We start from the raw sequence: 57671 nt of genomic DNA on the forward strand, positions 1-57671 counted from the left end.
TTGGTCGCGTCGAAAATGTGATGGAAGAGTACCATGCTATTTTTGCTGAGCGGATGATTCAGCACCCGGCGGTACAGCGAATCTGCAATACGGATTATTCTGCGCTTTTTAGCCCAGCGGCACGTTAATCGGCAGCTCCCCCAAAGTTAAGGTGGGGGAGATAGATTAGTTGTACATTACCACGATTTTGACTCGGCTCATTATTTGTCCGCTTGAGACATTATTTCCATATGTACGCGGGCGAATAAATAGAGGAATCTGATTACTTCCTTCATGGGGATGCTGAAAAGCATAGCTATTGCTTTTGCCATACTGGATTTCATTCGTACCATCATTGGAGAGTTGAAAGCCTATTTGACCCGCACCGTCCTCACTGTTTTCTAACTCATTTTTTAATATGCTGGTTCCTGACTCCTGTATCGTCACCGGTTCAAAGTAATATTCAACTTCGATGGGTTCAAAAACTAATTCACCTTGCTCGCCCTGGATGCAGTCAAATCTTATATGATGAAACTGATAATTTTCACTATTGATACGAGACAGTACAAATCGTCCAGTGTCGATGGATTTGTCTTCAAAACCACAAGTCATTAAGTTAACCTGTAAAATGGTATTTAAATTAAAGTTAAAGCGGACGCTGTTACAATTAGTATTACTCCCTATGCATGAGCTCACTTCAATTTCGAACAACAAAGGAAAAGGTGCCCCTGGAAAAATATCTGAGATGTAAGAATTATCTGGTAACGAAGTAATAGAATATGGAATCGTGAAATTTATTGCAGATAAGATTTCTTCTAAATTATAAGATGATTTACCGGGTAGTTCTATTTTTTTACCGTTAGATTCAAAAGGAAAATTAATAATATAATGACGCCCCCCACTTTAAACCTTAAGGCGTTCAGTGTTAAAAAATGAACTTTAATGGTGTTGGTCGTATCTTGCAAATCCGCACACTCAATGATATTTCCAGTGTTTTCAATTTTTTCAACAGCGAGATTACCTTTCATATTAAGTGGGTTTAGAGTGTAAGTTCCACGTTGTTCACCGACATTGGTCAGTGTACAGGGAGCACTTTGCACAATAAAAGAATATAGACTCAAGGAGAGCAATAAAAGCCACTTCATAGTAAACTCCTTTTACTGACATATATATATTTTATTTTCATCGATAACGTTTTTAAAAGTAATGGTACAAAATAAGTTCTGTTCATCGTTGAGAGCAATTTTTATGCCGGTGGATAAAGGTTGCATAATATTGGCAGAAAGGCTATTTTTTCTGCCAATATCATAAAAATCATCATATTCACTATGATGATTGTGTTTATCATTTTCGTAAAGATGGTCGCTGAATGTCCTGTAATCCTGCGAAGCATAACGCCAGGCGGCCACGCTAAAGCGAGTAGCCGTTTGCACTAGATATTTATTATAGGCAACCTGATAGCTCGTACCTTCGTGTGTTATATCATTATTTAACTTACTACTCGATCGGGTAGCGTCAAAAGAGATGGCACCCAGCGGTGTATTCCAACCATTTCCCAGGGTTATAGCATTATAGTTATCGGATAAAATCGTACCGCCATAAAGTGTCAAAAGATTGTTGAGGCCATATATATAATTTGCCTCGAGAAAGTCCTCCTGATTGTTTACACCATATATCTTACTGCGTCCGGCGATAAAATCGAAATTTGAAACACCTGGTTGCAGCATGTTGGGCACGGAAGAGTAGGGCACCAAAAAGGAACGAACACTACCATCTGCTTCTTTTATGCTGACATCGAGATCAGCGCCGCTGCCCGAAAGTTGCAAATCTGCGATAGTAAATGGTCCCGGAGGAACCTCTTTTTGGTAAATGATGTCGCCATTTTGCGAAACCGTTATCAATGCATTACTTTGCGCAATACCTTGTACTAAAGGTGTAAAGCTCTGCATGGAATCAGGTAACATTTGCATATCGCGAAATAAGCGTATTCCGCTAAATCGCAGAGAGTCGAATATGAGTGAGGATGTATAATTTTCTCCTATCTGAATTGTGCTTAATATTTGCGACCAGCCATGTTCCAGGTAAAGAGTATTACTTTGCCATGTGCCTTTCATATCATCAGGTTTGCTATAGCTGGCATCAGAGTGTATCTGCCAACTAAATAAATTTAATCCGCTGTTAAATCGGCCATAACTGGCTATATTACTGTTATTATTGCTGTCATAAGAGCGATACTGACTTAAATTATAGGAGGTATAAAAAGCATTAATGCCGCGATCCCAACTTTCTGGGGGAACGTAGCCTCTTTCAAGTTCAATGATATACGCCTGTGGGATCGTTAAATTTAGTCGGTGTTCACTGATATTGACCACCATGAACCGCTTCATCCAGTGAAATACAATTATCTTCTGTATTGATCTTATCGGTCTTTACCCCCAGTGTGGTTAGTAGCTCCTCAGGCAGACATGGTTTGGTTGGTGACTCTGGGATCATGATATCTTGTTTTCCACGCCACTGGTGGTTTACATAAACATCAAGTTCGTAGTTTCCTGGAAGCGGTTGTTTATTATCTAAATGATATTCAGAAACTTTTTCTCCTCTCATGCCGCCGATCATAAAGTGTGTATCAAAAGTTTCTTCAGCATAACCTGGAAAAGAATACAAAATAATAATTGCAGCGACCCATCGTGTCGTCCTTAACATGACTTTTACCTGTTATCGTGCGGCGATTTTACTATTGATATTATTCCCGTAATCATCAACTACCGTTAGTTCATACTCTGAGGCGTTGTTATTTTTTAATGTAATGTCGTTATTGGAAAATGGAGGTAGTAATATACTTTCATTATTAACTTTCACATTTTGGGCTTTGATAGTTGTAATCGTTATCCAGTTCGCTGTTTCATTGTTTATTGAGATGGCATTATCTTTCTTTTTGATATTTAATTGAGACAGGATTTTTTTATCTACCGGCGCTACTCCTTCGGGACGCCAAAATAACTTTATACGGTTTTGTAATGCAAGTTTAATTTTGTTTTTTCCAGCATTTTGTGGGTTGTTTGGAGGGATGTCCATAACATTTAGATAAAATAAACTTTCTTTATTGTGAGGTAAATTGTTTGGCATTTTTTTATTTTTAGTTGTTGGCCAGAACCTCCTGCTACACGACTTACTGGCGGAGTGAGAATAAATGGGACCTGAATTTTTTCTGGCGCGATAGTTGTGTTTCCATCATCGATCCATGCCTGAATCAAAGAGGCACTTTTGCTTTGATTCATTAACTGTACGAGAACTTCTCTGTTTTTTTCTGGATAGATAATACGCGTACCATAGATGACCACACCCGCATGAACAGGTAAAATAAAAAATGACATCAGCAATGCTGTTATAATTCTCATGTAATCACTCCGTAAATAATACCGGTAGCAGAGCTACCGGCATAAAAATTTTAATCTGCACTGATTTTAATCGTCACGGTTGACTCCACGGAGCCTTTTGTTACAGGATCGGTACTTGTACGCTCATATTGTGCATTTTAATTAAGAAAATATTGTCCAGAACCATTATCTTTCAGCGGTGTTTTTACACCTGGCAACATTCTTGTCATATTTCCATCACCGAGGAAAATGGCAAAGCCAACGTTTTCAGCAGTTCCTTTATTCAACGTAAAGTTATTAGCATCAAACTCTGAGGCTAATACTTCGATATTTGGTGCTGTATTGCCATCACACTGAATTTCTAAGTCATGAGCGGTTGAACCGGTTTTTAAAGTATAGATTTCATTATTAATAAGTTGATTCATTGCACTGGTTACAACATCTTCGACAACAATATCGGTTGTTGAATCACCATTAACAAAGTAACACGTTGTATCAACAACTTCTCCTCTAACGGTTAGTGTTCCTTGATCGACATCCTTGGCGAAGGTTGTTACGCTGAATATCAACGTTGTCGCCACGAACGGAATAATATACTTTTTCATAAATCATCCTTAATTGACTAGTATGGAAGGTTGCTCATTTTCAAACCTGATTATGTGATCAGGTTGTTACTATTTATATTAATGTTTAAGTTTTTAAATTTTTGATGTGATGTTGATGAAATGTTGAAAATTTAATATTCTTCGTTGCTCGCTTCTTTATAAAAGTTCTGGGGTTCACTCATTAGAGTGAAGAGTAGAATATTTGAGTGCATGTTTCAGGTTTTTTTATTTCTCTGCAGTGAATTAATATACATCAGATGTAATTTTATTCTGAATAACATCTTTCTTTGGGGGGGGGATCCTGATGAGGGATGTTTGTCATAAGGAACATACTTTCATTGATGCTCTGAAGGTATTTACTCATTTCCGGAGATGTTTTGTCGTAATCGTGCATATACTTACTCAATTCTTGATACACATCATTATTTAGCGTTACATTGTCGCGAACTAATGTTTGAACCAATGGAATCAAAATTTCGAAACGAGACGCTTTGTCATCAATACTTCCCAGTGTTTTGAATACTCCTGTATATATGTTACCTAAGTACTTATTGACAAGTTGAGTGGTCCATCGAACAGGCATAATATCTTCACAGAGAAGGTTTTTTATTTTTGTTTTAATGAAGAATACTCCAAATATATTACATTTTTTTAAGAAAAGATTATTTATTTCTCCATTGAAAAAGGTTGTGTTTGATAAGTCACTTTCAAAGCATGATATATTTGATAATATACAAGTGGAATAATAACCATATGTCAAGTTGCTCTTTTCTATCGTTAAGTTTGATAGCAATATTTTATGTATGTTAATATTTGGAGCAGTCAAGTACTGGATTTTTTGCTTGTTAAGTTCATAAATCTCCATGGATTTATTATAGGGTAATAAAAGTATAAATTCCTTTATATAATATCCGTCGTAAGAAAAGACAACATTAAATTTATTGGTGGTCATTTTTTCAGTTGTGCAGCAAGCTGTTTTTTGTATTAATTGATTAGTCGTAATTTTAAAAGATGATAATTTTTCACAAAGCTGTGAATATGCTGTGTTGCTAGTTTTAAAGTTCTGCCATGTTATATCTTGGTTAACATCGATGGATAAGTAAGGGATTTTTTGATATTGCCCATTGTATAACTCAGGGTATGTATTCATTTTAATTAGCTTTTTGAGTTCCTTGCTAAGATAACCTTTTTTCTTGTCTATTTCTCTGTATTTTCTGTCTAGCAAGGTATCCTGATGATCATAAAATGACTGAACTTTTTTGCAGGCTTCATAAAATATTTCAGGAGTATATAACTGATCGTATATTTCCTGATCGAAGTTTGTCTTTAAAAATTTAAGGAATTTGACATGGCAATCTTCTGATATCTTAATATCTTCAGTAATATATTCACTTGTGAAGTCATCAAAAACATCCAATCTAAGTAATGTGATGTTTTTGTCTTTTAAAAAAGAAAGTTGGATTGTGTGTTCTTGGACTTTACATCTATAAAAATGCGCATCTATCAAATTAGTCTGTTGAAATAAAAAATGAAGTGCTGGAGATATTTTAGGTAACTGTTGGCTTCTAAAAAAATCATCAAATAAAATAATTAACTCTGTTTTATACTCGCATAATATTTTTAATGAATTGTCTTTTCTTGTTTCCTTTATTGTTTCATTATCTGCTATATTTGATTTATAAAGATAATGTGGCAAAGTATATATACCATCTTTCATTATCAGTCCTTGAATTTGATGAGTTTTTTTATTAATTTATTTTAAAGTATATGTGATTACTATCAAAAATCGCTCATTAGTTTTTAATAAGTACATTATAAATAAGTATTTAACCTGTATTGATTGTGGTTAATAATTTATTAGATTTAATAAAGTGATATTTATGGATGGTTAAAGAGTATAGGAATTTAATTCAAAAATAGAGTGATCTTAAGTTTAAGACCTCAATATGTATCACGATCTCCACATTCTATGTAGGGGAGTCTGGAGATTGAGTAGATATTCTTATTCAGAATGTGTCAGCCGATGGTTCTGCGATTTTTAAGCCACGAAGAGTCCAGAGAGTGTAACGGCATGTCTGCAAGCACCTGCAACTTTTGACTCTCTGGCAATCGCCATTGTGTTCTCTCAGGCATCACAAAAGCCGCAGACATAAAAAAACCCGCTTGCGCGGGCTTTTTCACAAAGCTTCAGCAAATTGGCGATTAAGCCAGTTTGTTGATCTGTGCAGTCAGGTTAGCCTTATGACGTGCAGCTTTGTTTTTGTGGATCAGACCTTTAGCAGCCTGACGGTCCACGATCGGTTGCATTTCGTTAAATGCTTTCTGTGCAGCAGCTTTGTCGCCAGCTTCGATAGCTGCGTATACTTTCTTGATGAAAGTACGCATCATAGAGCGACGGCTTGCGTTGTGCTTACGAGCCTTTTCAGACTGAATGGCGCGCTTCTTAGCTGATTTGATATTAGCCAAGGTCCAACTCCCAAATGTGTTCTATATGGACAATTCAAAGGCCGAGGAATATGCCCTTTTAGCCTTCTTTTGTCAATGGATTTGTGCAAATAAGCGCCGTTAATGTGCCGGCACTCGTTACGTAGTGATGGCGCAGGATTCTACCAGCTTGCGTGGTGCGAATACAGCTTTTCCGCGATAAAAATTGCAGCAGGCGGTCTGTTTCTTCCCGTAATTTGCGGCATGGCAATGAAAAGCCACTTCTTTCTGATTTCGGTACTCAATCGCCGGTTAACCTTGACCGCTGTACAAGGTATACTCGGACGATTTTCACTGTTTTGAGCCAGACATGAAGCTGATACGCGGCATACATAATCTCAGCCAGGCCCCGCAAGAAGGGTGTGTGCTGACTATTGGTAATTTCGACGGCGTGCATCGCGGTCATCGCGCGCTGTTACAGGGCTTGCAGGAAGAAGGGCGCAAGCGCAACTTACCGGTGATGGTGATGCTTTTTGAACCTCAACCACTGGAACTGTTTGCTACCGATAAAGCCCCGGCACGGCTGACCCGACTGCGGGAAAAACTGCGTTACCTTGCAGAGTGTGGCGTTGATTACGTGCTGTGCGTGCGTTTCGACAGGCGTTTCGCGGCGTTAACCGCGCAAAATTTCATCAGCGATCTTCTGGTGAAGCATTTGCGGGTAAAATTTCTTGCTGTAGGGGATGATTTCCGCTTTGGCGCTGGTCGTGAAGGCGATTTCTTGTTATTACAGAAAGCTGGCGCGGAATACGGCTTCGATATCACCAGTACGCAAACTTTTTGCGAAGGTGGCGTGCGCATCAGCAGTACCGCTGTACGTCAGGCGCTGGCGGATGACAATCTGGCTCTGGCAGAAAGTTTACTGGGGCACCCGTTTGCCATCTCCGGGCGTGTGGTCCACGGTGATGAATTAGGGCGCACTATAGGTTTCCCGACGGCGAATGTACCGCTGCGCCGTCAGGTTTCCCCGGTGAAAGGGGTTTATGCGGTAGAAGTGCTGGGCCTCGGTGAAAAGCCGTTACCCGGCGTTGCAAACATCGGAACACGCCCAACGGTTGCCGGTATTCGCCAGCAGCTGGAAGTGCATTTGTTAGATGTTGCAATGGACCTGTATGGTCGCCATATACAAGTAGTGCTGCGTAAAAAAATACGCAATGAGCAGCGATTTGCGTCGCTGGACGAACTGAAAGCGCAGATTGCGCGTGATGAATTAACCGCCCGCGAATTTTTTGGGCTAACAAAACCGGCTTAAGCCTGTTATGTAATCAAACCGAAATACGGAACCGAGAATCTGATGAGTGACTATAAATCAACCCTGAATTTGCCGGAAACAGGGTTCCCGATGCGTGGCGATCTCGCCAAGCGCGAACCGGGAATGCTGGCGCGTTGGACTGATGATGATCTGTACGGCATCATCCGTGCGGCTAAAAAAGGCAAAAAAACCTTCATTCTGCATGATGGCCCTCCTTATGCGAATGGCAGCATTCATATTGGTCACTCGGTTAACAAGATTCTGAAAGACATTATCGTGAAGTCCAAAGGGCTTTCCGGTTATGACTCGCCGTATGTGCCTGGCTGGGACTGCCACGGTCTGCCGATCGAGCTGAAAGTAGAGCAAGAATACGGTAAGCCGGGTGAGAAATTCACCGCTGCCGAGTTCCGCGCCAAGTGCCGCGAATACGCTGCGACCCAGGTTGACGGTCAGCGCAAAGACTTTATCCGTCTGGGCGTGCTGGGCGACTGGTCGCACCCGTACCTGACTATGGACTTCAAAACTGAAGCCAACATCATCCGCGCGCTGGGCAAAATCATCGGCAACGGTCACCTGCACAAAGGCGCGAAGCCGGTACACTGGTGCGTTGACTGCCGTTCTGCGCTGGCGGAAGCGGAAGTTGAGTATTACGACAAAACTTCTCCGTCCATTGACGTCGCTTTCCAGGCGGTCGATCAGGATGCGCTGAAAGCAAAATTTGCCGTAAGCAACGTTAACGGCCCAATCTCGCTGGTGATCTGGACCACCACGCCGTGGACTCTGCCTGCCAACCGCGCAATCTCTATTGCACCTGATTTCGACTATGCGCTGGTGCAGATCGACGGTCAGGCTGTGATTCTGGCAAAAGATCTGGTTGAAAGCGTAATGCAGCGTATCGGCGTGACCGATTACACCATTCTCGGCACGGTAAAAGGTGCGGAGCTGGAGCTGCTGCGCTTTACCCATCCGTTTATGGGCTTCGACGTTCCGGCAATTCTTGGCGATCACGTTACGCTGGATGCCGGTACCGGTGCCGTTCATACCGCGCCTGGCCACGGCCCAGACGACTATGTGATCGGTCAGAAATACGGTCTGGAAACCGCTAACCCGGTTGGCCCGGACGGTACTTATCTGCCGGGTACTTACCCGACGCTGGATGGCGTTAACGTCTTCAAAGCGAACGACATCGTCGTTGCGCTGCTACAGGAAAAAGGCGCGCTGCTGCACGTTGAGAAAATGCAGCACAGCTATCCGTGCTGCTGGCGTCACAAAACGCCGATCATCTTCCGCGCTACGCCGCAGTGGTTCGTCAGCATGGATCAGAAAGGTCTGCGTGCGCAGTCACTGAAAGAGATCAAAGGCGTGCAGTGGATCCCTGACTGGGGCCAGGCGCGTATCGAGTCGATGGTCGCTAACCGTCCTGACTGGTGTATCTCCCGTCAGCGCACCTGGGGCGTACCGATGTCACTGTTCGTGCACAAAGACACGGAAGAGCTGCATCCGCGTACCCTCGAACTGATGGAAGAAGTGGCAAAACGCGTTGAAGTTGATGGCATTCAGGCATGGTGGGATCTTGATGCGAAAGAGATCCTCGGCGACGAAGCTGACCAGTACGTGAAAGTGCCGGATACGCTGGACGTATGGTTTGACTCCGGATCTACCCACTCTTCTGTTGTTGACGTGCGTCCGGAATTTGCTGGTCACGCAGCGGACATGTATCTGGAAGGTTCTGACCAGCACCGTGGCTGGTTCATGTCTTCCCTGATGATCTCCACCGCGATGAAAGGCAAAGCGCCGTATCGTCAGGTACTGACCCACGGCTTTACCGTGGATGGTCAGGGTCGCAAGATGTCTAAATCCATCGGCAACACCGTTTCGCCGCAGGACGTGATGAACAAACTGGGCGCGGATATTCTGCGTCTGTGGGTGGCATCAACTGACTACACCGGTGAAATGGCCGTTTCTGACGAGATCCTGAAACGTGCAGCCGACAGCTATCGTCGTATCCGTAACACTGCACGCTTCCTGCTGGCAAACCTGAACGGTTTTGATCCGGCAAAAGATATGGTGAAACCGGAAGAGATGGTGGTACTGGATCGCTGGGCCGTAGGTTGTGCGAAAGCGGCACAGGAAGACATCCTCAAGGCATACGAAGCATACGATTTCCACGAAGTGGTACAGCGTCTGATGCGCTTCTGCTCCGTTGAGATGGGTTCCTTCTACCTCGACATCATCAAAGACCGTCAGTACACCGCCAAAGCGGACAGCGTGGCGCGTCGTAGCTGCCAGACCGCGCTGTACCACATCGCGGAAGCGCTGGTTCGCTGGATGGCACCAATCCTCTCCTTCACCGCTGATGAAGTGTGGGGCTACCTGCCGGGTGAACGTGAAAAATACGTCTTCACCGGCGAGTGGTACGAAGGCCTGTTTGGTCTGGCAGACAGTGAAGCGATGAACGATGCGTTCTGGGACGAGCTGTTGAAAGTGCGTGGCGAAGTGAACAAAGTCATTGAGCAAGCACGTGCCGACAAGAAAGTGGGTGGCTCGCTGGAAGCGGCAGTAACCTTGTATGCAGAACCGGAACTGGCGGCGAAACTGACCGCGCTGGGCGATGAATTACGATTTGTCCTGTTGACCTCCGGCGCTACCGTTGCAGACTATAACGACGCCCCTGCTGATGCTCAGCAGAGCGAAGTACTCAAAGGGCTGAAAGTCGCGTTGAGTAAAGCCGAAGGTGAGAAGTGCCCACGCTGCTGGCACTACACCCAGGATGTCGGCAAGGTGGCGGAACACGCAGAAATCTGCGGCCGCTGTGTCAGCAACGTCGCCGGTGACGGTGAAAAACGTAAGTTTGCCTGATGAGTCAATCGATCTGTTCAACAGGGCTACGCTGGCTGTGGCTGGTGGTAGTCGTGCTGATTATCGATCTGGGCAGCAAATACCTGATCCTCCAGAACTTTGCTCTGGGGGATACGGTCCCGCTGTTCCCGTCGCTTAATCTGCATTATGCGCGTAACTATGGCGCGGCGTTTAGTTTCCTTGCCGATAGCGGCGGCTGGCAGCGTTGGTTCTTTGCCGGTATTGCGATTGGTATTAGCGTGATTCTGGTAGTGATGATGTATCGCTCGAAGGCCACGCAGAAGCTGAACAATATCGCTTACGCGCTGATTATTGGCGGCGCGCTGGGCAACCTGTTCGACCGCCTGTGGCACGGCTTCGTTGTCGATATGATCGACTTCTACGTCGGCGACTGGCACTTCGCCACCTTCAACCTCGCCGATACTGCTATCTGTGTCGGTGCGGCACTGATTGTGCTGGAAGGTTTTTTACCTTCGAAAGCGAAAAAACAATAATAAACCCTGCCGGATGCGATGCTGACGCATCTTATCCGGCCTACAGATTGCTGTGAAATCGTAGGCCGCATCCGGCAAAAATCCTCAAAATATAAGAGCAAACCTGCATGTCTGAATCTGTACAGAGCAATAGCGCCGTCCTGGTGCACTTCACGCTAAAACTCGACGATGGCACCACCGCCGAGTCTACCCGCAACAACGGTAAACCGGCGCTGTTCCGCCTGGGCGATGCTTCTCTCTCCGAAGGTCTGGAGCAACACCTGCTGGGGCTGAAAGTGGGTGATAAAACCACCTTCTCGCTGGAGCCAGATGCGGCGTTTGGCGTGCCGTCACCGGACCTGATTCAGTACTTCTCCCGCCGTGAGTTTATGGATGCAGGCGAGCCAGAAATTGGTGCAATCATGCTTTTTACCGCAATGGATGGCAGTGAGATGCCTGGCGTGATCCGCGAAATTAACGGCGACTCCATTACCGTTGATTTCAATCATCCGCTGGCCGGGCAGACCGTTCATTTTGATATTGAAGTGCTGGAAATCGATCCGGCACTGGAGGCGTAACATGCAGATCCTGTTGGCCAACCCGCGTGGTTTTTGTGCCGGGGTAGACCGCGCTATCAGCATTGTTGAAAACGCGCTGGCCATTTACGGCGCACCGATATATGTCCGTCACGAAGTGGTGCATAACCGCTACGTGGTCGATAGCCTGCGCGAGCGTGGGGCTATCTTTATTGAGCAGATTAGCGAAGTCCCGGACGGCGCGATCCTGATTTTCTCCGCACACGGTGTTTCTCAGGCGGTACGTAACGAAGCGAAAAGCCGTGATTTGACGGTGTTTGATGCCACCTGTCCGCTGGTGACCAAAGTGCATATGGAAGTCGCCCGTGCCAGCCGCCGTGGTGAAGAGTCTATTCTTATCGGTCACGCCGGTCACCCGGAAGTGGAAGGGACGATGGGTCAGTACAGCAACCCGGAAGGGGGAATGTATCTGGTCGAATCGCCGGACGATGTGTGGAAACTGACGGTCAAAAACGAAGAGAAACTCTCCTTTATGACCCAAACTACGCTGTCGGTGGATGACACGTCTGATGTGATCGATGCGTTGCGTAAACGCTTCCCGAAAATTGTCGGGCCGCGCAAAGATGACATTTGCTACGCCACCACTAACCGTCAGGAAGCGGTACGCGCTCTGGCAGAACAGGCGGAAGTAGTACTGGTGGTTGGTTCAAAAAACTCTTCCAACTCCAACCGTCTGGCGGAACTGGCCCAGCGTATGGGCAAACGCGCGTTTTTGATTGACGATGCGAAAGATATCCAGGAAGAGTGGGTAAAAGGCGTGAACTGCGTCGGCGTGACTGCGGGCGCATCGGCTCCGGATATTCTGGTGCAGAATGTGGTGGCACGTTTGCAGCAGCTGGGCGGTGGTGAAGCCATTCCGCTGGAAGGCCGTGAAGAAAACATTGTTTTCGAAGTGCCAAAAGAGCTGCGTGTCGATATTCGTGAAGTCGAGTAAAGATTAATCATTCAAAACCAGCACATTCGTTGCTGGTTTTTTTTAGCTGTACTCTTCTGCGGAGGCAAGGATGATGAGCAAGATAGCTTATGGATTGGCGGGATTTTTGGCTTTTGTATTTTGTTTGGGAGCGGCCAATGGCGCTTCGCAGCTTGAATTTCCGTTCTGGGATCGAAATTATTCCGGGACGATTGCGGGTAAGCAGGTAAGTGTCGATATCACGCGGATTAACAACGACCTTCATGGTAGCTATTGCTATGAACCCTGCAATCAGAGAAAAATGCGATTAATTCTGCGTGGATCTCTCCAGGTTAAGCGGTTGCTTCTTGAGGAGCGCGCACAGACACTTTCTGGTCAATGGGATGCTGAAGTTTCACCGATTGAGATAAAAGGAGTATGGACTTCAGCCGATAAAAAACACCATTTCCCCATTGCGCTTCACTATAACAAACCCAAAAACGATCCGGGCATTGATCTGGTGCTGGTGGCGGAAGTGAATGACGATTACGACCCTTCCAAAGCGATCGACTGTAATAATGTTCCGGTCATTTCAGCAATAAAATTATATCGTGATGGGAAACCGATACAGACCTTATATACTGCTTCTATCGGCACTTGTAGCATTTTTACGCCTCAATGGAAGGATGTTAATTTTGATGGTTATCCGGATCTTTCCATTCCGCAAGAGTTACCCGCTGGACCCAATATCCCCGAACAAACCTGGCTTTACGATCCCTCAACACAACGTTTTGTTGATGCGCCTGCGTCTTATCAGGAAATCACCTCGCCGGAGCCAGATGCAGAATATAAGCAGATCGTCAGCCATTGGCGAGGAAGCTGCTGTAGTCACGGGGTTGACGTTTATCGCTGGAAGGGGAAAGAGGTTGAATTGATCGAGAGAGGTTCAAGTTATCTTCAGCCCGTGCTAAGCAAAGGTAAAATGTATACCTGCTACGTAATTCCTTCCTATCACGATGGCCGCATTTTTTATCTGCAGGAACGTAAGAATGGTCATCTGACGCCGACTTTTACTGATGTGAAGGGGTGTGAGCCATTTCAGTTAACCACGGATATCCGCACAGTCATTCAGTCAGAGAAACCAGGTATGAAGCCGGAATCCATTGAAATTCAGTGGCAGGAAGATAAAGCGTCTCCAGGGGAATTTTGCCCGCTAGTACCGTTTGTTGAAGGCGATAAACTTAGCCCGCGTCTGGTGACGAATAAAGATATTTCGGATATCTGTATCAGCCGCGATGAGTTCAAAGCCATGAGCAAGTAACAAGCCAGGAGAGACAGTAATGACAAAACTTATACCCATCTTCCTTGATACAGACCCAGGCATTGACGATGCGGTCGCCATTGCCGCCGCGATTTTTGCCCCCGAACTCGACCTGCAACTGATGACCACCGTCGCGGGTAATGTTTCGGTTGAGAAAACTACCCGCAACGCCCTGCAACTGCTGCATTTCTGGAATGCGGATATTCCGCTCGCCCAGGGAGCCGCTGTGCCGCTGGTACGCGCACCGCGTAATGCAGCATCTGTGCACGGTGAATCGGGAATGGCTGGCTACGACTTTGTCGAGCACAACAGAAGCCCACTGGACAAACCCGCATTTCTGGCGATTCGTGATGCCCTGCTGCGTGCGCCTGAGCCTGTTACGCTGGTAGCCATCGGCCCGTTAACCAATATTGCGCTGTTACTTTCACAATGCCCGGAATGCAAACCGCATATTCGCCGTCTGGTGATCATGGGCGGTTCTGCCGGACGCGGCAACTGTACGCCAAACGCCGAGTTTAATATCGCTGCCGATCCAGAAGCGGCAGCCTGTGTCTTCCGTAGCGGCATCGAAATCGTTATGTGCGGTCTGGATGTCACCAATCAGGCAATATTAACTCCTGACTATCTCGCTACTTTGCCGGAGTTGAATCGTACCGGGAAAATGTTGCACGCCCTGTTTAGCCACTACCGTAGCGGCAGTTTGCAAAGCGGTCTGCGTATGCACGATCTCTGCGCCATCGCCTGGCTGGTGCGCCCAGACTTGTTCACTCTCAAACCGTGTTTTGTGGCGGTGGAAACTCAGGGTGAATTTACCTCAGGTACTACGGTTGTTGATATTGATGGTTGCCTGAGTAAACCTGCAAACGTGCAGGTGGCGCTGGATCTGGATGTGAAAGGTTTCCAGCAGTGGGTGGCTGAGGTGCTGGCTCTGGCGTCGTAACCTGTCACATGTTATCGGCATGCAGTCATTCATCGACTCATGCCTTTCACTGATATCCCTCCCTGTTTATCATTAATTTCTAATTATCAGCGTTTTTGGCTGGCGGCGTAGCGATGCGCTGGTTACTCTGAAAACGGTCTATGCAAATTAACAAAAGAGAATAGCTATGCATGATGCAAACATCCGCGTTGCCATCGCGGGAGCCGGGGGGCGTATGGGCCGCCAGTTGATTCAGGCGGCGCTGGCATTAGAAGGCGTGCAGCTGGGCGCGGCGCTGGAGCGCGAAGGATCTTCTTTACTGGGCAGCGACGCCGGTGAGCTGGCGGGTGCAGGAAAAACAGGCGTTACTGTGCAAAGCAGCCTTGATGCGATAAAAGATGATTTTGATGTGTTTATCGATTTTACCCGTCCGGAAGGTACGCTGAACCATCTCGCTTTTTGTCGCCAGCATGGCAAAGGGATGGTGATTGGCACTACGGGGTTTGACGAAGCCGGTAAACAGGCGATTCGTGACGCGGCCGCCGATATTGCGATTGTCTTTGCCGCCAACTTTAGCGTCGGCGTTAACGTCATGCTTAAGCTGCTGGAGAAAGCAGCCAAAGTGATGGGTGACTACACCGATATCGAAATTATTGAAGCACATCATAGACATAAAGTTGATGCGCCTTCAGGCACCGCACTGGCAATGGGAGAGGCGATCGCCCACGCCCTAGATAAAGATCTGAAAGATTGCGCGGTCTACAGTCGTGAAGGCCATACCGGTGAACGTGTGCCTGGCACCATTGGTTTTGCCACCGTGCGTGCAGGTGACATCGTTGGCGAACATACCGCGATGTTTGCCGATATTGGTGAGCGTCTGGAGATCACCCATAAGGCGTCCAGCCGCATGACATTTGCTAACGGTGCGGTAAGATCGGCTTTGTGGTTGAGTGGTAAGGAAAGTGGTCTTTTTGATATGCGAGATGTGCTTGATCTCAATAATTTGTAACCACAAAATGTTTATGATGATGCAAAAATAACACATTTAATTTATTGATTGTAAAGGGCTTTAATTTTTGGCCCTTTTGTTTTTTGTATTATGTTTTTAAATTTTATGTAAGTGCTGAAAATTACACGTTTTGCCTTCTTTTTTTGTTGTTTTAATGTAAATTTTGACCATCTGGTCCACTTTTTTCTGTTCATTTTTATTTCATACAATCTTCTTGCTGCGCAAGCGTTTTCCAGAACGGGTTATGTGATATTTTTGTCGCTTAATGCCTGTAAAATATGCATGAGCCACAAAATAATATAAAAAATCCCGCCATTAAGTTGACTTTTAGCGCCCATATCTCCAGAATGCCGCCGTTTGCCAGAAATTCGTCGGTAAGCAGATTTGCATTGATTTACGTCATCATTGTGAATTAATATGCAAATAAAGTGAGTGAATATTCTCTGGAGGGTGTTTTGATTAAGTCAGCGCTATTGGTTCTGGAAGACGGAACCCAGTTTCACGGTCGGGCCATAGGGGCAACAGGTTCGGCGGTTGGGGAAGTCGTTTTCAATACTTCAATGACCGGTTATCAAGAAATCCTCACTGATCCTTCCTATTCTCGTCAAATCGTTACTCTTACTTATCCCCATATTGGCAATGTCGGCACTAATGACGCCGATGAAGAATCTTCTCAGGTACATGCACAAGGTCTGGTGATTCGCGACCTGCCGCTGATTGCCAGCAACTTCCGTAATACCGAAGACCTCTCTTCTTACCTGAAGCGCCATAACATCGTGGCGATTGCTGATATCGATACCCGTAAGCTGACGCGTTTACTGCGCGAGAAAGGCGCACAGAATGGCTGCATTATCGCGGGCGATAACCCGGATGCGGCGCTGGCGTTAGAAAAAGCCCGCGCGTTCCCAGGTCTGAACGGCATGGATCTGGCAAAAGAAGTGACCACCGCAGAATCCTATAGCTGGACACAAGGGAGCTGGACGCTGACTGGCGGCTTGCCAGAAGCAAAAAAAGAAGACGAGTTGCCGTTCCACGTCGTGGCTTATGATTTTGGTGCCAAACGCAACATCCTGCGCATGTTGGTTGACCGCGGCTGCCGCCTGACCATCGTTCCGGCGCAAACCTCTGCGGAAGACGTGCTGAAAATGAATCCAGACGGCATCTTCCTCTCCAACGGTCCTGGCGACCCGGCACCGTGTGATTACGCTATTACTGCCATCCAGAAATTCCTCGAAACCGACATCCCGGTATTCGGCATCTGCCTCGGCCATCAGTTGCTGGCGCTGGCGAGCGGTGCGAAGACTGTCAAAATGAAATTTGGACACCACGGCGGCAACCATCCGGTTAAAGATGTTGAAAAAAACGTGGTGATGATCACCGCCCAGAACCACGGTTTTGCGGTGGATGAAGCAACATTACCTGCAAACCTGCGTGTTACGCATAAATCCCTGTTCGACGGTACGTTACAGGGCATTCATCGCACCGATAAACCGGCATTCAGCTTCCAGGGCCACCCTGAAGCCAGTCCGGGTCCACACGACGCCGCGCCGTTGTTCGACCACTTTATCGAGTTAATTGAGCAGTACCGTAAAACCGCTAAGTAATCAGGAGTAAAAGAGCCATGCCAAAACGTACAGATATAAAAAGTATCCTGATTCTGGGTGCGGGCCCGATTGTTATCGGTCAGGCGTGTGAGTTTGACTACTCTGGCGCGCAAGCATGTAAAGCCCTGCGCGAAGAGGGTTACCGCGTCATTCTGGTGAACTCCAACCCTGCGACCATCATGACCGACCCGGAAATGGCCGATGCGACCTACATCGAGCCGATTCACTGGGAAGTGGTACGCAAGATTATTGAAAAAGAGCGTCCGGACGCGGTGCTGCCAACGATGGGCGGTCAGACAGCGCTGAACTGTGCGCTGGAGCTGGAGCGTCAGGGCGTGCTGGAAGAGTTCGGCGTCACCATGATTGGTGCCACCGCCGATGCGATTGATAAAGCCGAAGACCGCCGCCGTTTCGACGTGGCGATGAAGAAAATCGGTCTGGAAACTGCGCGTTCTGGTATCGCACACACCATGGAAGAAGCGCTGGCAGTTGCCGCTGAAGTGGGCTTCCCGTGCATTATTCGCCCATCCTTTACCATGGGTGGTAGCGGTGGTGGTATCGCTTATAACCGCGAAGAGTTTGAAGAAATTTGCGCCCGCGGTCTGGATCTCTCCCCAACCAAAGAGCTGCTGATTGATGAGTCGCTGATCGGCTGGAAAGAGTACGAGATGGAAGTGGTGCGTGATAAAAACGACAACTGCATCATCGTCTGCTCTATCGAAAACTTCGATGCGATGGGCATCCACACCGGTGACTCCATCACTGTCGCGCCAGCCCAAACGCTGACCGACAAAGAATATCAAATCATGCGTAACGCCTCGATGGCGGTACTGCGTGAAATCGGCGTTGAAACCGGTGGTTCCAACGTCCAGTTTGCGGTGAACCCGAAAAATGGTCGCCTGATTGTTATCGAAATGAACCCGCGCGTGTCCCGTTCTTCGGCGCTGGCGTCGAAAGCCACCGGTTTCCCGATTGCCAAAGTGGCGGCGAAACTGGCGGTAGGTTACACCCTCGATGAGCTGATGAACGACATCACCGGCGGGCGTACTCCGGCCTCCTTCGAGCCGTCCATCGACTACGTGGTCACCAAAATTCCTCGCTTCAACTTCGAGAAATTCGCCGGTGCTAACGACCGTCTGACCACTCAGATGAAATCGGTTGGCGAAGTGATGGCGATTGGTCGCACGCAGCAGGAATCCCTGCAAAAAGCGCTGCGTGGCCTGGAAGTGGGCGCAACTGGCTTCGACCCGAAAGTGAGTCTCGACGACCCGGAAGCGCTGACCAAAATTCGCCGCGAGCTGAAAGACGCAGGCGCAGAGCGTATCTGGTATATCGCCGATGCGTTCCGTGCGGGCCTGTCCGTAGACGGCGTCTTCAATCTGACCAATATCGACCGCTGGTTCCTGGTACAAATTGAAGAGCTGGTGCGCCTGGAAGAGAAAGTAGCGGAAGTGGGCATCACTGGCCTGAACGCTGACTTCCTGCGCCAGCTGAAACGCAAAGGCTTTGCCGATGCGCGTCTGGCAAAACTCGCGGGCGTGCGTGAAGCAGAAATCCGTAAGCTGCGTGACCAGTATGACCTGCACCCGGTTTACAAGCGCGTGGATACCTGTGCGGCAGAGTTCGCTACCGACACCGCTTATATGTACTCCACTTATGAAGAAGAGTGCGAATCCAACCCATCTGACCGTGACAAAATCATGGTCCTCGGCGGCGGCCCGAACCGTATCGGTCAGGGTATCGAATTCGACTACTGCTGCGTACACGCCTCACTGGCGCTGCGCGAAGACGGTTACGAAACCATTATGGTTAACTGTAACCCGGAAACCGTCTCTACTGACTACGACACTTCCGATCGCCTCTACTTCGAGCCGGTAACTCTGGAAGATGTGCTGGAAATCGTGCGTATTGAGAAGCCGAAAGGCGTTATCGTTCAGTACGGCGGTCAGACCCCGCTGAAACTGGCGCGCGCACTGGAAGCCGCTGGCGTACCGGTTATCGGCACCAGCCCGGATGCTATCGACCGTGCGGAAGACCGTGAACGCTTCCAGCATGCGGTTGACCGTCTGAAACTGAAACAACCGGCGAACGCCACCGTTACCGCTATTGAAATGGCGGTTGAGAAGGCAAAAGAGATTGGTTACCCGCTGGTGGTGCGTCCGTCTTACGTTCTCGGCGGTCGGGCGATGGAAATCGTCTATGACGAAGCTGACCTGCGTCGCTACTTCCAGACGGCGGTGAGCGTGTCTAACGATGCACCAGTATTGCTGGACCACTTCCTCGATGACGCGGTAGAAGTGGATGTGGACGCCATCTGCGACGGTGAAATGGTGCTGATTGGCGGCATCATGGAGCATATTGAGCAGGCGGGCGTGCACTCCGGTGACTCCGCATGTTCTCTGCCAGCCTACACTTTAAGTCAGGAAATTCAGGATGTGATGCGCCAACAGGTGCAGAAACTGGCCTTCGAATTGCAGGTGCGCGGACTGATGAACGTGCAGTTTGCGGTGAAAAACAACGAAGTCTACCTGATTGAAGTTAACCCGCGTGCGGCGCGTACCGTTCCGTTCGTCTCCAAAGCCACCGGCGTACCGCTGGCGAAAGTAGCGGCGCGTGTGATGGCTGGCAAATCGCTGGCTGAGCAGGGCGTAACTAAAGAAGTTATCCCGCCATATTACTCGGTGAAAGAAGTGGTGCTGCCGTTCAACAAATTCCCCGGCGTTGACCCGCTGTTAGGGCCAGAAATGCGCTCTACCGGGGAAGTGATGGGCGTGGGCCGCACCTTCGCTGAAGCGTTTGCCAAAGCGCAGCTGGGCAGTAACTCCACGATGAAGAAACACGGTCGTGCGTTGCTCTCCGTGCGTGAAGGCGATAAAGAACGCGTGGTTGACCTGGCGGCAAAACTGCTGAAACAGGGCTTCGAGCTGGATGCGACCCACGGCACAGCGATTGTGCTGGGCGAAGCAGGTATTAACCCGCGTCTGGTGAACAAGGTGCATGAAGGTCGTCCGCACATTCAGGACCGTATCAAGAATGGCGAATATACCTACATCATCAACACCACCTCAGGCCGTCGTGCGATTGAGGACTCCCGCGTGATTCGTCGCAGTGCGCTGCAATATAAAGTGCACTATGACACCACCCTGAACGGTGGTTTCGCTACCGCGATGGCGCTGAATGCCGATGCGACTGAAAAAGTAATTTCGGTGCAGGAAATGCACGCGCAGATTAAGAAGTAACCCCTCCGCGCCCGGTAACATTGCTGTTGCCGGGCGCAACTCGCCTCAGAATCTTCTGTTTTTTCACTTGCTTTCAGGCAGTTAACCTAAACTGAATGCTTACTACAGCAAAGCAGAGGAAAAGACGATGCAACATAAAGTATTGATCACATCAATCTTCGCCGCGGCGGTAATGTTCACTGTGGCTGGCTGTTCCTCAAACCAGGCGGTAAGAACAACCGATGGCCAAACGATAGTCACCGATGGTAAACCGCAGGTTGATGACGATACCGGGCTGGTTTCTTACAAAAATGCGCAAACCGGGCAAACTGAACAGATCAACCGCGATCAGGTTAAAGATATGAGTGAGTTGGACAACTGATTCAGATTTCTGCTTTTTCTGAATCAATATTATTGACTATAAGCTGCGTGAATATATGACTACACTTTGTGGGAAAACAAAGGCGTAAACACGCGAGTTAACTATGATCCTCATAATTTATGCGCATCCGTATCCGCATCATTCTCATGCGAATAAACGGATGCTTGAACACGCAAGGACGCTGGAAGGCGTCGAAGTTCGCTCTCTTTATCAACTCTATCCTGACTTCAATATCGATATTGCTGCCGAGCAGGAGGCGTTGTCTCGCGCCGACCTGATCGTCTGGCAGCACCCGATGCAGTGGTACAGCATTCCTCCGCTCCTTAAACTTTGGATCGATAAAGTCTTCTCGCACGGCTGGGCTTACGGTCACGGCGGCACGGCACTGCATGGTAAACATTTACTGTGGGCGGTGACGACCGGCGGCGGGGAAAGTCATTTTGAGATTGGCGCGCATCCGGGCTTTGATGTGCTGTCGCAGCCGCTACAGGCGACGGCAATCTACTGCGGGCTGAACTGGCTGCCACCGTTTGCTATGCACTGTACCTTTATTTGTGACGACGAAACCCTCGAAGGGCAGGCGCGTCACTATAAGCAACGTCTGCTGGAATGGCAGGAGGCACATCATGGATAGCCATACGCTGATTCAGGCGCTGATTTATCTCGGTTCGGCGGCGCTGATTGTACCCATTGCGGTACGTCTTGGTCTGGGATCGGTACTTGGCTACCTGATCGCCGGCTGCATTATTGGCCCGTGGGGGCTGCGACTGGTGACCGATGCCGAATCTATTCTGCACTTTGCCGAGATCGGCGTGGTGCTGATGCTGTTTATTATCGGCCTCGAACTCGATCCACAAAGGCTGTGGAAGTTGCGTGCGGCAGTGTTTGGTGGTGGTGCATTACAGATGGTGGTTTGCGGCGGCCTGCTGGGGCTGTTCTGCATGTTCCTTGGTCTGCGCTGGCAGGTAGCGGAACTGATCGGCATGACACTGGCGCTCTCATCAACGGCAATTGCCATGCAGGCGATGAATGAACGCAACCTGATGGGGACACAAATGGGCCGTAGCGCCTTTGCGGTGCTGCTGTTCCAGGATATCGCCGCGATCCCGCTGGTAGCGATGATCCCGCTACTGGCGGCGAGCAGTGCCTCGACGACGATGGGCGCATTTGCTCTCTCGGCGTTAAAAGTGGCGGGTGCACTGGTGCTGGTGGTACTGCTGGGGCGCTATGTCACGCGTCCGGCGCTGCGTTTTGTTGCCCGCTCTGGCTTGCGGGAAGTGTTTAGTGCCGTGGCGTTATTCCTCGTGTTTGGCTTTGGTTTGCTGCTGGAAGAGGTCGGCTTGTCGATGGCGATGGGCGCGTTTCTGGCGGGCGTACTGCTGGCAAGCTCGGAATACCGCCATGCGTTGGAAAGCGATATCGAGCCATTTAAAGGTTTGCTGTTGGGGCTGTTTTTCATCGGTGTTGGCATGTCGATAGACTTTGGCACGCTGCTTGAAAATCCGTTGCGCATTGTCATTTTGCTGCTCGGTTTCCTCATCATCAAAATCGCTATGCTGTGGCTGATTGCCCGACCGTTGCAGGTGCCGAATAAACAGCGTCGCTGGTTTGCGGTGCTGTTAGGGCAGGGCAGTGAGTTTGCCTTTGTGGTATTTGGCGCGGCGCAAATGGCGAATGTGCTGGAGCCGGAGTGGGCGAAGTCGCTGACCCTGGCGGTGGCGCTGTCGATGGCGGCAACGCCGATTCTGCTGGTGATCCTCAATCGCCTTGAGCAATCTTCTACCGAACAAGCGCGTGAAGCTGATGAGATTGATGAAGAACAGCCGCGGGTGATCATTGCTGGATTCGGTCGTTATGGACAGATTACCGGACGTTTACTGCTCTCCAGCGGGGTGAAAATGGTGGTGCTCGATCATGATCCTGACCATATCGAAACCTTGCGCAAATTTGGCATGAAAGTGTTTTACGGCGATGCCACGCGGATGGATTTACTGGAGTCTGCCGGAGCGGCGAAAGCAGAAGTGCTGATTAACGCCATTGACGATCCACAAACCAACCTGCAACTGACGGAGATGGTGAAAGAACATTTCCCGCATCTGCAGATTATTGCCCGCGCCCGCGATGTCGATCACTACATTCGTTTGCGTCAGGCAGGCGTTGAAAAGCCAGAGCGTGAAACCTTTGAAGGTGCGCTGAAAACCGGGCGTCTGGCGCTGGAAAGTTTAGGTCTGGGGCCGTATGAAGCGCGAGAACGCGCCGATGTGTTCCGCCGCTTTAATATTCAGATGGTGGAAGAGATGGCAATGGTTGAGAACGACACCAAAGCCCGTGCGGCGGTCTATAAACGCACCAGCGCGATGTTAAGTGAGATCATTACCGAAGACCGTGAACATCTGTCATTAATTCAACGACATGGCTGGCAGGGAACCGAAGAAGGGAAACATACCGGCAATATGGCGGATGAACCGGAAACGAAGCCCTCATCCTAATAAAGAGTGACGTAAATCACACTTTACAGCTAACTGTTTGTTTTTGTTTCATTGTAATGCGGCGAGTCCAGGGGGAGAGCGTGGACTCGCCAGCAGAATATAAAATTTTCCTCAACATCATCCTCGCACCAGTCGACGACGGTTTACGCTTTACGTATAGTGGCGACAATTTTTTTTATCGGGAAATCTCAATGATCAGTCTGATTGCGGCGTTAGCGGTAGATCGCGTTATCGGCATGGAAAACGCCATGCCGTGGAACCTGCCTGCCGATCTCGCCTGGTTTAAACGCAACACCTTAAATAAACCAGTGATTATGGGCCGCCATACCTGGGAATCCATCGGTCGTCCGCTGCCAGGACGCAAAAATATTATCCTCAGCAGTCAACCGGGTACGGACGATCGCGTAACGTGGGTGAAGTCGGTGGATGAAGCCATCGCGGCGTGTGGTGACGTACCAGAAATCATGGTGATTGGCGGTGGTCGCGTTTATGAGCAGTTCCTGCCCAAAGCGCAAAAACTGTATCTGACGCATATCGACGCAGAAGTGGAAGGCGACACCCATTTCCCGGATTACGAGCCGGATGACTGGGAATCGGTATTCAGCGAATTCCACGACGCTGATGCGCAGAACTCTCATAGCTATTGCTTTGAGATTCTGGAACGGCGGTAAGTTTGTATATTAGAATTCCGGCATCACTGATACGTGCAGATATCCGTGCATACTAGACGTATAAATTGTACAGGAGCACGATATCATGACTGCAAAACGTACCACACAAAGTGTGACCGTCACCGTCGACCGTGAGTTAGTCAATCGCGCTCGTGATGCAGGCTTAAATATGAGCGCCACCCTTACGGTTGCGCTCAATGCTGAACTTAAAAAACATGCAGCAACACGTTGGCGTGAAGAGAACGCAGAAGCTATCGCTGCGTTAAATCAATTGGCTGATGAAACCGGATGTTTCTCTGATGAGTACCGGAGCTTCTAGCGATGCAATTTACGGTATACCGCAGTCGCGGCAGGAACGCCGCGTTGCCCTTTGTTATCGATGTTACCAGCGACATTATTGGTGAGATTAATCGCCGTATCGTTAATCCATTAACACCTATTGAACGATTTAGCCATATTCGCCCACCAGAACGGCTTAACCCAATCCTTTTACTGGTAGACGGCAAAGAATATGTGCTCATGACGCATGAGACTGCAACTGTTCCAGTTAACACGCTGGGAACGAATTTTTGCGATGCCAGCGCGCACCGAACTTTGATTAAAGGAGCATTAGATTTTATGCTCGACGGGATTTAAGACGCGACCGCCTCTCCTTCGCCCAAATCCTTATGCCGGTTCGACGGCTGGACAAAATACTGTTTATCTTCCCAGCGCAGGCAGGTTAATGAACCGCCCCAGCAGCAGCCGGTATCCAGCGCGTAAATACCTTCCGGCGTACCTTTGCCCTCCAGCGATGCCCAGTGACCAAAGGCGATGCTGTACTCTTCAGCGACGGGGCCAGGAATCGCAAACCACGGTTTCAGCGGGGCAGGGGCTTCTTCCGGCGATTCTTTGCTGTACATATCCAGTTGACCGTTCGGGAAGCAAAAGCGCATACGGGTAAAGGCGTTGGTGATAAAACGCAGTCTTCCCAACCCCCGCAATTCCGGTGACCAGTTATTTGGCATATCGCCGTACATAGCGTCGAGAAAGAAGGGATAGGAGTCGCTCGACAGCACCGCTTCTACATCGCGTGCGCACTCTTTGGCGGTCTGCAGATCCCACTGCGGCGTGATCCCTGCGTGGGCCATTACCAGCTTTTTCTCTTCGTCGATTTGCAGCAAAGGCTGGCGACGCAGCCAGTTAAGCAGCTCGTCGGCATCCGGCGCTTCCAGCAGCGGTGTCAGGCGATCTTTCGGTTTATTGCGGCTGATCCCGGCGAATACCGCCAGCAGATGCAGATCGTGATTGCCCAGCACCAGACGTACGCTGTCGCCTAAGGATTTCACATAGCGCAGAACATCCAGCGAACCAGGGCCGCGCGCGACCAGATCGCCTGTCAGCCAGAGGGTGTCTTTCCCAGGGGTAAATTCTACTTTATGCAGCAATGCGATCAGTTCATCGTAACAACCATGAACGTCGCCAATAAGGTATGTCGCCATATTCTTTTAATGAATGAGTGTGGGAACGGCGAGTCGGAATACGGGAATGTCGATGCTGAAAGGGACGCCATTTTCATCGATCATTTCGTAGTGACCCTGCATGGTGCCCAGCGGGGTTTCAATGATTGCACCGCTGGTGTACTGGTACTCTTCGCCAGGCGCGATAAGTGGCTGAACGCCAACCACTCCTTCGCCCTGGACTTCGGTTTCACGGCCATTGCCATTGGTGATCAGCCAGTAACGCCCCAACAACTGCACTGGCGCTCGCCCCAGATTGCGTATGGTTACGGTATAAGCAAAAACGTAACGTTCATTATCAGGTGAAGATTGTGCCTCAATGTAGACGCTTTGAACCTGAATACACACTCGGGGCGAATTGATCATCGTTAACTCTCCTGCAAAGGCGCGTTCTCCGCCAGATAGTTCGCCATCTGGCAATATTGCGCGACAGAGATATTTTCCGCTCGCATCGCCGGGTCGATCCCCATTCCGGTTAACACCTCGATGCTAAACAGGTTGCCGAGGCTGTTACGAATGGTTTTACGACGCTGGTTAAAGGCTTCGGTGGTGATGCGGCTCAACACGCGAACATCTTTGACCGGGTGAGGCATCGTTGCATGAGGAACCAGGCGCACGACGGCGGAATCCACTTTGGGTGGTGGTGTAAAGGCTGACGGCGGAACTTCCAGCACCGGGATCACGTTGCAATAGTATTGCGCCATGACGCTTAATCGACCATACGCCTTGCTGTTCGGTCCTGCAACCAGACGATTCACCACCTCTTTTTGCAACATAAAGTGCATGTCGGCAATGGCATCAGTATAGCTAAACAGATGGAACATCAACGGCGTGGAGATGTTATAAGGCAGGTTGCCGAAAACACGCAGCGGCTGGCCCATTTTCTCGGCCAGTTCGCCAAAGTTAAAGGTCATCGCATCCTGCTGATAAATAGTCAGTTTCGGGCCTAAGAATGGATGCGTTTGCAGACGTGCCGCCAGATCGCGGTCAAGTTCGATGACCGTCAGCTGGTCCAGTCGTTCGCCGACCGGTTCGGTCAATGCCGCCAGACCGGGGCCGATTTCGACCATCGCCTGGCCCTTCTGCGGGTTAATGGCAGAAACAATGCTGTCGATCACGAACTGATCGTTGAGAAAGTTTTGCCCGAAGCGTTTACGGGCTAAGTGGCCCTGGTGGACTCGATTATTCATTGGGTGTTAACAATCATTTTGATGGCGAGATTAAGCGCCGTAATAAAACTGCCGACATCTGCTTTGCCACGTCCCGCCAGTTCAAGTGCGGTGCCGTGGTCCACTGATGTGCGAATAAAGGGCAGGCCCAGCGTAATGTTCACACCGCGCCCGAAGCCCTGGTATTTTAGCACGGGAAGACCCTGATCGTGGTACATCGCCAGCACGGCGTCGGCGTTATCGAGATATTTCGGCTGAAACAGGGTATCGGCAGGTAGTGGCCCGTTGAGTTTCATCCCCTGCGCCCGCAGCTCGTCGAGCACCGGAATAATGGTGTCTATCTCTTCCGTCCCCATATGACCGCCTTCGCCCGCGTGCGGATTCAGCCCGCAGACCAGAATGCGCGGTTCGGCAATACCAAATTTGGTCCGCAAATCGTGATGCAAAATAGCAATGACTTCGTGCAAAAGCGCAGGGGTGATGGCGTCCGCAATATCGCGCAGCGGTAAATGCGTCGTTGCCAGCGCCACGCGAAGTTCTTCGGTTGCCAGCATCATCACCACTTTTTTTGCCTGCGAGCGCTCTTCGAAAAACTCGGTATGACCGGTAAATGGAATGCCAGCGTCGTTAATAACGCCTTTATGCACGGGGCCTGTGATCAGCGCAGCAAATTCACCGTTCAGACAGCCATCACACGCTCGCGCCAGCGTCTCCACCACATAATGCCCATTTTCAACCGCTAACTGCCCCGCAGTGACAGATTCACGTAGCGCGACAGGAAGTAGCGTTAATGTGCCCGCAGTTTGCGGTTGTGCAGGGGAGTTGGGGGTATAAGGGCGGAGGGTGAGCGGCAAACCGAGCATCGCTGCCCGGTCGGTAAGAAGAGTGGCATCGGCACAAACAACCAGTTCGACCGGCCACTCACGCTGTGCAAGCTGGACAACTAAGTCCGGGCCAATCCCGGCGGGTTCGCCGGGAGTGATCACAACACGTTGGGTTTTAACCATTAGTTGCTCAGGATTTTAACGTAGGCGCTGGCACGTTGTTCCTGCATCCAGCTTGCTGCTTCTTCCGAGAACTTACGGTTCATCAGCATGCGGTACGCACGATCTTTCTGCGCAGCGTCGGTTTTATCGACATTACGGGTATCCAGCAGTTCGATTAAATGCCAGCCGAATGAAGAGTGAACCGGTGCACTCATTTGACCTTTGTTCAGGCGGGTCAGCGCATCACGGAAGGCTGGATCGAAAATATCTGGTGTAGCCCAGCCGAGATCGCCGCCCTGGTTAGCAGAGCCTGGATCCTGAGAAAACTCTTTCGCTGCAGCGGCAAAAGTCGTTTTACCACTCTTGATATCAGCTGCAATTTGCTCCAGTTTCACGCGGGCCTGTTCGTCGGTCATGATCGGAGATGGTTTCAGCAGAATATGGCGAGCATGAACTTCGGTCACCGAGATGTTTTTGCTTTCACCGCGCAGGTCGTTAACTTTCAGAATATGGAAGCCAACGCCGGAACGAATCGGGCCAACAATGTCGCCTTTCTTCGCGGTGCTTAATGCCTGGGCGAAGATCCCCGGCAGCTCCTGAATGCGACCCCAGCCCATCTGGCCGCCGTTCAGCGCCTGCTGGTCGGCAGAGTGAGCAATCGCCAGTTTACCGAAATCAGCGCCGTTACGCGCCTGATCGACAATAGCGCGCGCCTGGCTTTCCGCTTCGTTCACCTGATCAGAGGTCGGGTTTTCTGGCAGCGGAATCAGGATGTGGCTCAGGTTCAGCTCAGTGCTGGCATCGTTTTGGTTACCCACCTGCTGCGCCAGAGATTCGACTTCCTGCGGCAGGATGGTGATGCGACGACGCACTTCGTTGTTACGCACTTCAGAGATAATCATCTCTTTGCGGATCTGGTTACGATAGGTGTTGTAGTTCAGCCCATCGTAAGCCAGACGGCTGCGCATCTGATCCAGCGTCATGTTGTTTTGCTTCGCGATGTTAGCAATCGCCTGATCGAGCTGCTCATCGGAGATTTTCACTCCCATTTTCTGCCCCATCTGCAGGATGATTTGATCCATGATCAAACGCTCCATGATTTGGTGGCGCAGCGTAGCATCATCAGGAAGTTGCTGCCTTGCCTGGGCAGCGTTCAGTTTTACCGACTGCATTAATCCATCAACGTCGCTTTCCAGCACGACGCCGTTATTGACGACGGCTGCGACTTTATCGACTACCTGGGGGGCAGCGAAACTGGTATTCGCGATCATGGCGATACCGAGAAGCAGCGTTTTCCAGTTCTTCATACTTTTTCCATTTCAATTAACCGCACTGCGGATTACGTGGTAAATCAACAAATCACAAAGTGTTTTGATACGGCAGAATGTTCGAACGCAGCATCTCTTGCGTACCCAGACCGTAGTTGGAGCTCAGGCCGCGAAGTTCGATGTTAAAGCCGATTGCGTTGTCATATACCGCATGTTGTTTATCGTTATCCCAACCGTTCAGCTTCCGCTCGTAACCGACGCGAATCGCATAGCAGCAGGAGCTATATTGCACACCTAACATAGAGTCGGCTTGCTTGTTCGCATTGGTGTCGTAGTAGTAGGCCCCGACAATTGACCAACGATCGGCAATTGGCCAGCTGGCGACGGCACCTACCTGCGAAATACCATTCTTATACTGCTCTGCCGTGGAATAGTACTTAGGCAGCGTAGCCTGAATATATTCCGGGCTGGCGTAACGGTAGTTCAACTGCACCAGACGGTCTTCATCCCGACGGTATTCAATGCTGGAGTTACTGGTGGCTACGTTATCCAGGCGCGTGTCGTACTGAATCCCGCCACGCAACCCCCAGCGCTCGGAGATACGCCAGTAGGTATCGCCTGCCCATACCAGTGAGCCCGTTTTGTCGTCATTCTCCCATGTTATGTTGTCATCGCCAGTGCGAGACTCCGTGAAATAGTAGATTTGACCAACGGAAATATTAAAACGTTCAACGGCAGCATCATCATATATGCGAGATGTGACACCGGTCGTCACCTGGTTAGCGGAGGCAATACGGTCAAGACCGCCATAAGTCCGGTCCCGGAACAGGCCTGAGTAGTCAGATTGCAGCAGAGACGAGTCGTAGTTATAGATGTCGCTCTGATCGCGATACGGCACGTACAAATACTGCGCGCGCGGTTCCAGCGTTTGGGTATAACCCGGTGCCAGCATTTCCATATCGCGTTCAAAGACCATTTTGCCGTCAACTTTGAATTGTGGCATCACACGGTTAACGGATTCGTCCAGCTTGGTTGTGTTTCTGGAGTTATACCAGTCAAGATTAGTTTGCTGATAATGGGTTGCCAGCAACTTCGCTTCGGTATTGATGCTGCCCCAGTTATTAGAGAGCGGCAAATTGATGGTCGGTTCCAGGTGAACACGGGTTGCTTCAGGCATGTCGTCTCTGGTGTTAACAAAGTGCACAGCCTGGCCGTAAATGCGTGTATCAAACGGACCAACATCATTCTGGTAGTAGTTAACGTCTAACTGCGGCTCTGCCGAGTAGCTACTGGTGTTCTGCTCGCTGAAGACCTGGAACTGCTTGGTTGAAACGGTGGCATTGAAGTTTTGCACCGCATAGCCAACGCTGAATTTTTGCGTTGCGTAGCCGTCAGTACTGGAACCGTACTTGTTATCAAAATCATTGAAGTAGCTAGGATCGCTCACCTTGGTGTAGTCGACGTTGAAACGCCACACCTGATCCATAACCCCGGAGTGTTGCCAGTAGAACAACCAACGACGTGAACTATCATCGTTCGGGTGTTCATCTTCATAGACTTTATCGGAAGGCAGATAGTCCAGTTCCATCAAACCTGCGCCCGCCTGGGAGAGGTAGCGGAATTCGTTCTCCCACATGATGTTGCCACGACGATGCATATAATGCGGCGTGATGGTGGCATCCATATTTGGCGCGATGTTCCAGTAATATGGAAGGTAGAACTCAAAGTAGTTGGTGGTGGTGTACTTGGCGTTCGGGATCAAGAAACCAGAGCGACGTTTGTCACCCACCGGCAACTGCAAATAGGGGCTATAAAAGATCGGTACCGGACCCACCTTAAAGCGGGCGTTCCAGATCTCCGCAACTTGTTCTTCGCGGTCATGAATAATTTCGCTACCTACCACGCTCCAGGTGTCAGAACCCGGCAGACAGGAGGTAAAGCTTCCGTTATCCAGAATGGTATAGCGGTTTTCGCCACGTTGTTTCATCAGGTCCGCTTTACCGCGACCCTGGCGACCCACCATCTGGTAATCACCTTCCCAGACGTTGGTATCTTTGGTGTTCAGGTTCGCCCAGCCTTTCGGCCCTTTGAGGATGACCTGGTTATCGTCGTAATGGACATTACCGAGCGCATCAACGGTACGTACTGGCTCCGGTTGTCCTGGTGCCTCTTTTTGATGGAGCTGCACTTCGTCGGCCTGCAGACGGCTGTTACCCTGCATGATATCCACGCTGCCAGTAAACACGGCGTCATCCGGGTAGTCCCCTTTCGCGTGGTCAGCATTGATAGTCACGGGTAAGTCATTGGTATCGCCCTGTACCAGAGGACGATCATAGCTTGGCACGCCCAACATGCACTGTGAGGCGAGGTCGGCTGCCAGTCCCTGTTGACTATAAAGGGCGGTGGCAATCATGGTGGCCAGGAGAGTGGGGATACGTTTTTTCATACGTTGATTTTATTGTTCCATCATCGGTAACGTTGCGCGTGACAAACGGTCAGAGACTAACGTACTCGTCATCTCTACGCTAGTGTTAATCCTGTCCGAATAGCGTCAGTGGTGTTAGGCACGGCATTGAATGACAGGTATGATAATGCAAATTATAGGCGATGTCCCACAATTGACCGCAGCCGGAAAACGGTAAAAGCACCTTTATATTGTGGGAGATAGCCCTGATATCCGTGTGTCGATTTGGGGAATATATGCAGTATTGGGGAAAAATCATTGGCGTGGCCGTGGCCTTACTGATGGGCGGCGGCTTTTGGGGCGTAGTGTTAGGCCTGTTAATTGGCCATATGTTTGATAAAGCCCGTAGCCGTAAAATGGCGTGGTTCGCCAACCAGCGTGAGCGTCAGGCGCTGTTTTTTGCCACCACTTTTGAAGTGATGGGGCATTTAACCAAATCCAAAGGTCGCGTCACGGAGGCTGATATTCATATCGCCAGCCAGTTGATGGACCGAATGAACCTTCATGGCGCTTCCCGTACTGCGGCGCAAAACGCGTTCCGGGTGGGAAAATCAGACAATTACCCGCTGCGCGAAAAGATGCGCCAGTTTCGCAGTGTCTGCTTTGGTCGTTTTGACTTAATTCGTATGTTTCTGGAGATCCAGATTCAGGCGGCGTTTGCTGATGGTTCACTGCACCCGAATGAACGGGCGGTGCTGTATGTCATTGCCGAAGAGTTAGGCATCTCCCGCGCCCAGTTTGACCAGTTTTTGCGCATGATGCAGGGCGGTGCACAGTTTGGCGGCGGTTATCAGCAGCAATCTGGCGGTGATAACTGGCAGCAAGCGCAGCGTGGCCCGACGCTGGAAGATGCCTGTAATGTGCTGGGCGTGAAGCCGACGGATGATGCGACCACCATCAAACGTGCCTACCGTAAGCTGATGAGTGAACACCATCCCGATAAGTTGGTGGCGAAAGGTTTGCCGCCTGAGATGATGGAGATGGCGAAGCAAAAAGCGCAGGAAATTCAGCAGGCCTATGAGCTGATAAAGCAGCAGAAGGGGTTTAAATAACCCTGTAAATGATGCTGAGTAACTGCCCACGATTAAAGGTGGCCGCCCTGGCGGTCACTTCTTTGAGAAAAGGCGTTTACTCAGAATGGTGGACAGGCTCAATGCACGGTTTACGGGAGGGGGTCTGTTGGTTTTATCGCGTTGACCCTGCTTAAGGTTGAGAGCTTTACGACGAGCGGAATTATATTTTTACGTCTTAAAAATAAAAAACACATATCTGAATGAGCGATTTTTGAAAGTATATTTATTCAGAGCGCGCATCATGAGTTTTTAACTCAATGCGAGGCTATTACCATGAAAGTATCAGTTCCAGGCATGCCGGCAACACTTTTAAATATGAACAATAACGATATTTATAAGATGGTGAGCGGGGACAAGATGGACGTGAAGATGAATATCTTTCAACGCTTGTGGGAGACGTTACGTCATCTGTTCTGGTCAGATAAACAGACTGAGGCTTATAAACTTCTGTTCAATTTCGTGAATAAAAAGGCTGGCAACATCAACGCCTCAAAATACTTTACTGGGGCTGTCAACGAGAATGAGAAAGAAAAGTTTATCCATAGTCTGGAATTATTCAATGAACTCAAAACATGCGTAAAAAATCCGGATGAGATGGTCGCAAAGGGCAATATGCGCTGGGTCGCCGAGACCTTCGGTGATATCGAGTTAAGTGTCACTTTTTTTATTGAAAATAAGGAGATATGTACTCAGACGTTGCAGCTGCATAAAGGCCCAGGTAACTTGGGCGTTGATCTTAGAGAGGCTTACCTTCCCGGCGTTGACATGAGGGATTGTTACTTTGGTAAAAAAATAATGAAATATAGCAATGAAAACCTTTACATGAAACCTGGGTGGAATGCTAACCTGGACGGTGCTACCCTGGACGGTGCTATCCTGGACGGTGCTACCGTGGACGGTGCTACCCGCCTATATGCTGAGGTAATTATTATTAATAAAATCACCCCCAAAAAAATTGTTACTGAAGGAGTTGCTACTAAACAAAGTACTGCTGAAAAATTATTGCCAACGCAATTATTGAATGATCCAGAATAAGCTAAGGTTGAAGGGGCTGGAACGCCCCTTCAACCTTAGCAGTAGCGTGGGATGATTTCACAATTAGAAAGACCTGCATGATGAGCTAGAGAAGAGGCTGGTGATGCAAGGCGTCGTGCACGACGCGGATCACCGAGATGGGCATCGCCAACCAGACGGCTAATTAGCCCATGAATAACAATCAGAAAGGACCATAACAAACCCGATAAAATGAAATATTAGAGACGATCAACGGGTGAAAAAAAGTTCAAAAATTCGCTGTGGAGCAGGAAGGGAATTACCGAATGGAAAGCGTAGCCACACGCAACAACTGAAAGCAGTTTGGCAGAAAAAAAAATCCCCGGACTCGGGGATTTATGTACAAGAGGCAGCCCTTAGGATGAGGGTATAAACATACAGGAAAGGTTAAAAATCCGCTGGCGCTTTAAACGTCATACTATTGCCATACGCCGGATGGGTAATCGTCAGCATCTCTGCATGTAGTAACAAACGCGGTGCCATTGCTCTCGCTTCTGGTGATGCATAAAAACGATCGCCGAGAATCGGATGACCCAGCGCCAGCATATGCACACGCAATTGATGCGAACGCCCGGTAATCGGTTTTAACACCACTCTTGCTGTGTTATCCGCAGCATACTCCACCACTTCATATTCCGTCTGCGCAGGTTTACCCGTTTCGTAACAGACTTTCTGTTTCGGGCGGTTTGGCCAGTCGCAAATCAGCGGCAGATCGACCAGACCTTCCGCTGGGGATGGGTGCCCCCAGACGCGGGCCACATACTGCTTTTTCGGCTCGCGCTCGCGGAACTGGCGTTTTAATTCCCGCTCCGCGGCTTTAGTCAGCGCCACTACAATCACGCCGCTGGTAGCCATATCCAGACGATGCACCGATTCCGCCTGCGGATAATCACGCTGAATGCGTGTCATCACGCTGTCTTTGTGCTCTTCCAGACGCCCCGGCACCGATAACAAGCCGCTCGGCTTGTTGACCACCATAATGTGGTCATCCTGATACAGGATAACCAGCCAGGGTTCCTGCGGCGGATTGTAGTTTTCCATCCCCATTTTCGGCTCCGTTACTGATGCGTCACAACGATCAAACGCAGGGCATCCAGACGCCAGCCTGCCTGATCCAGGCTTTCCATTACCTGCTGACGGTTGCTCTCAATAGCAGTCAGTTCGTCGTCACGAATGTTCGGGTTCACTGCGCGCAGAGCTTCCAGCCGAGACAGCTCGGCAGACAGTTTTTCGTCGGCTTCGTTACGCGCTGCATCAATCAATGCACGGGCAGATTTCTCGATCTGCGCTTCACCCAGCTGAAGGATAGCGTGAACATCCTGCTGCACGGCATTAACCAGCTTGCTGCCAGTGTGGCGGTTAACCGCGTTAAGCTGACGGTTAAAGGTTTCAAACTCCACCTGCGCCGCCAGGTTGTTGCCATTTTTATCCAGCAGCATACGTACCGGCGTCGGCGGCAGGAAGCGGTTGAGCTGCAACTGCTTCGGAGCCTGGGCTTCAACGACATAAATCAATTCCACCAACAGCGTACCTACCGGCAACGCTTTGTTTTTCAACAGTGAAATCGTGCTGCTACCGGTATCGCCAGAGAGGATCAGATCCAGACCGTTGCGGATCAGCGGATGCTCCCAGGTAATAAACTGCGCATCTTCACGCGCCAGCGCTACCTCACGGTCGAAGGTGATGGTGATGCCATCTTCCGACAGGCCCGGGAAGTCCGGCACCAGCATATGATCGGACGGCGTCAGCACGATCATGTTGTCGCCGCGATCGTCCTGATTGATACCGATAATATCGAACAGGTTCATGGCGAAGGCGATCAGGTTGGTATCGTCATCCTGCTCTTCAATGCTTTCAGCTAATGCCTGGGCTTTTTCGCCACCGTTGGAATGGATCTCCAGCAGGCGGTCACGACCCTGTTCCAGCTGTGCCTTCAACGCCTCGTGCTGCTCGCGGCAGTTTTTGATCAGATCGTCAAAGCCTTCGGTTTGATCCGGTGAGGCCAGGTAGTTAATCAGATCGTTATACACGCTATCGTAGATAGTGCGTCCGGTCGGGCAGGTGTGCTCGAATGCATCCAGACCTTCGTGATACCAGCGCACCAGTACCGACTGAGCGGTTTTTTCCAGATAAGGCACATGGATCTGAATATCGTGCGCCTGGCCGATACGATCCAGACGACCAATACGCTGCTCCAGCAGATCCGGGTTGAATGGCAGGTCAAACATCACCATGTGGCTGGCGAACTGGAAGTTACGTCCTTCAGAACCAATTTCCGAACACAGCAGTACCTGTGCGCCGGTGTCTTCTTCGGCAAACCATGCCGCAGCGCGGTCACGCTCAATAATCGACATGCCTTCGTGGAATACCGCGGCGCGAATACCTTCACGTTCGCGCAGTACCTGCTCCAGTTGCAGCGCAGTGGCAGCTTTGGCGCAGATCACCAGCACTTTCTGAGAGCGATGGCTGGTCAGGTAGCCCATCAGCCACTCAACGCGCGGATCGAAGTTCCACCAGGTGGCGTTATCGCCTTCAAATTCCTGATAAATACGCTCCGGGTAGAGCATATCGCGAGCGCGGTCTTCCGCACTTTTACGTGCGCCCATAATGCCGGAGACTTTAATCGCCGTCTGATACTGCGTCGGCAGCGGCAGCTTAATAGTGTGCAGCTCGCGTTTCGGGAAGCCTTTCACACCGTTACGCGTGTTACGGAACAGCACGCGGCTGGTGCCGTGGCGATCCATCAGCATGGAAACCAGTTCCTGACGGGCGCTCTGGGCATCTTCGCTGTCGCTGTTTGCCGCCTGCAGTAACGGCTCAATATCCTGCTCGCCGATCATCTCACCGAGCATGTTCAGTTCATCATTGCTCAGTTTGTTACCTGCCAGCAGCATGGCAACGGCATCTGCTACCGGACGATAATTTTTCTGCTCTTCAACGAATTGCGCGAAATCGTGGAAACGGTTCGGGTCCAGCAGACGCAGACGGGCGAAGTGGCTTTCCATCCCCAGTTGTTCCGGGGTCGCAGTCAGCAGCAGAACGCCGGGCACATGCTCTGCCAGTTGTTCAATGGCCTGATATTCACGGCTCGGCGCATCTTCGCTCCACACCAGGTGATGCGCTTCATCGACCACCAGCAGGTCCCATTCGGCTTCACAGAGATGTTCCAGACGCTGTTTGCTACGACGGGCAAAATCCAGCGAACAAATCACCAGCTGTTCGGTGTCGAACGGGTTGTAAGCGTCGTGCTGGGCTTCGGCGTAACGCTCATCATCAAACAGGGCAAAACGCAGGTTGAAACGGCGCAGCATTTCTACCAGCCACTGATGCTGTAAGGTTTCCGGGACGATAATCAGTACACGTTCAGCAGCGCCAGAGAGCAACTGCTGATGCAGGATCATCCCGGCTTCAATGGTTTTCCCTAAACCCACTTCGTCAGCCAGCAGGACGCGCGGCGCATGGCGGCGACCAACATCATGAGCGATGTTGAGCTGATGCGGGATCAGACTGGTACGCTGACCGCGCAGGCCGCTGTACGGCATACGGAACTGTTCGCTGGAATATTTACGTGCGCGATAACGCAGAGCAAAGCGGTCCATACGGTCAATCTGCCCGGCAAACAGACGGTCCTGCGGTTTGCTGAACACCAGTTTGCTATCAAGGAAAACTTCACGCAGGGCTACGCCGGACTCTTCAGTATCCAGGCGAGTACCGATATAGGTCAGCAAGCCATTTTCTTCTTTTACTTCTTCGACTTGCATCTGCCAGCCGTCGTGGCTGGTAATAGTATCACCAGGGTTGAACATCACGCGGGTCACGGGGGAATCACTGCGTGCGTACAGACGGTTTTCACCAGTAGATGGGAAAAGTAAAGTGACAGTTCGCGCATCCACCGCGACAACGGTTCCAAGTCCCAATTCGCTTTCTGTATCGCTGATCCAGCGTTGACCAAGTGTAAAAGGCATATGTGTTCGGCTCTATATCTTTAATTGCAGGCAATAACCACCCGCTACCGTGCTTATGAGGTAGTGGTGTTATTCAGGTCCAGGAATGGAAAGGGCGCTATGGTACTGGATGGCAAAGCATTCGTCACGCATCAAAATGGTATCTGGCGAACTCTTTTTTTGCTCAAAATAGCCCAAGTTGCCCGGTCATAAGTGTAGCAAAATTATCCTCAATAAAAGGGAGTATTCCCTCCGCCACCGGTTGCAGCTGGCGGGTCAGATAGTGTTCGTAATCCAGTGGTGAACGTTGATAGTCCAGCGGCTCCGGGCCGTTGGTGGTCCATACGTACTTAATGGTGCCGCGGTTCTGATATTGCAAGGGGCGACCGCGCTTTTGGTTTTCTTCATCGGCAAGGCGAGCGGCGCGTACATGAGGCGGAACATTACGCTGATATTCGCTCAGCGGACGGCGAAGGCGTTTACGGTAAACCAGCCGCGCATCCAGTTCACCCGCCATCAGTTTGTCGATGGTTTCGCGAACGTATTCCTGATATGGCTCGTTGCGGAAGATACGTAGATATAGCTCCTGCTGAAACTGCTGGGCCAGCGGTGTCCAGTCGGTGCGCACGGTTTCCAGCCCTTTAAACACCATCCGCTGCTTATCGCCCTCCTGAATCAGCCCGGCATAACGTTTTTTACTGCCGGTATCGGCTCCGCGAATGGTTGGCATCAGAAAACGGCAGAAATGGGTTTCATACTCCAATTCCAGTGCGCTAGTCAGCCGTTGCTGTTGCAACGTTTCTGCCCACCAGGCGTTAACGTGCTGCACCAGTGCACGACCGATTTTCGCAGCTTCTTCTTCCGAATGTGCGCCTTTCAGCCAGACAAACGTTGAGTCGGTATCGCCGTAGATCACGTCGTAGCCCTGCGCTTCAATCAACGCTTTGGTTTGCCGCATGATCTGATGACCACGCATGGTGATCGACGACGCCAGGCGCGGATCGAAGAAGCGGCAGGCGGTGGTGCCAAGCACGCCATAAAAGGCATTCATGATGATCTTCAGCGCCTGCGACAGTGGCTTATTGCCCTGGCGTTTGGCTTCATCGCGCCCGTGCCAGATGTTAGTCACAATCTCCGGCAGGCAATGTTTCTCCCGCGAGAACCAGGCATCGAGAAATCCTTCGGTGCTGTGCTCTGGATCAGGCTGCGCCATGCCTTCCACCAGCCCGACGGGATCAATCAGATAGGTGCGGATGATCGAGGGGTACAGGCTTTTGTAGTCCAGCACCAGTACCGAATCATACAGACCAGGCCGCGAATCCATCACATAGCCGCCAGGGCTGGCGTGCGGCGGCACTTCGCCGAGATTAGGTGCAACATAACCAGCGCGGTGCATTCGGGGAAAATAGAGATGACCAAACGCTGCCACCGAACCGCCGTGTCGATCCACCGGCAGGCCGTTCACCGTCGCCCGTTCGAGCAAAAACGGCATGATTTCAGTTTTGTGGAAGATCTGCGTCACCAGCTCGCAATCTTTCAGGTTATAAGTTGCCAGCGCAGGCTTATCTTCGGCGAAACGGCGGTCAATTTCGTCCATTCGATCCCACGGGTTATCGATAGATTTTCCTTCGCCTAATAACTCCTGAGCGACGGTTTCCAGCGAGAATGAAGAGAAATTCCAGAATGCAGATTTCAGCGCCTCAATACCGTCGATAATTAGCCGACCTTTGGCCTGGGCAAAAAAGACGCCGTTTTTAAAGCCGTGCTCGCGCCACTCCAGCTCACTGTTATCGCGCCCCAGACGCAGTGGAATACGGTAGCGCTCGGCATGTTTTTGCAGCATTCGCAGATCGAATTGCACCACGTTCCAGCCGATGATCACATCGGGATCGTGGTTAGCAAACCAGGCGTTGAGTTTTTCCAGCAGATGCGGACGACTGGCGACGTACTCCAGTTCGAAATCAAGCGCGGAGGCATCGCCATTCTCCGGCCCCAGCATATAAACGATGCGCTGCCCGCAGCCTTCCAGACCGATGCAGTACAGTTCACCGTGGCGGGTGGTTTCAATATCAATAGAAACCCACTTGAGCGGCGGGCGGTAGTCGGGATGCGGTTTCAGACGGGCATTAACGATAGCGCCATTGCGCATATCACCCTCGACCCACACCGGTGAGGTGATAAACCGCTCCATCAGATAGCGTTCTGGCGGGCGCACATCGGCCTCGTAGACGGTAACGCCACCTTCACGCAGGCGCTTTTCGTAATTCATTAACTGGCGATGGGCGCGACAGTAAAGGCCATACACCGGCTGGCGATGAAAATCCTTTAACGCCAGCGGCGTCAGGCGAAAGCCTTGTTCACCCTGCAAAATATGCTGGGCGCGGGGAACCTGATCGGCGGGAATAAACGCCACGGACTCTTGCGGTGCAAGCGTAACCTGCAACGGCCCGTTGTCCGTCGCCAGCCAGAAGGAGACCTCTGTCCCTTGCGGGGTGTCCCGCCAGTGTCGGGTTAAGATAAAACCTGCCTGCGCCACGCTGAAAATCCATCAAAAAACCAGGCTTGATTATAGCCTGGTTTTTTACTGAACACTGATATTTTGTACAGTAATGTTTGACGAAACGGCATCAACCATCTTCGGTTTCTCATGCGATAAAAAGGTTCCTGCTTTATTCAATGATTACATTTTCTGATTATCGGACGATTTCTGTTTGGGTTATATTAAGGCATTAGGGTGTAATGCTAATTATATATAAATGGCTGCATATATTCATTATATCTATTGAATTCATTGTTGTGGTGAAAAAATGACTTTAGAAGGATCAAGGGGAAATGAACACACTGCCGAGCGATTGTATTATAGTGGTTAGCATAAGTGATAATTTCATTGAAACGGTAGTGACCGGATATGATAACGTTGAAAAAATGCAACGGTTGGGTTTTTCTGCCGACAATGATCGATTTAGCAAAAATACCAGTAATGAAAATGAGAAACTAAGTGTAATTAGTGAGCTTATTAATGTAGGTGCTTTATTTTGCTTTGGTTATGGTTGGTATCCATCAGAAATTATGGCTGATTATACGCAGAAAGGTATTATTAACAGACCCTATAAAATAATCGCCTGGACTAATAAAACGACATATTTGATTGAAGAGCGTAATTAATTCGGAGGGAAGATGAGAAAGGTTCGGATTACCATTACACTATACTCTTCAACGCAAAAATCGCATCGTGGCCCTTTGTTATCATCTAACCGTTTTTACGGCTGTCCTGTCTTTTTTAAAGGGATTAATGAGTTATCTTCATATGGTTATGGCTGCCGGATTTACATCGACGGCTATGGAAAAACGATTCACCCTGGCGAAATGGTACACAATCTTGAGATGGCGTTTTTAAATCCTGAACTTGTAATGCCGTGGATCAGCTGTGGCAGTGAGTTTCTGCTGTGGGAAGCCGGATTTATAGGTGAAGGCGTTATAACGGATATTTTACCCCAGAAGTATAAGAAAAGGATGATGAAATGAGTAAGTTTCCTATTGTTAAATTGCATGAAAAATTCACGCTGGCGTCATGGGAACCCGTATTAGATTATAGTGGACTCGGTCAACTTATAAAAAATTATTTTCACATTGCAATTCCTGATGAGTATTTAACCTTTATTACTCTGATGGCAGACGTTGAATTAAAAGTGATGGATTCAACGTCTTATATCAGAATTTGGGGAGCCGCAGGCTGTAGTGAGATGAATGCCGCATACCATATTCAGGATTATATTCCACACGCTCTGGCGATTGGCGATGATGAAGGCGGAAAAGTGATTTTTTATGCCGAAGGAAAAGAGGGGTTTGGTTTATATCTCGTCGGTTTTGGTAATTTAGATCTTGATGATGCGGTGTATATTGCCCCTTCATTAGAAGCACTGTTAATTGAGGGAATAGGGGCAGAAATTTTTCTTGCTGCCTGAGTGATAATAAAAAAGAAGCACCTGTTACCCAGATGCTTCTCTTAAATCACTGCCCGTAATATGCCTTCGCACCATGCTTACGCAGATAGTGTTTATCCAGCAATGTTTGCTGCATATCCGGTAACTGCGGAGCAAGCTGGCGGCAGAAAATCCCCATATAAGCGACTTCTTCCAGCACGATGGCGTTATGCACTGCGTCTTCAGCGTTTTTACCCCATGCAAACGGGCCGTGAGAATGGACCAGAACGCCAGGCATTTGCGCTGCGTCGATACCCTGTTTTTCGAAAGTTTCAACGATGACGTTACCGGTTTCCCACTCATATTCGCCGTTGATTTCTGCGTCGGTCATTTTGCGAGTGCAGGGAATGGTGCCGTAGAAATAGTCGGCGTGGGTGGTGCCGGTTGCCGGAATTGACTGGCCCGCCTGCGCCCAGATGGTGGCGTGGCGGGAGTGCGTATGCACAATGCCGCCAATGGACGGGAATGCCTGATAGAGCAGCCGGTGAGTTGGCGTGTCGGAGGAGGGCTTTTTCGTACCTTCAACCACTTCACCGGTTTCGATGCTGACCACGACCATATCGTCAGCGGTCATGACGTTGTAATCGACGCCGGAAGGTTTGATTACAAAGACGCCGCGCTCGCGATCAACGGCGCTGACGTTGCCCCAGGTCAGCGTGACCAGGTTGTGTTTTGGCAGCGCCAGGTTGGCTTCTAAAACCTGACGTTTGAGATCTTCTAACATGTTGACTCCTGAGAGGTCGTTTCCCCTCACCCCGGCCCTCTCCCCAAAGGGGCGAGGGGGAAAAGAATGCCGGATGCGCTTTGCTTATCCGGCCTACAAAATCGGAACGTGTAGGCCAGATAAGACGCGTCAGCGTCGCATCAGGCGTTACATACCTGATGCGGCTACTTAGCGACGAAATCCGTAATACACTTCGTTCCAGCGCAGCGCGTCTTTAAACGCTGGCAGGCGGGTGTCGTTATCAATCACCGTGATTTCAATGTCATGCATCTCGGCAAACTGGCGCATATCGTTGAGGTTCAACGCATGGCTGAAGACGGTGTGGTGCGCGCCACCAGCAAGGATCCACGCTTCGGAAGCGGTTGGTAGATCCGGCTGCGCTTTCCACAGCGCATTCGCCACCGGCAGTTTCGGCAGGGTGTGCGGCGTTTTCACCGTGTCGATGCAGTTAACCAGCAGACGGTAACGATCGCCGAGATCAATCAGGCTGGCGACAATGGCCGGACCGGTTTGGGTGTTGAAGATTAGGCGGGCCGGGTCGTCTTTACCACCAATACCGAGGTGCTGAACGTCGAGGATCGGTTTCTCTTCTGCGGCGATCGACGGGCAGACTTCCAGCATGTGGGAGCCGAGCACCAGGTCATTACCTTTCTCGAAGTGGTAGGTATAGTCCTCCATAAAAGAGGTGCCGCCCTGCAGACCGGTTGACATCACCTTCATGATGCGAAGCAGGGCGGCAGTTTTCCAGTCGCCTTCGCCCGCAAAGCCGTAGCCCTGCTGCATCAGACGCTGTACGGCCAGACCAGGAAGCTGCTTCAGACCGTGCAAATCTTCAAAGGTGGTGGTGAACGCGTGGAAGCCACCTTGTTCCAGGAAACGCTTCATCCCCAGCTCAATACGCGCCGCTTCCAGCACGTTCTGTCGTTTTTCGCCGTGGATTTGTGTCGCAGGCGTCATGGTGTAGCAGCTTTCGTACTCATCGACCAGCGCGTTAACATCGCCATCGCTGATGGAGTTCACTACCTGCACCAGATCGCCAACCGCCCAGGTATTGACGGAGAAACCGAACTTGATCTGTGCGGCAACTTTATCGCCATCGGTGACCGCCACTTCACGCATGTTATCGCCAAAACGGCAGACTTTCAGATGACGGGTATCCTGTTTAGATACCGCCTGACGCATCCAGGAGCCGATACGCTCATGTGCTTGTTTATCCTGCCAGTGACCGGTAACGACAGCATGTTGCTGACGCATACGCGCGCCAATGAAGCCGAACTCGCGACCGCCATGTGCAGTCTGGTTCAGGTTCATAAAGTCCATATCGATGCTATCCCACGGCAGCGCCGCGTTGAACTGGGTGTGGAATTGCAGCAACGGTTTGTTGAGCATGGTCAGGCCGTTGATCCACATTTTGGCCGGGGAAAAGGTGTGCAGCCACACCACCAGACCAGCGCAACGATCGTCGTAATTCGCGTCACGGCAAATAGCGGTGATTTCATCCGGCGTGGTGCCCAGCGGTTTCAGCACCAGTTTGCAGGGCAGTTTCGCTTCCGTATTCAGCGCATTAACGACGTGCTCGGCATGTTGAGTGACCTGACGCAGGGTTTCCGGGCCATACAGGTGCTGGCTGCCAATTACAAACCACACTTCATAATTATCAAAAATCGTCATTGTCGTGTCCTTATAGAGTCGGAATGGCCTGGGCAGCCTGTGCCGGGGCGGAAGTTGGAAGATAGTGTTGTTCGGCGCTCATCGCCCATTGCTGATAGCGGCGATAAAGCTGTTCAAAGCGTTGTGCCTGTTCGCTGCGCGGTTGCAGGGTTTTCTCTACCGCACTGGCCATTTTTTGCTGTGCTGATGGGATATCTGCGTGCACTTTCGCGGCGACGGCAGCGAAAATCGCCGCACCGAGCGCACAGCACTGGTCAGAGGCAACAATTTGCAGCGGGCGATTCAGCACGTCGCAGCAGGCCTGCATAATGACCTGGTTTTTCCGCGCGATGCCGCCCAGCGCCATCACGTTATTAACGGCGATCCCCTGATCGGTAAAGCACTCCATAATTGCACGTGCGCCAAAGGCGGTGGCAGCAATCAAACCGCCGAACAGCAGCGGAGCGTCGGTAGCGAGGTTCAGATCGGTAATCACCCCTTTCAGGCGTTGGTTAGCGTTCGGTGTGCGGCGGCCGTTAAACCAGTCGAGCACCACCGGCAGGTGATCCAGAGACGGATTTTTGGCCCATGCTTCGGTCAGCGCCGGAAGCAGTTGTTTCTGGCTGGCGTTGATTTGCTCTTTCAGTTCCGGATGCTGGGCGGCAAGCTGTTCCAGCGGCCAGCCGAGTACGCGACCGAACCAGGCGTAGATATCACCAAACGCCGACTGACCTGCTTCCAGACCGATAAATCCAGGCACCACGCTGCCATCAACCTGACCGCAAATGCCTTTAACTGCCCGCTCGCCAACGCTCTGTTTGTCGGCAATCAGAATGTCGCAGGTGGAAGTACCGATAACTTTTACCAGAGCGTTAGGCTGTGCGCCTGCGCCGACTGCGCCCATATGGCAGTCAAACGCGCCGCCGGAAATCACCACGCTTTCAGGCAGGCCGAGACGCTGCGCCCATTCCGGACATAAAGTGCCCACCGGAATATCGGCAGTCCAGGTGTCAGTGAACAGCGGGGAAGGCAAATGGCGATTGAGGATCGGGTCCAGTTCGTCAAAGAAACTGGCTGGCGGCAGGCCGCCCCAGCTTTCGTGCCATAGCGACTTATGCCCGGCGCTGCAACGTCCGCGGCGAATATCCTGCGGGCGCGTGGTGCCACTGAGCAGGGCGGGCACCCAGTCGCAAAGTTCAATCCACGATGCGGCAGATTGCGCCACGGCGCTGTCCTGGCGAGTCACATGCAGGATTTTTGCCCAGAACCATTCACTGGAATAAATACCGCCAATATAGCGGGAGTAGTCAACTTTGCCCGGCGCGTGACACAAACGGGTGATCTCTTCCGCTTCTTCAACCGCGGTGTGGTCTTTCCACAATACGAACATCGCGTTCGGGTTTTCGGCAAACTCCGGGCGCAGCGCCAGTACATTACCGTCGGCATCAATCGGTGCGGGCGTTGAGCCGGTTGTGTCTACGCCAATCCCGACCACGGTTGCGCGCTGCTCGGCGCTAAGCTCTGCAAGCACGGTTTTCAGCGCCGCTTCTATTGACTCAATGTAGTCACGCGGATGATGACGGAACTGGTTATTTGGGGCATCACAAAATTGCCCTTTCTGCCAACGGGGATACCACTCTACGCTGGTGGCGATCTCTTCACCGGTGGCGCAGTCCACCGCCAAAGCTCGCACAGAATCACTGCCAAAATCGAGGCCAATTGCAATCGCCATCGTTTCACTCCATCCAAAAAAACGGGTATGGAGAAACAGTAGAGAGTTGCGAAAAAAAGCGTCAGGTAGGATCCGCTAATCTTATGGATAAAAATGCTATGGCATAGCAAAGTGTGACGCCGTGCAAATAATCAATGTGGACTTTTCTGCCGTGATTATAGACACTTTTGTTACGCGTTTTTGTCATGGCTTTGGTCCCGCTTTGTTACAGAATGCTTTTAATAAGCGGGGTTACCGGTTGGATTAGCGAGAAGAGCCAGTAAAAGACGCAGTGACGGCAATGTCTAATGCAATATGGACAATTGGTTTCTTCTCTGAATGGCGGGAGTATGAAAAGTATGGCTGAAGCGCAAAATGATCCCCTGCTGCCGGGATACTCGTTTAACGCCCATCTGGTGGCGGGTTTAACGCCGATTGAGGCCAACGGATATCTCGATTTTTTTATCGACCGACCACTGGGAATGAAGGGTTATATTCTCAATCTCACCATACGCGGCCAGGGGGTGGTGAAAAATCAGGGACGAGAATTTGTCTGCCGACCGGGTGATATTTTGCTGTTCCCGCCAGGAGAGATTCATCACTACGGTCGTCATCCGGAGGCTCGCGAATGGTATCACCAGTGGGTTTACTTTCGTCCGCGCGCCTACTGGCATGAATGGCTTAACTGGCCGTCGATATTTGCCAATACCGGTTTCTTTCGCCCGGATGAAGCGCACCAGCCGCATTTCAGCGACCTGTTTGGGCAAATCATTAACGCCGGGCAAGGGGAAGGGCGCTATTCGGAGCTGCTGGCGATAAATCTGCTTGAGCAATTGTTACTTCGGCGCATGGAAGCAATTAACGAGTCGCTCCATCCACCGATGGATAATCGGGTACGCGAGGCTTGTCAGTACATTAGCGATCACCTGGCAGACAGCAATTTTGATATTGCCAGCGTCGCGCAGCATGTCTGCCTGTCGCCGTCGCGTCTGTCACATCTGTTCCGCCAACAGTTAGGGATTAGTGTCTTAAGCTGGCGCGAGGACCAACGCATTAGTCAGGCGAAGCTGCTTTTGAGCACCACCCGGATGCCTATCGCTACCGTCGGTCGCAATGTTGGCTTTGACGATCAACTTTATTTCTCGCGGGTATTTAAAAAATGCACCGGGGCCAGCCCAAGTGAGTTCCGTGCCGGTTGTGAAGAAAAAGTGAATGATGTAGCCGCCAAGTTGTCATAATTGGTAACGAATCAGACAATTGACGGCTTGACGGAGTAGCATAGGGTTTGCAGAATCCCTGCTTCGTCCATTTGACAGGCACATTATGCAAGCATTGCTGGAACACTTTATTACCCAATCCACCGTGTATTCATTGATGGCGGTGGTGTTGGTGGCCTTTCTGGAGTCGCTGGCGCTGGTCGGTTTGATTCTACCCGGTACGGTGCTGATGGCGGGGCTGGGAGCGCTGATTGGCAGCGGCGAGTTAAGTTTCTGGCACGCCTGGCTGGCAGGGATCGTCGGTTGCCTGCTGGGCGACTGGATCTCCTTCTGGCTGGGCTGGCGTTTTAAAAAGCCGTTGCATCGCTGGTCGTTTCTGAAGAAGAACAAAGCATTACTCGATAAAACTGAACATGCGTTGCATCAACACAGCATGTTTACCATTCTGGTCGGTCGTTTTGTCGGCCCGACGCGTCCGCTGGTGCCAATGGTGGCGGGAATGTTGGATCTCCCGGTGGCGAAATTTATTACGCCAAATATTATCGGCTGCCTGTTATGGCCGCCGTTTTACTTCCTGCCGGGGATTCTGGCGGGCGCGGCGATCGATATTCCTGCCGGAATGCAGAGTGGCGAGTTTAAATGGTTGCTGCTGGCAACAGCGGTGTTTTTGTGGGTTGGTGGCTGGCTGTGCTGGCGGTTATGGCGCAGTGGTAAAGCGACTGACCGTTTAAGTCATTATTTGTCGCGCGGTCGTTTGTTGTGGCTGGCACCGTTAATTTCTGCCGTCGGTGTAGTGGCGCTGGTAGTGTTAATTCGCCACCCGTTGATGCCGGTATATATCGATATTTTGCGGAAAGTGGTTGGGGTTTAGGGGATAGTCTGTGCGGGTTGCCTGATGCGACGCTTGCCGCGTCTTATCAGGCCTACAAAACGCACTGTCCGTAGGTCGGATAAGGCGTTCACGCCGCATCCGACAGTGCATACTAACCCGTAATCCCCAATATTGCCGAAGCACTCGCCTTACCGCTCAACAATTCTTCAGTCTTACCCTGCCAGGCGATGCGCCCGTCAGCGACCACCACCGAGCGTGTGGCGATCCGCGCCGCATCTTCCACACTGTGCGACACCATCAATAGCGTCATTTTTTGCTGCTGGCAGCTCGTGCTCACCAGCGTCAGCATCTCCTGACGTAACGCCGGATCGAGCGCAGAGAACGGTTCATCGAGCAATAAAATGGGCTGTTCGCGTACCAGACAACGCGCTAACGCCACTCGCTGACGCTGACCGCCGGAAAGCTCGCCCGGTAACCGCGCCATTAAATTATCAATCCCCATCTGACGGGCAATAGCGTGCATTTTCTCCTGCTGCGCCGCGTTCAGTTTCAAGCCTGGATTTAGCCCCAGCCCAATGTTCTGCGCGACCGTCAGGTGGCTGAACAGGTTGTTCTCCTGAAACAGCATCGACACCGGACGGCGTGACGGCGGCGTCGTGGTGTGATCAACACCATCGATAGTCAGCGAACCGCTGGCTGGCGTCAGAAAACCGGCGATCAAATTCAGCAGGGTACTTTTACCCGCGCCGCTTGGCCCGAGGATCGCCACCTGCTCGCCGCGTTCCACCGTTAAGCTAAAACGCATCGGCAAATGGTGGTAAAGCCAGGTGATATCAGTCAGTTTTAACATTTCGCCCCGGTAGTTTTTCAATCACAGTAAACAGCAGAAAACAGAGTAGCAGCAGAATTAACGCGGTGACCGCGCCGTCCTGGCTACGATAGGAGCCAATTTGCTGGTAGAGATAAAACGGCAGGGTACGGAAATCATCGTTACCGAACAACGCCACCACGCCAAAATCACCAATCGACAGCACACACGCAAAGGCCAGCGCCTGCGCCAGCGGACGTTTCAGGGCGCGCAGTTCCACCACTTTTAAGCGCGACCAGCCTTCAATCCCCAGCGACTGACACAACATACTGTAACGCGCGGTGATATCGCGCATCGGGTTTTCCAGCACTTTCAGTGCGTAAGGGATGGCCATTAACGCATTGGTGAAAATCACGATGCCGTCAGCAGATTGTGGCAGGCCGATGGTGTTGTTGAGCAGTAAAAAGAAGCCCGTTGCCAGCACAATCCCCGGCATGGCGAGGATCAGCATTCCGCTCATCTCCAGCGCCTGACCCGCCAGCATTTTTTGCCGTGCCCGCAATTCGCGACTGCTCCATAGCAGCATCATGGTCAGCACTACGCATAATACGCCTGCCGCCAGCGCAATACGCAACGAGGTCCACAGTGCCTGCCACAGCACCGGCTGCGCCAGCACTTCCGGCAACTGGCGATTTATCCCATCGACGAGCACCGCCAGTAACGGTGGCAGCAACAGCAACAGCGCCAGCACAATTAACACCGTGTCGCAAATGCGGCTATGCAGACGATCGTCCGGGTCGCGCCAGCCTTGCAGCAGCGTGGTGCCGGGCGCAATGGCCTTACTTAGTCGCTGACTCAACAGCACCAGCCCAAGGCAACAAACCATCTGGATCAGCGCCAGCATCGCCGCGCGGGCGGGATCGTAGTCGTAACTCAGCGCCTGATAGATTGCCAGCTCGATAGTGGTCGCCTGCGGACCGCCGCCCAGCGATAGCACGGTGGCGAAGCTGGCGAAACAGAGCATAAAGATAAGCGCGGCAACCGGCGGGATTTGACGCCGTAACCACGGCCATTCGACGAAGCGGAAAAAATGCCAGCCGCGCATCCCAAGCTGGGCGGCAAGTTGACGTTGTTCGCCGGGAATGTTTTCCAGTGCCTGGAGTAATAAGCGGCTCGCCATCGGCAGATTAAAAAATACGTGCGCCAGCAAAATACCTTGCAGGCCGTAGGGCGAAAAGGTCCACTCCAGACCGAGCGATTGGCAGAGTGATGCCAGCCAGCCCTGGCGACCATAGACGCTAAGAATGCCGAAAACAGCAACCAGCACCGGGAGGATCAAGGTCATTGCGCACAGACGCAACAGCGTCAGCCGACCCGGAAAGCGCCTGCGATAGAGCGCGCGGGCGAGGAATATCGCGGGTACGACAGAGAGCAGCGCCGAGAGAAACGCCTGCCAGAAGGAGAAGCGCACCACATGCCACAGGTAGCTGTCCTGCCAGATTGCCACCCAGTCACCCTGCGGCGCGTTCCACCACAGGGCGAGAAATGCCGCCAGTGCAACCGCCACCACAAGCGTAGCGGCGCTTACGCCTGGAATTAACCAGCCGGGAATTAACGGCTGACGGCGCGTTGCCATTCGCTAATCCATGCCTGACGTTGTGCCGCCACCTCGGCTGGCGTGAACTCCAGCGTGGTTGCCGGTTTGGTCAATTTTTCAAAACCGGCAGGCAGCGTGACGTTTGCCACCGGATACATCCAGTTGCCGGTTGGGATCGCATTCTGAAAAGCCGGAGAAACCATAAACTGGAGGAATTTTTGCGCCAGCTCCGGCTGTTTGCTGGCAGCGGTGCGGGCGGCGACTTCCACTTGCAAATAGTGACCTTCGCTGAAGTTCGCGGCGGCGTAGTTATCTTTCTTCTCTTCGAGAATGTGATAAGCCGGAGAGGTGGTGTAACTCAGTACCAGATCGCTTTCGCCTTTTAAGAACAGGCCGTAGGCTTCGCTCCAGCCTTTGGTGACCGTGACCGTTTTCTTCGCCAGTTTCTGCCAGGCTTGTGGGGCGTCATCGCCATAGACTTTTTGCATCCACAACAACAGGCCCAGGCCCGGCGTACTGGTACGTGGATCCTGATAAATCACTCGCCAGTTCTGATCGCTTTCAACCAGCTCTTTCAGGCTTTGCGGCGGATTTTTCAGTTTGTTCTTGTCATAGACGAAGGCGAAATAACCGTAATCAAACGGGACGAAAGTGTCATTATTCCAGCCGCCGGGTACATTTACCGCATCTGCTGCCACACCGCTTTTAGCAAACAGCCCGGTTTTGCTGGCGGCATCTAACAGATTGTTATCCAGCCCCAGCACCACATCGGCTTTGCTGTTTTTGCCTTCCATCCGTAGACGGTTGAGAAGCGAAACGCCATCTTCCAGCGCCACCAGTTTCAGTTCGCAATTACAGTCGGCTTCAAAGGCTTTTTTCACCACCGGACCTGGCCCCCAGTCGGCGGCGAAGGAATCGTAGGTATAAACAGTCAGAACGGGTTTAGCGAAAGCGGGTGCTGTACAGAGCAACAGCAGGGGAAGATATTTTTTTAACACTTTGCACCTCAAAGAAGAGTGGCAAAGGACTTGAGAAGGAGCCTCAAATCCCTTCGCCGGCGTTATCCGGATCAGGTTCGACGGGTATTTTCTCAGCGCACGCGTCTGCGTGGCACCCCGTTGAGAACGGCGTTAGTGTAGTGATTTTGTTATCAACCAGCAATCATGGATCCGGTGGCGCAAACCACGCGGATTTAAAATCGAACCAGCCGAGAGTGTTCATGCGCAGGCCGCGCATACTGCGTTGCCCCTGAATGATCAGCCAGTGGTGGATGAGCGGCACCATTGCTTTGCTGGCGACCAGTTGCTGGCACCAGTTCGCCAGGTTCATTTCGCCATTGCGCCAGCGGGCGGCGTCGGCTTGCCAGTCGATCGGAATACAGTGTTGGAGCAGCGGCACCTCGCACAAGTGCGCGAACAGCGAAAAATCCAGCGGCAGCGTAAAGTTGGCGCTGTTAAGCCAGATATCGCTCTCGATCTCTCCTTCGTGCCACTGATCATAGCTGATCTCTTTAATTTCAAGTGTGACCTGATGACTTGCCAGAATCTGCTGCATGATCCTGGCAATCACCCGATGCTCAATATGATCCTGATAAAAGGTCAGGGTGAGGCTTTCCAGCCCGGCAGGTTTTTCGCACTGCGCCGGGTGGGCATGATGCCAGCGGGGGAGCAGTCCATAAGCCGGAAACCAGAGTTGCTGGTATTGTTCCTCGGCGAAATAGACCAGATTAGTTGGAGAAAGCACATAACTTACCCAGTCCCTGACTTGCTGATTCGCCCCACGGTGGGTGCGGCTGTCGAACAGTAAATAGTAGCAACCTTCCTCCAGCCGACTTTCAATCTCTTTTTCCTCGCCCTGTGGACCTTTTAGCATCAGACCGCCGGCTGGCTCGTCGGCAATTTCCGGCAGAACCCAGACGTTAACTTCGTCGATTAATGCCCGGTAACCGAAGAAGTCATCGAATGCCTGAATTTTCAGTTGATTGGTGCTGTTGCGGATCACCGCATACGGACCGGTGCCGATGGGATGGCTGGCAAAGTTACTGAGGGTTTCCCATTCTCGTGGCAGGATCATCGCCGGAACTTGCCCCAGCAGTAACGGTAACCAGCGGTCCGGTTGCGTGAGATGGATATCCAGCGTCCAGGGCGTCGGCGACACAATGTCCGCAATATGTGAATAGAGCGGAAGCGTATTGATTCGTTTTAAAGAGGCGATCACATCGTCCATTTCCAGTTCACGACCATGGTGAAAATGGACTCCTGGACGCAAAAAGAAGCGCCAGTGAAGCGGTGATATTTGCTGCCAGTGGTGGGCGATGTCTGCTTCCAGTTCCCCATTTTCCTCATTTATGCGCGTTAGCGAACTGAAGATTTGCCGGGCGATATGGGTTTCGGAACGGCGCAATGCACTGCCGGGCAGCAGATTGCGCAACGGACGATAGTAGAGAACGCGCAGGATGTGCCGCCCCTGGCGGAAGGTACGCCCCAGATGAGAAACCAACATTTGCCGCACAGCCGCTTTGTCGCCAACCAGTTGCACCAACTGATCGATACGATCCTGCTCCAGTAAGTCTTCCGCCCGCTGTTGCTGAAGCGCCAGCCCGGTATAGAGGAATGTTAAACGTGAGCGTTTACCGCGCCCGACTTCCGCTTCCCACGTCAGCCAGCCGCGATCCTGCATGGTATTGAGCAGGGTGCGCATATGACGACGGGAGCAGCTCAATAACGCTGCTAGTTCGTTGAGCGTTGTGTCCTGCGATTTACCCTCGCAGCATTGCCACAGGCGGATGAACTGTTGTTGCAGACGAGCAGATGGCATAAAAGGGGAACTCCTGCGCAAAAGTCAGCAATTTTATTTTCCCTATATTAAGTCAATAATTCCTAACGATGAAGCAAGGAGGTGCCCCATGCGTCAGTTTTATCAGCACTATTTTACCGCGACAGCGAAGTTGTGCTGGTTGCGTTGGTTAAGCGCCCCACAACGATTAACTATGCTTGAAGAACTGATGCAGTGGGAGGGGAGTCATTCTGACTACTGATTTGCGGACATCATGTGTGACTGAGTATTGGTGTTAATCGCCACGCCAGCAGTGATTATCTGCTGGCTTTTTTCTTTTTGGCGATTGAGAGCGGGACGGTGTACAAACTAACGCATAAACGCCGGTTGCTTCTCTTCATAAGACGCAATTGCGTCGTCGTGCTGCAGAGTCAGGCCGATGCTGTCCAGACCGTTCATCATGCAGTGGCGGCGGAAGGCATCGATGGTAAAGCGATAAGTTTTCTCTCCCGCTTTCACCTCTTGCGCTTCCAGGTCCACATCAAAATGAATCCCCGGATTGGCTTTCACCAGCGCAAACAACTCATCCACTTCTGCATCGCTTAATTTCACCGGCAGCAGCTGGTTGTTAAAGCTATTGCCGTAGAAGATGTCAGCAAAACTCGGCGCAATCACCACTTTAAAACCGTAATCAGTCAATGCCCACGGCGCATGCTCACGCGAGGAACCGCAGCCGAAGTTTTCTCGTGCCAGCAAAATGGAAGCGCCCTGATATTGCGGGAAGTTCAGCACGAAGTCCGGGTTTGGCTGTTGGCCTTTTTCATCCAGAAAACGCCAGTCGTTAAACAGATGCGCGCCAAAACCTGTACGGGTCACTTTCTGCAAAAACTGTTTCGGGATGATTGCATCGGTATCGACATTGGCGGCATCCAGCGGAACCACCAGGCCTGTGTGTTTGATAAATTTCTCTGCCATGGTGTGCTCCTTATTTAATGTTGCGAATGTCGGCGAAATGTCCGGTCACAGCAGCAGCGGCAGCCATTGCCGGGCTGACCAGATGCGTGCGCCCGCCACGCCCCTGGCGGCCTTCAAAGTTACGGTTGCTGGTGGAGGCACAACGCTCACCCGGATTCAGGCGGTCGTTGTTCATCGCCAGACACATTGAGCAACCGGGTAAACGCCATTCAAAACCAGCTTCAATAAAGATTTTGTCCAGACCTTCCGCTTCCGCCTGTGCTTTTACCGGGCCAGAGCCGGGAACCACCAGTGCCTGCACGCCTGGTGCGACTTTCCGGCCTTTGGCGATTTCAGCAGCCGCGCGTAAATCTTCAATGCGCGAGTTGGTGCAGGAACCGATAAACACTTTGTCGATAGCCACTTCGGTCAGCGGAATACCCGGTTTCAGCTCCATATAGGCCAGCGCTTTTTCTGCCGACGCGCGTTCAACCGGATCGGCAAACGAAGCCGGATCGGGAATGTTGTCGTTCACGGAGATCACCTGACCGGGGTTAGTTCCCCATGTTACCTGCGGGGCGATCTCTTCTGCTTGCAGAGTGACAACGGTATCGAAAGTTGCGCCTTCGTCGGTTTGCAGAGTTTTCCAGTAGGCAACGGCGTCGTCGAAATCTTTACCTTTCGGCGCATGCAGACGGCCTTTAACATAGTTAAAGGTGGTTTCGTCCGGCGCAACCAGACCGGCTTTTGCGCCCATTTCGATTGCCATGTTGCACAGGGTCATACGACCTTCCATGCTTAAATCACGGATTGCTTCGCCGCAAAACTCCACCACATGCCCGGTACCGCCAGCGCTGCCGGTTTTACCGATAATCGCCAGCACAATATCTTTCGCGGTAATGCCCGGCGCAGCTTTGCCCTGGACTTCAATTTTCATGGTTTTCGCGCGCCCCTGTTTCAGGGTCTGCGTTGCCAGTACGTGTTCGACCTCGGATGTACCGATACCAAAGGCCAGTGCACCAAACGCCCCGTGGGTGGCGGTATGTGAGTCGCCGCAGACAATGGTCATTCCTGGTAAGGTGACGCCCTGTTCCGGCCCCATTACGTGGACAATCCCCTGATACGGGTGATTCAGGTCATACAGTTCGACGCCAAACTCTTTGCAGTTTTTGATCAGTTCCTGCATCTGGATGCGCGCCATCTCACCGCAGGCATTAATGTCTTTAGTCTGAGTCGAGACGTTGTGATCCATGGTGGCGAAGGTTTTCCCCGGCTGACGTACCGGGCGACCGTGGGCGCGCAGACCATCGAACGCCTGCGGTGAGGTCACTTCATGTACCAGATGACGGTCGATATATAACAGCGGGGTTTCGTTTTCGGCTTCGTACACTACGTGAGCGTCGAATAATTTTTCGTATAACGTCTTAGCCATGATTACACCCCTTCTGCCACATAGCGGGCAATGATATCGCCCATTTCATCGGTACTAACGGCGGCAGCGCCACGGGCTAAATCCCCGGTGCGAATGCCTTCTTCTAACGCGCGGTTAATGGCGCGTTCAATGGCGGAAGCCGCATCATCGGCATCCAGGCTGTAACGCAGCAGCAGCGCCAGCGACAGAATTTGTGCAATCGGGTTGGCGATGTTTTTGCCTGCGATATCGGGTGCCGAGCCGCCCGCCGGTTCATACAGACCAAAACCTTGCTCGTTCAGGCTGGCGGAAGGCAACATGCCCATCGAGCCTGTGATCATCGCGCATTCATCAGACAGAATGTCGCCAAACAGGTTGGAGCACAGCAGTACGTCAAACTGCGACGGATCTTTAATCAGCTGCATGGTAGCGTTGTCGATGTACATATGCGCCAGTTCGACATCCGGATACTCCGTGGCGATCTCGTTAACAATCTCCCGCCATAAAATAGAGGATTGCAGCACATTGGCTTTGTCGATTGAGGTGACTTTGCGACGACGCTTGCGGGCAGATTCAAACGCGATACGGGCAATGCGCTCGATCTCAAAACGGTGATACACCTCGGTATCAAACGCTTTTTCATATTGTCCGCTACCTTCGCGGCCTTTTGGTTGACCGAAATAGATGCCACCGGTCAGTTCGCGCACGCACAGGATGTCGAAGCCGTTAGCGGCAATGTCAGCACGCAGCGGACAGAATGCTTCCAGCCCCTGATACAGTTTTGCCGGACGCAGGTTGCTGAATAATTTGAAGTGCTTACGCAAAGGCAACAGCGCGCCGCGTTCTGGTTGCTGGTCTGGCGGCAAATGTTCCCATTTCGGGCCGCCCACCGAGCCAAACAGCACGGCATCGGCTTGCTCACAACCTTCAACCGTCGCAGGCGGCAGCGGCCGCCCGTGGTTATCAATGGCTGCGCCGCCTACATCGTAATGGCTGGTGGTGATACGCATCGCAAAGCGGTTACGCACGGCATCCAGCACTTTCAGTGCCTGGGTCATCACTTCCGGCCCGATCCCATCTCCGGGTAAAACGGCAATATGGTAATTCTTCGACATCACACGGTTTCCTTGTTGTTTTCGTTGTGTTGAGCTTTGCGTTGCAACTCTTTTTCGACTTCTGCGGCGCGCCAGATATTGTTCAGTACGTGCACCATGGCTTTGGCGGAGGACTCGACAATATCGGTGGCCAGGCCGACGCCGTGGAAGCGGCGACCGTTGTAGTTGGCGACAATATCCACCTGACCCAGCGCATCTTTACCGTGACCTTTGGCGGTCAGGCTGTATTTCACCAGTTCGACGTTATAGTCAGTGATGCGGTTAATCGCCTGATAGACGGCATCGACCGGACCATTACCGTTGGCAGCTTCCGCTTTAACTTCCTCGCCACAGGCCAGTTTGACGGCGGCAGTGGCAATATCGTTAGAACCAGACTGCACGCTGAAGTAATCCAGACGGAAATGCTCCGGCTCTTCTTGCTGCTTACCGATGAAGGCCAGCGCCTCCAGATCGTAATCAAACACCTGACCTTTTTTGTCCGCCAGCTTCAGGAAGGCATCGTACAAATTGTCTAAATTATATTCACTTTCTTTATACCCCATCTCATCCATGCGGTGTTTTACTGCCGCACGACCGGAACGAGAGGTCAGATTCAGCTGGATTTGGTTCAGACCAATAGATTCTGGTGTCATGATTTCGTAGTTTTCGCGGTTTTTCAGCACGCCATCCTGGTGGATACCGGAGGAGTGTGCGAATGCGCCGCTGCCAACAATGGCTTTGTTTGCCGGGATCGGCATATTACAAATCTGGCTAACTAACTGGCTGGTGCGCCATATTTCCTGGTGATTAATGGCGGTATGAACGTTAAGAATATCCTTACGTACTTTGATCGCCATGATCACTTCTTCCAGCGAACAGTTACCGGCTCGCTCGCCGATCCCATTCATTGCACCTTCCACCTGGCGCGCTCCGGCATGTACCGCCGCCAGTGAGTTGCCAACTGCCAGGCCTAAATCGTCGTGGGTATGTACGGAGATAATGGCTTTGTCGATGTTAGGCACGCGTTCATACAGGCCGCTGATGATTCCGGCGAACTCAAATGGCATGGTGTAGCCCACGGTGTCCGGAATGTTGATGGTGGTGGCACCGGCATTAATCGCCGCTTCAACCACGCGCGCCAGATCGGCAATGGGTGTGCGTCCGGCATCTTCGCAAGAAAATTCAACATCATCGGTGTAATTACGGGCGCGTTTCACCATATAGATAGCGCGTTCGATCACTTCGTCCAGCGTGCTGCGCAGCTTGGTGGCGATGTGCATTGGCGAAGTGGCAATAAAGGTATGGATACGGAAGGCTTCGGCAACTTTC

General features: G+C 51.1%; 48 protein-coding genes, 5 pseudogenes and 1 riboswitch (2 of these 54 only partly in view). Of the genes and pseudogenes, 26 read left to right on the plus strand and 27 right to left on the minus strand.

The features are described from left to right. Nucleotides 1–128, plus strand: partial view of a transcriptional activator NhaR gene (nhaR, locus tag FQZ95_RS11095; protein WP_001300855.1) — the 3' portion only. The gene continues 772 nt to the left of window position 1, outside the view; only the last 128 of its 900 coding nucleotides appear in the window; its start codon lies beyond the left edge, outside the window; it ends in the stop codon at nt 126–128. 37 nt (nt 129–165) lie between these two features. Here the strand turns inward: nhaR and FQZ95_RS11100 are convergent. The 6 genes and pseudogenes from FQZ95_RS11100 to rpsT form a co-directional block, all read right to left on the minus strand. Further along, nucleotides 166–1124, minus strand: a pseudogene (locus FQZ95_RS11100) (fimbrial family protein). 102 nt (nt 1125–1226) lie between these two features. Beyond that, nucleotides 1227–2682, minus strand: a pseudogene (locus FQZ95_RS11105) (fimbria/pilus outer membrane usher protein); the annotation flags it as partial. A gap of 12 nt (nt 2683–2694) precedes the next feature. Next, nucleotides 2695–3377: pseudogene (locus FQZ95_RS11110) on the minus strand (fimbria/pilus periplasmic chaperone). A gap of 50 nt (nt 3378–3427) precedes the next feature. Further along, nucleotides 3428–3961, minus strand: a pseudogene (locus FQZ95_RS11115) (fimbrial protein). A 265-nt stretch (nt 3962–4226) separates the two neighbouring features. Continuing rightward, entirely contained in the window at nt 4227–5678 is a 1452-nt protein-coding gene (locus FQZ95_RS11120) for a pentapeptide repeat-containing protein (protein ID WP_160530189.1), read from the minus strand. A 485-nt stretch (nt 5679–6163) separates the two neighbouring features. After that, a complete protein-coding gene (gene rpsT / locus FQZ95_RS11125) occupies nt 6164–6427 on the minus strand; it encodes a 30S ribosomal protein S20 (RefSeq protein WP_001274021.1) in 264 nt (87 codons plus the stop codon). 102 nt (nt 6428–6529) lie between these two features. Between rpsT and FQZ95_RS11130 the strand changes: the two genes are divergently transcribed. The 17 genes from FQZ95_RS11130 to FQZ95_RS11210 all read left to right on the plus strand — a co-directional run bounded on the left by FQZ95_RS11130 (nt 6530) and on the right by FQZ95_RS11210 (nt 24766). Next, nucleotides 6530–6748: a DUF2575 family protein gene (locus FQZ95_RS11130; RefSeq protein ID WP_001353471.1), complete on the plus strand. Its 219-nt coding sequence runs from the start codon at nt 6530–6532 to the stop codon at nt 6746–6748. 7 nt (nt 6749–6755) lie between these two features. Beyond that, complete coding sequence (gene ribF, locus FQZ95_RS11135) at nt 6756–7697, plus strand: bifunctional riboflavin kinase/FAD synthetase (RefSeq protein ID WP_000767324.1); 942 nt, start codon at nt 6756–6758, stop codon at nt 7695–7697. Between the two features lie 42 nt (nt 7698–7739). After that, nucleotides 7740–10556, plus strand: a complete 2817-nt coding sequence (gene ileS / locus FQZ95_RS11140) for an isoleucine--tRNA ligase (protein ID WP_001286856.1) — start codon at nt 7740–7742, stop codon at nt 10554–10556. After that, nucleotides 10556–11050 (plus strand): signal peptidase II, encoded by a 495-nt coding sequence (gene lspA, locus FQZ95_RS11145; RefSeq protein WP_000083381.1) that lies wholly within the window; start codon nt 10556–10558, stop codon nt 11048–11050. Before ileS ends, lspA begins: the two co-directional genes overlap by 1 nt. A 107-nt stretch (nt 11051–11157) precedes the next feature. Further along, complete coding sequence (gene fkpB / locus FQZ95_RS11150) at nt 11158–11607, plus strand: FKBP-type peptidyl-prolyl cis-trans isomerase (protein ID WP_000004655.1); 450 nt, start codon at nt 11158–11160, stop codon at nt 11605–11607. A 1-nt stretch (nt 11608) separates the two neighbouring features. Next, nucleotides 11609–12559 carry a 4-hydroxy-3-methylbut-2-enyl diphosphate reductase gene (gene ispH / locus FQZ95_RS11155; RefSeq protein WP_088541462.1) on the plus strand — a complete coding sequence of 317 codons (951 nt, stop codon included), beginning with the start codon at nt 11609–11611 and terminating at the stop codon, nt 12557–12559. A gap of 73 nt (nt 12560–12632) precedes the next feature. Beyond that, nucleotides 12633–13838 carry an XAC2610-related protein gene (locus FQZ95_RS11160; RefSeq protein ID WP_105271205.1) on the plus strand — a complete coding sequence of 402 codons (1206 nt, stop codon included), beginning with the start codon at nt 12633–12635 and terminating at the stop codon, nt 13836–13838. Between the two features lie 19 nt (nt 13839–13857). Further along, nucleotides 13858–14778 carry a ribonucleoside hydrolase RihC gene (rihC, locus tag FQZ95_RS11165; RefSeq protein WP_160530190.1) on the plus strand — a complete coding sequence of 307 codons (921 nt, stop codon included), beginning with the start codon at nt 13858–13860 and terminating at the stop codon, nt 14776–14778. A 166-nt stretch (nt 14779–14944) separates the two neighbouring features. Beyond that, entirely contained in the window at nt 14945–15766 is an 822-nt protein-coding gene (dapB, locus tag FQZ95_RS11170) for a 4-hydroxy-tetrahydrodipicolinate reductase (protein WP_000543585.1), read from the plus strand. A 455-nt stretch (nt 15767–16221) separates the two neighbouring features. Continuing rightward, nucleotides 16222–17370, plus strand: a complete 1149-nt coding sequence (carA, locus tag FQZ95_RS11175) for a glutamine-hydrolyzing carbamoyl-phosphate synthase small subunit (RefSeq protein ID WP_039021800.1) — start codon at nt 16222–16224, stop codon at nt 17368–17370. A 17-nt stretch (nt 17371–17387) separates the two neighbouring features. Beyond that, entirely contained in the window at nt 17388–20609 is a 3222-nt protein-coding gene (gene carB, locus FQZ95_RS11180; protein ID WP_001126399.1) for a carbamoyl-phosphate synthase large subunit, read from the plus strand. A gap of 127 nt (nt 20610–20736) precedes the next feature. After that, nucleotides 20737–20970: a YgdI/YgdR family lipoprotein gene (locus FQZ95_RS11185; protein ID WP_032183186.1), complete on the plus strand. Its 234-nt coding sequence runs from the start codon at nt 20737–20739 to the stop codon at nt 20968–20970. A gap of 103 nt (nt 20971–21073) precedes the next feature. Further along, nucleotides 21074–21604 carry a glutathione-regulated potassium-efflux system oxidoreductase KefF gene (gene kefF, locus FQZ95_RS11190; RefSeq protein WP_032183187.1) on the plus strand — a complete coding sequence of 177 codons (531 nt, stop codon included), beginning with the start codon at nt 21074–21076 and terminating at the stop codon, nt 21602–21604. Continuing rightward, a complete protein-coding gene (kefC, locus tag FQZ95_RS11195) occupies nt 21597–23459 on the plus strand; it encodes a glutathione-regulated potassium-efflux system protein KefC (protein WP_160530191.1) in 1863 nt (620 codons plus the stop codon). Before kefF ends, kefC begins: the two co-directional genes overlap by 8 nt. 191 nt (nt 23460–23650) lie before the next feature. After that, nucleotides 23651–24130: a type 3 dihydrofolate reductase gene (gene folA / locus FQZ95_RS11200; RefSeq protein ID WP_000624375.1), complete on the plus strand. Its 480-nt coding sequence runs from the start codon at nt 23651–23653 to the stop codon at nt 24128–24130. An 85-nt stretch (nt 24131–24215) separates the two neighbouring features. Further along, the gene (locus tag FQZ95_RS11205) at nt 24216–24449 is read left to right on the plus strand and encodes a type II toxin-antitoxin system CcdA family antitoxin (protein ID WP_000125566.1); all 234 of its coding nucleotides are present in this window, start codon (nt 24216–24218) and stop codon (nt 24447–24449) included. A gap of 2 nt (nt 24450–24451) precedes the next feature. Then, the gene (locus tag FQZ95_RS11210) at nt 24452–24766 is read left to right on the plus strand and encodes a CcdB family protein (RefSeq protein WP_062875631.1); all 315 of its coding nucleotides are present in this window, start codon (nt 24452–24454) and stop codon (nt 24764–24766) included. Here FQZ95_RS11210 and apaH read toward each other — a convergent pair. From apaH to lptD, 6 genes are read right to left on the minus strand one after another with little or no spacing between them, the layout of a single operon-like run. Further along, the gene (gene apaH / locus FQZ95_RS11215) at nt 24763–25611 is read right to left on the minus strand and encodes a bis(5'-nucleosyl)-tetraphosphatase (symmetrical) ApaH (protein WP_000257187.1); all 849 of its coding nucleotides are present in this window, start codon (nt 25609–25611) and stop codon (nt 24763–24765) included. The genes FQZ95_RS11210 and apaH overlap by 4 nt on opposite strands. Before the next feature lie 6 nt (nt 25612–25617). Then, a complete protein-coding gene (apaG, locus tag FQZ95_RS11220; RefSeq protein WP_000610901.1) occupies nt 25618–25995 on the minus strand; it encodes a Co2+/Mg2+ efflux protein ApaG in 378 nt (125 codons plus the stop codon). 2 nt (nt 25996–25997) lie between these two features. Continuing rightward, a complete protein-coding gene (gene rsmA, locus FQZ95_RS11225) occupies nt 25998–26819 on the minus strand; it encodes a 16S rRNA (adenine(1518)-N(6)/adenine(1519)-N(6))-dimethyltransferase RsmA (protein WP_001065375.1) in 822 nt (273 codons plus the stop codon). After that, entirely contained in the window at nt 26816–27805 is a 990-nt protein-coding gene (pdxA, locus tag FQZ95_RS11230; protein ID WP_160530192.1) for a 4-hydroxythreonine-4-phosphate dehydrogenase PdxA, read from the minus strand. Before pdxA ends, rsmA begins: the two co-directional genes overlap by 4 nt. Further along, nucleotides 27805–29091: a peptidylprolyl isomerase SurA gene (gene surA, locus FQZ95_RS11235; RefSeq protein WP_000800457.1), complete on the minus strand. Its 1287-nt coding sequence runs from the start codon at nt 29089–29091 to the stop codon at nt 27805–27807. Before surA ends, pdxA begins: the two co-directional genes overlap by 1 nt. Nucleotides 29092–29143: 52 nt before the next feature. Further along, complete coding sequence (gene lptD / locus FQZ95_RS11240; RefSeq protein ID WP_000746156.1) at nt 29144–31498, minus strand: LPS assembly protein LptD; 2355 nt, start codon at nt 31496–31498, stop codon at nt 29144–29146. 254 nt (nt 31499–31752) lie between these two features. On the opposite strand from lptD, the gene djlA reads away from it, so the two are divergent. Beyond that, nucleotides 31753–32568 carry a co-chaperone DjlA gene (djlA, locus tag FQZ95_RS11245; RefSeq protein ID WP_054494784.1) on the plus strand — a complete coding sequence of 272 codons (816 nt, stop codon included), beginning with the start codon at nt 31753–31755 and terminating at the stop codon, nt 32566–32568. 294 nt (nt 32569–32862) lie between these two features. Further along, the gene (gene espY1, locus FQZ95_RS11250) at nt 32863–33624 is read left to right on the plus strand and encodes a T3SS effector EspY1 (RefSeq protein WP_088541454.1); all 762 of its coding nucleotides are present in this window, start codon (nt 32863–32865) and stop codon (nt 33622–33624) included. A 16-nt stretch (nt 33625–33640) separates the two neighbouring features. Here the strand turns inward: espY1 and FQZ95_RS11255 are convergent. The 4 genes and pseudogenes from FQZ95_RS11255 to polB form a co-directional block, all read right to left on the minus strand. Next, nucleotides 33641–33819 (minus strand): annotated as a pseudogene (locus tag FQZ95_RS11255) (transposase DNA-binding-containing protein); the annotation flags it as partial. Nucleotides 33820–34029: 210 nt separating this feature from the next. Further along, on the minus strand, nt 34030–34689 hold the full coding sequence (gene rluA / locus FQZ95_RS11260) for a bifunctional tRNA pseudouridine(32) synthase/23S rRNA pseudouridine(746) synthase RluA (protein WP_000525176.1): 660 nt from the start codon (nt 34687–34689) through the stop codon (nt 34030–34032). An 11-nt stretch (nt 34690–34700) separates the two neighbouring features. Next, nucleotides 34701–37607, minus strand: a complete 2907-nt coding sequence (gene rapA / locus FQZ95_RS11265) for an RNA polymerase-associated protein RapA (RefSeq protein ID WP_001117011.1) — start codon at nt 37605–37607, stop codon at nt 34701–34703. A gap of 163 nt (nt 37608–37770) precedes the next feature. Continuing rightward, entirely contained in the window at nt 37771–40122 is a 2352-nt protein-coding gene (gene polB / locus FQZ95_RS11270) for a DNA polymerase II (protein WP_160530193.1), read from the minus strand. A 296-nt stretch (nt 40123–40418) separates the two neighbouring features. On the opposite strand from polB, the gene FQZ95_RS11275 reads away from it, so the two are divergent. From FQZ95_RS11275 to FQZ95_RS11285, 3 genes are read left to right on the plus strand one after another with little or no spacing between them, the layout of a single operon-like run. Beyond that, the gene (locus FQZ95_RS11275; RefSeq protein WP_105288077.1) at nt 40419–40751 is read left to right on the plus strand and encodes a hypothetical protein; all 333 of its coding nucleotides are present in this window, start codon (nt 40419–40421) and stop codon (nt 40749–40751) included. 12 nt (nt 40752–40763) lie between these two features. Then, nucleotides 40764–41111, plus strand: coding sequence for a hypothetical protein (locus FQZ95_RS11280; protein ID WP_223663084.1), 348 nt, complete (start codon nt 40764–40766; stop codon nt 41109–41111). Continuing rightward, a complete protein-coding gene (locus tag FQZ95_RS11285) occupies nt 41108–41551 on the plus strand; it encodes an SMI1 / KNR4 (RefSeq protein WP_046082469.1) in 444 nt (147 codons plus the stop codon). Before FQZ95_RS11280 ends, FQZ95_RS11285 begins: the two co-directional genes overlap by 4 nt. Nucleotides 41552–41597: 46 nt before the next feature. Here the strand turns inward: FQZ95_RS11285 and araD are convergent, their stop codons facing one another. The 3 genes from araD to araB all read right to left on the minus strand — a co-directional run bounded on the left by araD (nt 41598) and on the right by araB (nt 45675). Next, nucleotides 41598–42293: an L-ribulose-5-phosphate 4-epimerase gene (gene araD / locus FQZ95_RS11290; protein WP_000888652.1), complete on the minus strand. Its 696-nt coding sequence runs from the start codon at nt 42291–42293 to the stop codon at nt 41598–41600. A 168-nt stretch (nt 42294–42461) separates the two neighbouring features. Continuing rightward, the gene (gene araA, locus FQZ95_RS11295) at nt 42462–43964 is read right to left on the minus strand and encodes an L-arabinose isomerase (RefSeq protein ID WP_000151727.1); all 1503 of its coding nucleotides are present in this window, start codon (nt 43962–43964) and stop codon (nt 42462–42464) included. Between the two features lie 10 nt (nt 43965–43974). Further along, entirely contained in the window at nt 43975–45675 is a 1701-nt protein-coding gene (araB, locus tag FQZ95_RS11300) for a ribulokinase (RefSeq protein WP_160530194.1), read from the minus strand. 338 nt (nt 45676–46013) lie between these two features. On the opposite strand from araB, the gene araC reads away from it, so the two are divergent. Together araC and FQZ95_RS11310 are read left to right on the plus strand one after the other, a co-directional pair. Beyond that, the gene (araC, locus tag FQZ95_RS11305) at nt 46014–46892 is read left to right on the plus strand and encodes an arabinose operon transcriptional regulator AraC (protein ID WP_001561401.1); all 879 of its coding nucleotides are present in this window, start codon (nt 46014–46016) and stop codon (nt 46890–46892) included. An 85-nt stretch (nt 46893–46977) separates the two neighbouring features. After that, nucleotides 46978–47742 carry a DedA family protein gene (locus FQZ95_RS11310; RefSeq protein ID WP_001561402.1) on the plus strand — a complete coding sequence of 255 codons (765 nt, stop codon included), beginning with the start codon at nt 46978–46980 and terminating at the stop codon, nt 47740–47742. Between the two features lie 112 nt (nt 47743–47854). Here the strand turns inward: FQZ95_RS11310 and thiQ are convergent, their stop codons facing one another. The 4 genes from thiQ to sgrR all read right to left on the minus strand — a co-directional run bounded on the left by thiQ (nt 47855) and on the right by sgrR (nt 52925). Next, complete coding sequence (gene thiQ, locus FQZ95_RS11315; protein ID WP_000916288.1) at nt 47855–48553, minus strand: thiamine ABC transporter ATP-binding protein ThiQ; 699 nt, start codon at nt 48551–48553, stop codon at nt 47855–47857. After that, the gene (gene thiP, locus FQZ95_RS11320) at nt 48537–50147 is read right to left on the minus strand and encodes a thiamine/thiamine pyrophosphate ABC transporter permease ThiP (protein WP_000235672.1); all 1611 of its coding nucleotides are present in this window, start codon (nt 50145–50147) and stop codon (nt 48537–48539) included. The genes thiQ and thiP overlap by 17 nt, the downstream gene beginning before the upstream one ends. Beyond that, nucleotides 50123–51106 (minus strand): thiamine ABC transporter substrate binding subunit, encoded by a 984-nt coding sequence (gene thiB, locus FQZ95_RS11325; RefSeq protein ID WP_001355216.1) that lies wholly within the window; start codon nt 51104–51106, stop codon nt 50123–50125. The genes thiP and thiB overlap by 25 nt, the downstream gene beginning before the upstream one ends. A gap of 30 nt (nt 51107–51136) precedes the next feature. After that, a riboswitch (TPP riboswitch) is annotated at nt 51137–51236 on the minus strand. 33 nt (nt 51237–51269) lie between these two features. Continuing rightward, nucleotides 51270–52925, minus strand: a complete 1656-nt coding sequence (gene sgrR, locus FQZ95_RS11330; protein ID WP_001353463.1) for a DNA-binding transcriptional regulator SgrR — start codon at nt 52923–52925, stop codon at nt 51270–51272. A gap of 88 nt (nt 52926–53013) precedes the next feature. Between sgrR and sgrT the strand changes: the two genes are divergently transcribed. Then, entirely contained in the window at nt 53014–53145 is a 132-nt protein-coding gene (gene sgrT, locus FQZ95_RS11335) for a glucose uptake inhibitor SgrT (protein ID WP_001248764.1), read from the plus strand. Nucleotides 53146–53252: 107 nt separating this feature from the next. Here the strand turns inward: sgrT and leuD are convergent, their stop codons facing one another. The 4 genes in view from leuD to leuA are tightly spaced (at most 10 nt apart) and all read right to left on the minus strand, a layout consistent with a single transcriptional unit that may run on beyond the window. After that, nucleotides 53253–53858, minus strand: coding sequence for a 3-isopropylmalate dehydratase small subunit (leuD, locus tag FQZ95_RS11340; RefSeq protein WP_000818231.1), 606 nt, complete (start codon nt 53856–53858; stop codon nt 53253–53255). A gap of 10 nt (nt 53859–53868) precedes the next feature. After that, a complete protein-coding gene (gene leuC, locus FQZ95_RS11345; RefSeq protein ID WP_160530195.1) occupies nt 53869–55269 on the minus strand; it encodes a 3-isopropylmalate dehydratase large subunit in 1401 nt (466 codons plus the stop codon). A 2-nt stretch (nt 55270–55271) separates the two neighbouring features. Then, entirely contained in the window at nt 55272–56363 is a 1092-nt protein-coding gene (leuB, locus tag FQZ95_RS11350) for a 3-isopropylmalate dehydrogenase (protein ID WP_105277279.1), read from the minus strand. Then, on the minus strand, nt 56363–57671 hold the 3' portion of the coding sequence (gene leuA, locus FQZ95_RS11355; protein ID WP_000082846.1) for a 2-isopropylmalate synthase. 263 nt of this gene lie beyond the right edge of the window; only the last 1309 of its 1572 coding nucleotides appear in the window; the start codon falls outside the window, past its right edge; it ends in the stop codon at nt 56363–56365. Before leuA ends, leuB begins: the two co-directional genes overlap by 1 nt.

It is taken from the genome of Escherichia sp. HH41S (assembly GCF_009820115.1).
Lineage (GTDB): Bacteria > Pseudomonadota > Gammaproteobacteria > Enterobacterales > Enterobacteriaceae > Escherichia > Escherichia coli_F.

Excerpts from the sequence above, each read along its gene's own strand:
- FQZ95_RS11210 (WP_062875631.1), top strand. The coding sequence starts at position 24,452 with ATGCAATTTACGGTATACCGCAGTCGCGGCAGGAACGCCGCGTTGCCC.
- lspA (WP_000083381.1), top strand. The coding sequence starts at position 10,556 with ATGAGTCAATCGATCTGTTCAACAGGGCTACGCTGGCTGTGGCTGGTG.
- ispH (WP_088541462.1), top strand. The coding sequence starts at position 11,609 with ATGCAGATCCTGTTGGCCAACCCGCGTGGTTTTTGTGCCGGGGTAGAC.
- rluA (WP_000525176.1), bottom strand. The coding sequence starts at position 34,689 with ATGGGGATGGAAAACTACAATCCGCCGCAGGAACCCTGGCTGGTTATC.
- FQZ95_RS11205 (WP_000125566.1), top strand. The coding sequence starts at position 24,216 with ATGACTGCAAAACGTACCACACAAAGTGTGACCGTCACCGTCGACCGT.
- araB (WP_160530194.1), bottom strand. The coding sequence starts at position 45,675 with ATGGCGATTGCAATTGGCCTCGATTTTGGCAGTGATTCTGTGCGAGCT.
- araD (WP_000888652.1), bottom strand. The coding sequence starts at position 42,293 with ATGTTAGAAGATCTCAAACGTCAGGTTTTAGAAGCCAACCTGGCGCTG.
- rsmA (WP_001065375.1), bottom strand. The coding sequence starts at position 26,819 with ATGAATAATCGAGTCCACCAGGGCCACTTAGCCCGTAAACGCTTCGGG.
- rihC (WP_160530190.1), top strand. The coding sequence starts at position 13,858 with ATGACAAAACTTATACCCATCTTCCTTGATACAGACCCAGGCATTGAC.
- FQZ95_RS11120 (WP_160530189.1), bottom strand. The coding sequence starts at position 5,678 with ATGAAAGATGGTATATATACTTTGCCACATTATCTTTATAAATCAAAT.
- espY1 (WP_088541454.1), top strand. The coding sequence starts at position 32,863 with ATGAAAGTATCAGTTCCAGGCATGCCGGCAACACTTTTAAATATGAAC.
- kefF (WP_032183187.1), top strand. The coding sequence starts at position 21,074 with ATGATCCTCATAATTTATGCGCATCCGTATCCGCATCATTCTCATGCG.
- thiP (WP_000235672.1), bottom strand. The coding sequence starts at position 50,147 with ATGGCAACGCGCCGTCAGCCGTTAATTCCCGGCTGGTTAATTCCAGGC.
- leuD (WP_000818231.1), bottom strand. The coding sequence starts at position 53,858 with ATGGCAGAGAAATTTATCAAACACACAGGCCTGGTGGTTCCGCTGGAT.
- surA (WP_000800457.1), bottom strand. The coding sequence starts at position 29,091 with ATGAAGAACTGGAAAACGCTGCTTCTCGGTATCGCCATGATCGCGAAT.
- dapB (WP_000543585.1), top strand. The coding sequence starts at position 14,945 with ATGCATGATGCAAACATCCGCGTTGCCATCGCGGGAGCCGGGGGGCGT.
- leuB (WP_105277279.1), bottom strand. The coding sequence starts at position 56,363 with ATGTCGAAGAATTACCATATTGCCGTTTTACCCGGAGATGGGATCGGG.
- FQZ95_RS11185 (WP_032183186.1), top strand. The coding sequence starts at position 20,737 with ATGCAACATAAAGTATTGATCACATCAATCTTCGCCGCGGCGGTAATG.
- carB (WP_001126399.1), top strand. The coding sequence starts at position 17,388 with ATGCCAAAACGTACAGATATAAAAAGTATCCTGATTCTGGGTGCGGGC.
- ribF (WP_000767324.1), top strand. The coding sequence starts at position 6,756 with ATGAAGCTGATACGCGGCATACATAATCTCAGCCAGGCCCCGCAAGAA.
- kefC (WP_160530191.1), top strand. The coding sequence starts at position 21,597 with ATGGATAGCCATACGCTGATTCAGGCGCTGATTTATCTCGGTTCGGCG.
- FQZ95_RS11285 (WP_046082469.1), top strand. The coding sequence starts at position 41,108 with ATGAGTAAGTTTCCTATTGTTAAATTGCATGAAAAATTCACGCTGGCG.
- sgrR (WP_001353463.1), bottom strand. The coding sequence starts at position 52,925 with ATGCCATCTGCTCGTCTGCAACAACAGTTCATCCGCCTGTGGCAATGC.
- ileS (WP_001286856.1), top strand. The coding sequence starts at position 7,740 with ATGAGTGACTATAAATCAACCCTGAATTTGCCGGAAACAGGGTTCCCG.
- apaG (WP_000610901.1), bottom strand. The coding sequence starts at position 25,995 with ATGATCAATTCGCCCCGAGTGTGTATTCAGGTTCAAAGCGTCTACATT.
- apaH (WP_000257187.1), bottom strand. The coding sequence starts at position 25,611 with ATGGCGACATACCTTATTGGCGACGTTCATGGTTGTTACGATGAACTG.
- FQZ95_RS11310 (WP_001561402.1), top strand. The coding sequence starts at position 46,978 with ATGCAAGCATTGCTGGAACACTTTATTACCCAATCCACCGTGTATTCA.
- araA (WP_000151727.1), bottom strand. The coding sequence starts at position 43,964 with ATGACGATTTTTGATAATTATGAAGTGTGGTTTGTAATTGGCAGCCAG.
- thiQ (WP_000916288.1), bottom strand. The coding sequence starts at position 48,553 with ATGTTAAAACTGACTGATATCACCTGGCTTTACCACCATTTGCCGATG.
- FQZ95_RS11130 (WP_001353471.1), top strand. The coding sequence starts at position 6,530 with ATGTGCCGGCACTCGTTACGTAGTGATGGCGCAGGATTCTACCAGCTT.
- fkpB (WP_000004655.1), top strand. The coding sequence starts at position 11,158 with ATGTCTGAATCTGTACAGAGCAATAGCGCCGTCCTGGTGCACTTCACG.
- folA (WP_000624375.1), top strand. The coding sequence starts at position 23,651 with ATGATCAGTCTGATTGCGGCGTTAGCGGTAGATCGCGTTATCGGCATG.
- FQZ95_RS11280 (WP_223663084.1), top strand. The coding sequence starts at position 40,764 with ATGAGAAAGGTTCGGATTACCATTACACTATACTCTTCAACGCAAAAA.
- leuC (WP_160530195.1), bottom strand. The coding sequence starts at position 55,269 with ATGGCTAAGACGTTATACGAAAAATTATTCGACGCTCACGTAGTGTAC.
- rapA (WP_001117011.1), bottom strand. The coding sequence starts at position 37,607 with ATGCCTTTTACACTTGGTCAACGCTGGATCAGCGATACAGAAAGCGAA.
- FQZ95_RS11160 (WP_105271205.1), top strand. The coding sequence starts at position 12,633 with ATGAGCAAGATAGCTTATGGATTGGCGGGATTTTTGGCTTTTGTATTT.
- araC (WP_001561401.1), top strand. The coding sequence starts at position 46,014 with ATGGCTGAAGCGCAAAATGATCCCCTGCTGCCGGGATACTCGTTTAAC.
- sgrT (WP_001248764.1), top strand. The coding sequence starts at position 53,014 with ATGCGTCAGTTTTATCAGCACTATTTTACCGCGACAGCGAAGTTGTGC.
- djlA (WP_054494784.1), top strand. The coding sequence starts at position 31,753 with ATGCAGTATTGGGGAAAAATCATTGGCGTGGCCGTGGCCTTACTGATG.
- pdxA (WP_160530192.1), bottom strand. The coding sequence starts at position 27,805 with ATGGTTAAAACCCAACGTGTTGTGATCACTCCCGGCGAACCCGCCGGG.
- FQZ95_RS11275 (WP_105288077.1), top strand. The coding sequence starts at position 40,419 with ATGAACACACTGCCGAGCGATTGTATTATAGTGGTTAGCATAAGTGAT.
- lptD (WP_000746156.1), bottom strand. The coding sequence starts at position 31,498 with ATGAAAAAACGTATCCCCACTCTCCTGGCCACCATGATTGCCACCGCC.